General features: G+C 64.6%; 51 protein-coding genes and 1 tRNA gene (2 of these 52 only partly in view). 15 read left to right on the plus strand and 37 right to left on the minus strand.

The genetic code is table 11. The features are described 5' to 3' along the window. From AC20117_RS01915 to AC20117_RS01940, 6 genes are all read right to left on the minus strand, one after another. Positions 1–621, minus strand: the beginning of a protein-coding gene (locus AC20117_RS01915) for a glycosyltransferase family 4 protein (RefSeq protein ID WP_074701226.1). 657 nt of this gene lie to the left of the window's left edge; only the first 621 of its 1,278 coding nucleotides appear in the window; the start codon lies at positions 619–621; its stop codon lies off the left edge, out of view. Beyond that, positions 608–1,882 carry a glycosyltransferase family protein gene (locus AC20117_RS01920; RefSeq protein WP_179951892.1) on the minus strand — a complete coding sequence of 425 codons (1,275 nt, stop codon included), beginning with the start codon at positions 1,880–1,882 and terminating at the stop codon, positions 608–610. The genes AC20117_RS01915 and AC20117_RS01920 overlap by 14 nt, the downstream gene beginning before the upstream one ends. 204 nt (positions 1,883–2,086) lie before the next feature. Next, complete coding sequence (locus AC20117_RS01925; protein ID WP_074701224.1) at positions 2,087–4,018, minus strand: DEAD/DEAH box helicase; 1,932 nt, start codon at positions 4,016–4,018, stop codon at positions 2,087–2,089. 366 nt (positions 4,019–4,384) lie between these two features. Beyond that, the gene (locus tag AC20117_RS01930) at positions 4,385–4,891 is read right to left on the minus strand and encodes a PadR family transcriptional regulator (RefSeq protein WP_074701223.1); all 507 of its coding nucleotides are present in this window, start codon (positions 4,889–4,891) and stop codon (positions 4,385–4,387) included. Beyond that, positions 4,891–6,963, minus strand: coding sequence for an oxidoreductase (locus AC20117_RS01935; protein WP_074701222.1), 2,073 nt, complete (start codon positions 6,961–6,963; stop codon positions 4,891–4,893). Before AC20117_RS01935 ends, AC20117_RS01930 begins: the two co-directional genes overlap by 1 nt. A gap of 25 nt (positions 6,964–6,988) precedes the next feature. After that, complete coding sequence (locus AC20117_RS01940) at positions 6,989–7,633, minus strand: MOSC domain-containing protein (RefSeq protein ID WP_074701221.1); 645 nt, start codon at positions 7,631–7,633, stop codon at positions 6,989–6,991. Positions 7,634–7,734: 101 nt separating this feature from the next. Here AC20117_RS01940 and AC20117_RS01945 point away from each other — a divergent pair, with 101 nt between their 5' ends. Then, on the plus strand, positions 7,735–9,198 hold the full coding sequence (locus AC20117_RS01945; RefSeq protein WP_074701220.1) for an alanine/glycine:cation symporter family protein: 1,464 nt from the start codon (positions 7,735–7,737) through the stop codon (positions 9,196–9,198). An 83-nt stretch (positions 9,199–9,281) separates the two neighbouring features. Here AC20117_RS01945 and AC20117_RS01950 read toward each other — a convergent pair whose 3' ends face one another. Together AC20117_RS01950 and AC20117_RS01955 are read right to left on the minus strand one after the other, a co-directional pair. Next, a complete protein-coding gene (locus AC20117_RS01950; RefSeq protein WP_074701219.1) occupies positions 9,282–10,442 on the minus strand; it encodes a cystathionine gamma-synthase in 1,161 nt (386 codons plus the stop codon). Between the two features lie 11 nt (positions 10,443–10,453). Continuing rightward, a complete protein-coding gene (locus AC20117_RS01955) occupies positions 10,454–11,830 on the minus strand; it encodes a cystathionine beta-synthase (protein WP_074701218.1) in 1,377 nt (458 codons plus the stop codon). A gap of 103 nt (positions 11,831–11,933) precedes the next feature. Here AC20117_RS01955 and AC20117_RS01960 point away from each other — a divergent pair, with 103 nt between their 5' ends. Further along, entirely contained in the window at positions 11,934–12,920 is a 987-nt protein-coding gene (locus AC20117_RS01960; protein ID WP_074701217.1) for a DNA-3-methyladenine glycosylase family protein, read from the plus strand. 67 nt (positions 12,921–12,987) lie between these two features. Here the strand turns inward: AC20117_RS01960 and AC20117_RS01965 are convergent, their stop codons facing one another. Then, positions 12,988–13,374: a thioredoxin family protein gene (locus AC20117_RS01965; RefSeq protein ID WP_074701216.1), complete on the minus strand. Its 387-nt coding sequence runs from the start codon at positions 13,372–13,374 to the stop codon at positions 12,988–12,990. Between the two features lie 181 nt (positions 13,375–13,555). On the opposite strand from AC20117_RS01965, the gene AC20117_RS01970 reads away from it, so the two are divergent. Then, on the plus strand, positions 13,556–13,963 hold the full coding sequence (locus tag AC20117_RS01970) for a hypothetical protein (protein WP_074701215.1): 408 nt from the start codon (positions 13,556–13,558) through the stop codon (positions 13,961–13,963). Between the two features lie 23 nt (positions 13,964–13,986). Here AC20117_RS01970 and AC20117_RS01975 read toward each other — a convergent pair whose 3' ends face one another. From AC20117_RS01975 to AC20117_RS01990, 4 genes are all read right to left on the minus strand, one after another. Continuing rightward, positions 13,987–15,585 (minus strand): hypothetical protein, encoded by a 1,599-nt coding sequence (locus tag AC20117_RS01975; protein ID WP_139186797.1) that lies wholly within the window; start codon positions 15,583–15,585, stop codon positions 13,987–13,989. A 16-nt stretch (positions 15,586–15,601) separates the two neighbouring features. After that, a complete protein-coding gene (locus AC20117_RS01980; RefSeq protein WP_236777420.1) occupies positions 15,602–17,917 on the minus strand; it encodes a penicillin-binding protein in 2,316 nt (771 codons plus the stop codon). Between the two features lie 251 nt (positions 17,918–18,168). Next, positions 18,169–18,250: transfer RNA gene (locus AC20117_RS01985), tRNA-Tyr, on the minus strand. A 102-nt stretch (positions 18,251–18,352) separates the two neighbouring features. Next, positions 18,353–18,727: a hypothetical protein gene (locus AC20117_RS01990; RefSeq protein WP_074701212.1), complete on the minus strand. Its 375-nt coding sequence runs from the start codon at positions 18,725–18,727 to the stop codon at positions 18,353–18,355. A gap of 170 nt (positions 18,728–18,897) precedes the next feature. Here AC20117_RS01990 and AC20117_RS01995 point away from each other — a divergent pair, with 170 nt between their 5' ends. After that, positions 18,898–19,389: a YajQ family cyclic di-GMP-binding protein gene (locus AC20117_RS01995; protein WP_074701211.1), complete on the plus strand. Its 492-nt coding sequence runs from the start codon at positions 18,898–18,900 to the stop codon at positions 19,387–19,389. Between the two features lie 64 nt (positions 19,390–19,453). Here the strand turns inward: AC20117_RS01995 and AC20117_RS02000 are convergent, their stop codons facing one another. The 5 genes from AC20117_RS02000 to AC20117_RS02020 form a co-directional block, all read right to left on the minus strand. After that, positions 19,454–20,128, minus strand: a complete 675-nt coding sequence (locus AC20117_RS02000) for a histidine phosphatase family protein (protein WP_074701210.1) — start codon at positions 20,126–20,128, stop codon at positions 19,454–19,456. Between the two features lie 12 nt (positions 20,129–20,140). After that, entirely contained in the window at positions 20,141–21,007 is an 867-nt protein-coding gene (gene htpX, locus AC20117_RS02005) for a zinc metalloprotease HtpX (protein WP_074701209.1), read from the minus strand. Between the two features lie 105 nt (positions 21,008–21,112). After that, positions 21,113–22,393 carry an MFS transporter gene (locus tag AC20117_RS02010; protein ID WP_074701208.1) on the minus strand — a complete coding sequence of 427 codons (1,281 nt, stop codon included), beginning with the start codon at positions 22,391–22,393 and terminating at the stop codon, positions 21,113–21,115. A gap of 10 nt (positions 22,394–22,403) precedes the next feature. Beyond that, the gene (locus tag AC20117_RS02015; RefSeq protein ID WP_236777421.1) at positions 22,404–23,096 is read right to left on the minus strand and encodes an esterase/lipase family protein; all 693 of its coding nucleotides are present in this window, start codon (positions 23,094–23,096) and stop codon (positions 22,404–22,406) included. Positions 23,097–23,122: 26 nt separating this feature from the next. Further along, positions 23,123–23,866 (minus strand): alpha/beta fold hydrolase, encoded by a 744-nt coding sequence (locus tag AC20117_RS02020; RefSeq protein WP_074701206.1) that lies wholly within the window; start codon positions 23,864–23,866, stop codon positions 23,123–23,125. A 171-nt stretch (positions 23,867–24,037) separates the two neighbouring features. Here AC20117_RS02020 and AC20117_RS02025 point away from each other — a divergent pair, with 171 nt between their 5' ends. Continuing rightward, entirely contained in the window at positions 24,038–24,496 is a 459-nt protein-coding gene (locus AC20117_RS02025) for a Fur family transcriptional regulator (RefSeq protein ID WP_074701205.1), read from the plus strand. A gap of 5 nt (positions 24,497–24,501) precedes the next feature. Further along, entirely contained in the window at positions 24,502–26,001 is a 1,500-nt protein-coding gene (locus AC20117_RS02030; RefSeq protein ID WP_074701204.1) for a catalase, read from the plus strand. A 50-nt stretch (positions 26,002–26,051) separates the two neighbouring features. Here AC20117_RS02030 and AC20117_RS02035 read toward each other — a convergent pair whose 3' ends face one another. Next, complete coding sequence (locus tag AC20117_RS02035; protein WP_074703290.1) at positions 26,052–26,384, minus strand: ankyrin repeat domain-containing protein; 333 nt, start codon at positions 26,382–26,384, stop codon at positions 26,052–26,054. Positions 26,385–26,437: 53 nt separating this feature from the next. Then, complete coding sequence (locus AC20117_RS02040; RefSeq protein ID WP_074701203.1) at positions 26,438–27,031, minus strand: TetR/AcrR family transcriptional regulator; 594 nt, start codon at positions 27,029–27,031, stop codon at positions 26,438–26,440. A gap of 212 nt (positions 27,032–27,243) precedes the next feature. On the opposite strand from AC20117_RS02040, the gene AC20117_RS02045 reads away from it, so the two are divergent. Then, positions 27,244–27,474, plus strand: coding sequence for a hypothetical protein (locus AC20117_RS02045; RefSeq protein ID WP_139186796.1), 231 nt, complete (start codon positions 27,244–27,246; stop codon positions 27,472–27,474). Between the two features lie 58 nt (positions 27,475–27,532). Here the strand turns inward: AC20117_RS02045 and AC20117_RS02050 are convergent, their stop codons facing one another. The 11 genes from AC20117_RS02050 to AC20117_RS02100 form a co-directional block, all read right to left on the minus strand. Further along, positions 27,533–28,960 carry an FAD-dependent oxidoreductase gene (locus AC20117_RS02050; RefSeq protein WP_074701201.1) on the minus strand — a complete coding sequence of 476 codons (1,428 nt, stop codon included), beginning with the start codon at positions 28,958–28,960 and terminating at the stop codon, positions 27,533–27,535. A 240-nt stretch (positions 28,961–29,200) separates the two neighbouring features. After that, entirely contained in the window at positions 29,201–31,240 is a 2,040-nt protein-coding gene (locus AC20117_RS02055) for a hypothetical protein (protein WP_074701200.1), read from the minus strand. A 376-nt stretch (positions 31,241–31,616) separates the two neighbouring features. Beyond that, complete coding sequence (locus AC20117_RS02060) at positions 31,617–32,003, minus strand: hypothetical protein (protein WP_139186795.1); 387 nt, start codon at positions 32,001–32,003, stop codon at positions 31,617–31,619. 567 nt (positions 32,004–32,570) lie between these two features. Then, the gene (locus AC20117_RS02065) at positions 32,571–33,710 is read right to left on the minus strand and encodes an SseB family protein (RefSeq protein WP_074701198.1); all 1,140 of its coding nucleotides are present in this window, start codon (positions 33,708–33,710) and stop codon (positions 32,571–32,573) included. A 45-nt stretch (positions 33,711–33,755) separates the two neighbouring features. Then, entirely contained in the window at positions 33,756–34,280 is a 525-nt protein-coding gene (locus tag AC20117_RS02070; RefSeq protein ID WP_074701197.1) for a hypothetical protein, read from the minus strand. Between the two features lie 201 nt (positions 34,281–34,481). Then, on the minus strand, positions 34,482–35,033 hold the full coding sequence (locus AC20117_RS02075; protein ID WP_074701196.1) for an Imm61 family immunity protein: 552 nt from the start codon (positions 35,031–35,033) through the stop codon (positions 34,482–34,484). Further along, the gene (locus AC20117_RS02080) at positions 35,030–35,482 is read right to left on the minus strand and encodes a hypothetical protein (protein WP_083339780.1); all 453 of its coding nucleotides are present in this window, start codon (positions 35,480–35,482) and stop codon (positions 35,030–35,032) included. Before AC20117_RS02080 ends, AC20117_RS02075 begins: the two co-directional genes overlap by 4 nt. Positions 35,483–35,499: 17 nt before the next feature. Continuing rightward, complete coding sequence (locus AC20117_RS02085) at positions 35,500–38,400, minus strand: glycohydrolase toxin TNT-related protein (protein ID WP_074701195.1); 2,901 nt, start codon at positions 38,398–38,400, stop codon at positions 35,500–35,502. 62 nt (positions 38,401–38,462) lie between these two features. Further along, positions 38,463–38,843, minus strand: coding sequence for a DUF6507 family protein (locus AC20117_RS02090; protein ID WP_074701194.1), 381 nt, complete (start codon positions 38,841–38,843; stop codon positions 38,463–38,465). Positions 38,844–38,917: 74 nt separating this feature from the next. Next, complete coding sequence (locus AC20117_RS02095; protein WP_074701193.1) at positions 38,918–39,223, minus strand: pore-forming ESAT-6 family protein; 306 nt, start codon at positions 39,221–39,223, stop codon at positions 38,918–38,920. An 80-nt stretch (positions 39,224–39,303) separates the two neighbouring features. Beyond that, positions 39,304–39,642: a hypothetical protein gene (locus AC20117_RS02100; protein ID WP_335644923.1), complete on the minus strand. Its 339-nt coding sequence runs from the start codon at positions 39,640–39,642 to the stop codon at positions 39,304–39,306. Between the two features lie 293 nt (positions 39,643–39,935). Between AC20117_RS02100 and AC20117_RS23590 the strand changes: the two genes are divergently transcribed. The 7 genes from AC20117_RS23590 (at position 39,936) to rarD (ending at position 49,168) form a co-directional block, all read left to right on the plus strand. Continuing rightward, on the plus strand, positions 39,936–40,244 hold the full coding sequence (locus AC20117_RS23590) for a hypothetical protein (protein WP_074701192.1): 309 nt from the start codon (positions 39,936–39,938) through the stop codon (positions 40,242–40,244). 3 nt (positions 40,245–40,247) lie between these two features. Next, the gene (eccD, locus tag AC20117_RS02110) at positions 40,248–41,576 is read left to right on the plus strand and encodes a type VII secretion integral membrane protein EccD (RefSeq protein ID WP_074701191.1); all 1,329 of its coding nucleotides are present in this window, start codon (positions 40,248–40,250) and stop codon (positions 41,574–41,576) included. A 73-nt stretch (positions 41,577–41,649) separates the two neighbouring features. Next, a complete protein-coding gene (locus AC20117_RS02115; protein ID WP_083339779.1) occupies positions 41,650–42,642 on the plus strand; it encodes a MinD/ParA family ATP-binding protein in 993 nt (330 codons plus the stop codon). Position 42,643: 1 nt separating this feature from the next. Next, positions 42,644–46,669: a type VII secretion protein EccCa gene (gene eccCa / locus AC20117_RS02120; RefSeq protein ID WP_074701190.1), complete on the plus strand. Its 4,026-nt coding sequence runs from the start codon at positions 42,644–42,646 to the stop codon at positions 46,667–46,669. Further along, positions 46,659–47,078, plus strand: coding sequence for a hypothetical protein (locus AC20117_RS02125; protein WP_074701189.1), 420 nt, complete (start codon positions 46,659–46,661; stop codon positions 47,076–47,078). The genes eccCa and AC20117_RS02125 overlap by 11 nt, the downstream gene beginning before the upstream one ends. After that, positions 47,075–48,073 (plus strand): DUF6177 family protein, encoded by a 999-nt coding sequence (locus AC20117_RS02130; protein WP_074701188.1) that lies wholly within the window; start codon positions 47,075–47,077, stop codon positions 48,071–48,073. The genes AC20117_RS02125 and AC20117_RS02130 overlap by 4 nt, the downstream gene beginning before the upstream one ends. A gap of 60 nt (positions 48,074–48,133) precedes the next feature. Continuing rightward, entirely contained in the window at positions 48,134–49,168 is a 1,035-nt protein-coding gene (gene rarD / locus AC20117_RS02135) for an EamA family transporter RarD (protein ID WP_074701187.1), read from the plus strand. 5 nt (positions 49,169–49,173) lie between these two features. On the opposite strand, the gene AC20117_RS02140 is transcribed toward rarD, so the two are convergent. From AC20117_RS02140 to AC20117_RS02160, 5 genes are all read right to left on the minus strand, one after another. Then, on the minus strand, positions 49,174–50,052 hold the full coding sequence (locus AC20117_RS02140) for a universal stress protein (RefSeq protein ID WP_074701186.1): 879 nt from the start codon (positions 50,050–50,052) through the stop codon (positions 49,174–49,176). 159 nt (positions 50,053–50,211) lie between these two features. Beyond that, positions 50,212–51,591: a 4-aminobutyrate--2-oxoglutarate transaminase gene (gene gabT / locus AC20117_RS02145; RefSeq protein WP_074701185.1), complete on the minus strand. Its 1,380-nt coding sequence runs from the start codon at positions 51,589–51,591 to the stop codon at positions 50,212–50,214. Positions 51,592–51,635: 44 nt separating this feature from the next. Next, entirely contained in the window at positions 51,636–53,066 is a 1,431-nt protein-coding gene (locus tag AC20117_RS02150; RefSeq protein ID WP_074701184.1) for an aminobutyraldehyde dehydrogenase, read from the minus strand. Between the two features lie 229 nt (positions 53,067–53,295). Continuing rightward, a complete protein-coding gene (locus tag AC20117_RS02155) occupies positions 53,296–53,433 on the minus strand; it encodes a methionine/alanine import family NSS transporter small subunit (RefSeq protein ID WP_074701183.1) in 138 nt (45 codons plus the stop codon). Continuing rightward, entirely contained in the window at positions 53,430–55,001 is a 1,572-nt protein-coding gene (locus AC20117_RS02160; RefSeq protein WP_074701182.1) for a sodium-dependent transporter, read from the minus strand. The genes AC20117_RS02155 and AC20117_RS02160 overlap by 4 nt, the downstream gene beginning before the upstream one ends. 193 nt (positions 55,002–55,194) lie before the next feature. Between AC20117_RS02160 and AC20117_RS02165 the strand changes: the two genes are divergently transcribed. After that, complete coding sequence (locus AC20117_RS02165) at positions 55,195–56,628, plus strand: PucR family transcriptional regulator (RefSeq protein ID WP_074701181.1); 1,434 nt, start codon at positions 55,195–55,197, stop codon at positions 56,626–56,628. On the opposite strand, the gene AC20117_RS02170 is transcribed toward AC20117_RS02165, so the two are convergent. Beyond that, on the minus strand, positions 56,625–57,671 hold the 3' portion of the coding sequence (locus AC20117_RS02170) for an FAD-dependent oxidoreductase (protein ID WP_083339778.1). It continues 492 nt past the right edge of the window; 1,047 of the gene's 1,539 nt are visible here — the last part of the coding sequence; its start codon lies off the right edge, out of view; the stop codon is at positions 56,625–56,627. The genes AC20117_RS02165 and AC20117_RS02170 overlap by 4 nt on opposite strands.

Genomic DNA, 57,671 nt, shown 5'->3' on the forward strand with positions numbered 1-57,671 from the left:
CCCGTTATAGACCAGGTGCAGGTTGGCCGTTTCGGCGGGATACGTGGAGCGCAGGTAGCCGTAGTTGTACTCGCTGATGGTGACCACGTGCGACGCATTGGCCAGGGTTTGGGCCAGGCGGGCGCGGTCCACATCCTGATGGAAGATGTCCTTGGCGTGGGCGGTGAAGGAATAGGTGAGGCCGGACAGCGCAGCCGCAATTTCCGCGGTGCGGGCCGCCAGCGAACCAAAATGGGCATGCAGGTGCGTGATGCCGCGCTCGAGTGCCATGGTGGCCAGCTCGATTCCCTGATGCACTTCCGTAGGGTCATAACCGGCAAACTTGGGCAGCAGCTGTGCCCATCGTCCGGCGAATTCGGCGTTCAGTTCCTGGGCGCGGGCGACAATGGCCCAGCCTTCGCTGAGCTTGGCCGGCTTGGGCACATAGTTGACCGGGGCCTGTACCCGGGCCAGCTCAGGGTGGAACCGCGGATCCGCCGGCGGCCGCAGGGAGAAGATCTCCAGCACTTCGCCGGAGGCTTCCCGGGCCAGGATCTCGGTGACAATGAAGGTCTCGGAAAAGCGCGGGTAGACCTTGAGGACATAGCCAACTCTGGGCGTATTGGGCTTAGCCTGCAACACGGTTCAACTCCTTCTGCCCCGCAGGGCTCACTGCGTTTTCGGCGCCGGCGGTTCCCAGCAGGAACGCGGCCAGTCGGGCCACCGAGCTGAGTCCGTCCAGCTCGATGCCAGTGCGGCCGGCCGCTGTTCCGGCAACCGTTTCGAACCAGTTGCCGAGGACTTTGCTGCTCATCTGGGCCGGTTCGCAGACGTCCACGAGCTGGCGGTTGCTGAGCGAACGTGCGCGGATCAGCTGCTCCTGCCGGGGCCAGACCCGCGGCACCACGAGGGCAGGCGTGTCCGTGCTGAGGATTTCGCAGACCGAGTTGTAGCCGCCCATGGTCACGATGGCCGCGGCTGCATTGATCTCCACGAGCGCATCCGGGACACTGGCGATCACGTCGGTCCGTTTCCGGGCAGCACGCTCAACCTGGCGCCTTTGGTCTGCTGCCATCTGCGGGCCGGTAATGACCAGGTGGCGGTACCCCGCCGGCACCTTGGCACGCGCCGCCGCCATGGTCAGGTCGAATCCGTCCGATCCGCCGCCGACCATGGTCAGCAGGTACGGCTTGCGGGACTGTGGCCTGCGCGAGGAGCAGGGCCGGCCTGCGGCCAGGTAGCCCGTGAAGCGGACCTTGTCGCTGAGAGCCGCGGGAATTTCACCCGAAGCCACCGGATTGTGCACGGCCGGGTCGCCGTAGACCCAAAGCTCGTCGAAGGTGCGCCGGACGTGGCACAGATCCCCGAGCGCGGTCCATTCGCGGGCCGCGACGGCGGGATCGTCAAGGACCTCGCGCAGGCCGAGGATGACCTTGCAGCCGGGGTCGGCTTCCCGTACCGCGGCCAGCGCGTCTACCAGCTCACCGTCCACGCCGAAGGCATGCCGGTCCACGATGACCAGGTGGGGACGGAAGGCCGTCAGGGCTCCCTCGATGACTGCCGAGCGGAGGCTGATAAGCCGGCTCATCCGTACATCCAGGTGGCGCGGCGCGTAATTGCCCTCGCGTTTGCTGATGCCGGGAATGACCATCCAGTCCCAGCCTTCGGGCCGCCGGTAGCTGGTGGCGGTTCCCTCGCCGGTGACCAGCAGGCCCGACACTTTCCGTCCGGCCAGCGCCGGCAGGTGGGCCGCCAGTGCATGGGCGATGGCGAGGTTGCGCCGGGTGTGCCCCAGGCCCTGCGAATCATGGGAGTAGAGAACTATCCGTAACTCACCGCTGTCCTGCTGGTTGGTATACATCGGTCCTCCGTAGGTTTCATACTCGTCATGCTTGTTATTCACTTTGGCGCAGAATGATGAAACGTTTATGAAACCTTTATGAGAGAGTTCTCATGCTCGGCGTGGTGCACCTCACATCGATGTCAGAACGGGGCGGAGGACAACGTCCCGGGCATGCAAAAAGGCACCCGTTCACACGGGTGCCTTTTTGAGAGAGGTTACTTCAGCTGCCGATTCCCTGCGGGAACTGCCGGGACCGGCCGCGGCTTAGTAGCTCTTGTGGCGTGGCTTGCGGGCTCCGGCGCCTTGGCCGGCGAAGTCCGAACGCTCGCCGCGGTCCTTGCTGAAGCTGCGGTCGCCGTCGAACTTCTTCTTGTACGGACGGTCGCCATCGAACTTTTTCTTGAACGGACGGTCGCTGCCGTAGCCGCCTCGGCTGCCGCCGAAGTCGCCCTGGTCGCGGCGCGGCTTGCGGCCGGAGTCCAGTTCGAGGTGGATCAGTTCGCCGCCGATGCGGGTGCGGGACAGTGCGCGCAGCTGGTCCTGGGACAGGTCCGCAGGCAGTTCCACCAGGGAGTGGTCCGAGCGAATGTCAATGCCGCCGATCTGTGCGGCGCTGAGGCCGCCCTCGTTGGCGATGGCACCGACGATGGAGCCCGGCATGACGCGCTGGCGGCGGCCGACGGCGATGCGGTACGTCGCATTGCCTTCGGTCAGTGCACGCGTCGGGCCGCGGGAGCCCATGGCGTCGCGGCCACCGGCGGCGCGCTCGCGCTGGCCCTTCGGTGCCTCCGGCAGGTCCTGGACCAGCAGCGGGCGTCCGCCCTGGGCCATGACGGCCAGTGCGGCGGCGATCTCCGCGGCAGGCACGTTGTGCTCGGTCTCGTAGTTCGTGATCAGGTCGCGGAAGATGGAGACATCTTCGGACGAGAGGGTCTCAGTGATCTTCTCGGCGAACTTGCTCATGCGCAGGTTGTTGATGGTTTCCGCCGAGGGCAGGTGCATCTGTTCGACCGGCTGGCGGGTGGCCTTCTCGATGGCCCGCAGCAGGTACTTCTCGCGCGGAGTCATGAACAGGATGGCATCGCCTGAGCGGCCGGCACGACCGGTACGGCCGATACGGTGCACGTAGGACTCGGTGTCGTGCGGGATGTCGTAGTTGACCACGAGGGAAATGCGCTCGACGTCGAGACCGCGGGCGGCCACGTCGGTGGCGACCAGGATGTCGATCTTGCCGTCGCGCAGGGCCTCGACCGTGCGCTCACGCTGCTGCTGCGGGATGTCGCCGTTGATGGCGGCGGCGCGGTAGCCGCGGGACTTGAGCTTGTCGGCCAGGTCCTCGGTAGCCATCTTGGTGCGCACGAAGGCGATAACGCCGTCGAAATCTTCTGCTTCCAGGATCCGGGTCATGGCGTCCAGCTTGTGCGGACCCATGACCTGCAGGTAGCGCTGGCGGGTGTTGGTGCCCGTGGTGGTCTTGGCCTTGACCGTGATTTCGGCCGGGTCCTTCAGGTACTTCTTGGCGATCCGGCGGATGGCGGTGGGCATGGTGGCCGAGAACAGGGCAACCTGCTTGTCTTCCGGAGTCTTCGAGAGAATCTGGTCAACTTCTTCGGCGAAGCCCATGCGCAGCATTTCGTCGGCCTCGTCCAGCACCATGTACTGCAGTTCGGAGAGGTCCAGGGAACCCTTCTCGATGTGGTCGATGACGCGGCCGGGAGTACCGACAACAACCTGTGCGCCGCGGCGCAGGCCGGCAAGCTGGGGTCCGTAAGGGGATCCGCCGTAGACCGGAAGAACGGTGAAGTTCTCCATGTGGGAGGCGTACGAGGAAAAGGCTTCGGCTACCTGGAGCGCGAGCTCACGGGTGGGGGCCAGCACCAGGATCTGGGTGTTCTTGGTGGGCGGCAGTTCTGCCATCCGGGACAGCGCGGGGATGGCGAATGCGGCGGTCTTGCCGGTACCGGTCTGGGCCAGGCCCACGACGTCGCGGCCTTCGAGCAGCACGGGGATGGTGGCGGCCTGGATGGGGGACGGCTTTTCGTAGCCGACGTCGCTCAGGGCTGCGAGCACGCGGCCGTCGAGACCGAAATCGGTGAACAAAACCGTGTTTTCTTCTGTCGCTTCGGCGGCGCTGTTGTCCGTGGCCGGCTCAGTGGCGGCGTTTTCGGACATGGTGGCAGTGGGGGTTTCAGACATGGGGTTCCTCATATTCATTTGGGGACCGTGGCCGCGCAAAGCATCACCGTCGGGCTCGATTGAGCTATGGGCGGTGATGATCCGAGAGGCCTGTTGACACAAGTCCGGCGCTGTTCCAATCCCTTGGCAGGACTTCCCGCCATAACTTTGCTGGCTGCCTCACGGCAGGCTGTATGGCGTTTTCTCAGCCGGCGCTCCCAAAATGAAAACTGTCCGCTTTACGCGGACCCTACACACCATCAGACGCGTTTTCCGCGTCGAAATCAGGGAATACCGGAGTGGGGGATGTATCCAGTGTACGGTACGATGCAACTTCTTTGCGCCCGAATGCACGACGGCGCCTGGTGACCTTGGGCACAGCCGGCGTCACAGTGCGTCGAGAGTCTGCTCCGCCCAGGCAATCCACGTTTCTTCGAACATGATGCCCGCTGTAAGCACTGCGCGCTGGAGCTCGTTGCCCCCGCCCCAGTTCCCGCGCTTATCGAGCTGCTGGTAGGTCGCCAACTGCTCCCGGTGCAGCTGAAGGTGCCGTTCCAGTTCATCCGCGATGGGCTCCCCAAGCACCGAGGCCGCGCGCAGCCTGATCATCAGCGCCTCGCGGACCGGGCGGGGGTCCTGCTGTTCGGCCGTCCACCGCTGCAGCTCGCGGCGCCCTGCAACGAGCACCTCGTAGTCCTTGGCCCGCCCCCGGCTCGAATCGCGGCCGGTGGAGCGGATCATTCCGTCTTTCTCCAGCCGGCCAAGTTCGCGGTAGATCTGCTGATGCGTGGCCGGCCAGAAGAAGCCGAAGGACTTGTCGAAGCGGCGTGCCAGCTCGGCCCCGGAGCCGGCTTGTTCCAGCAGCGCGGTCAGAATGGCGTGCGGCAGTGACATCAGATGGCCGCCGCCAGCCGGGTGCCCTGGTTGATGGCCCGCTTGGCGTCGAGCTCTGCCGCCACATCCGCTCCCCCGATCAGATGCACCGTCTGGCCGGCTGCTTCGAGTTCCGCCTGCAGTTCGCGCTGCGGTTCCTGGCCGGTGCACAGCACCACAGTATCCACGGAGAGCACCTGGTCGGTGCCGTCCACGCTGAAGTGCAGTCCGCCGTCGTCAATCCTGCCGTAGGTGACGCCGGGAATCATGGTGACGTCCTTGGCCTTGAGCTCGGTCCGGTGGATCCAGCCGGTGGTCTTGCCCAGGCCGGCTCCAATCTTGCTGCTCTTGCGCTGCAGCAGGTAGATCTTGCGCGCCGGCTTCGGCGGGTGCGGCCGGGCCAGTCCGCCCGGCGTTCCATAGTGGGGGTCGATGCCCCAGTGCTCGTAGAACAGTTCCGGCTCCAGCGTGGCGCTCGGCCCGGACTGCGCGAGGTACTCGGCGACATCGAAGCCGATGCCGCCGGCGCCCAGGACCGCGACGCTGTTACCCACCGGCTTCTTTCCGCGCAACACGTCCAGATAGCCCAGCACCGACGGGTGGTCCAGGCCCTCGATGCCGGGAAGCCGGGGCAGCACGCCGGTGGCGAGGACAACTTCGTCGAAGCCTTCGGCCAGCAGGGTTTGCGCGGTGGCTTTCGTGTTGAGCCGCAGATCGATGCCCCGGAGTTCAAGCTGGCGGCCGAAGTAGCGAATGGTCTCGTGGAACTCTTCCTTGCCCGGGATCTGTTTGGCCAGATTGAACTGACCGCCGATCTCGCCGGCGGCCTCGAAGACCGTAATCCGGTGGCCGCGCTCCGCGGCAGCGACCGCGAACCCCAGGCCCGCGGGGCCCGCGCCGACCACGGCAAGCTTCTTCTTCTCCGCGGCCGGTTCCAGGAGAATCTCGGTCTCGTGGCAGGCCCTTGGATTGACCAGGCAGGAGGTGACCTTTCCGACGAAAGTATGGTCCAGGCAGGCCTGGTTGCAGGCGATGCAGGTGTTGATCTCGTCCGACGTCCCGCGCGAGGCCTTGAGCACAAAGGCCGGATCTGCCAGCAGCGGGCGGGCCATCGAGACCATATCGGCGCAGCCGTCCGCCAGAAGCTGTTCGGCCACCTCGGGGGTGTTGATGCGGTTGGTGGTGATGAGCGGGATGCCGAGCCGGCCCATCAGCTTACGGGTTACCCAGGCGAAGGCGCCGCGCGGAACGGAGGTGGCGATGGTGGGGACGCGGGACTCGTGCCAGCCGATTCCGGTATTGATCAGCGTAGCGCCGGCGGCCTCGATCCCGTGGGCCAGTTCGAGCACCTCTTCGAAGCTGGATCCGCCCTCCACCAGATCCAGCATAGACAGCCGGTAGATGATGATGAAGTCCGTGCCGACCCGTTCGCGCGTCCGGCGGACGATTTCCAGCGAAAAGCGGATCCGGTTGCGGTAGGAACCGCCCCACTCGTCGGTACGGTGGTTGGTCCGTGCCGCGATGAATTCGTTGATCAGATAGCCTTCGCTGCCCATGATTTCGACGCCGTCATAGCCCGCCGATTGCGCCAGCTCGGCAGCGTAGGCGAAGTCCTCGATGGTTTGCTCAATGTCCGATGTTGACAGCTCGCGGGGAGCCAGCGGATTAATCGGAGAGGCCGCTGGACTGGGTGCCACAAGGTCCCGGTGGGCGGCATAGCGGCCCGCGTGCAGCAGTTGCATGGCAATCCGGCCGCCCTCGGCATGCACCGCATCCGTAATGACGCGGTGCTCGGCCGCCTCCTCCGGCGTCGTTATTTTGGCGCCACCCGCACCCAGCCGCCCGGCCTCGTTGGGCGAAATGCCGCCGGTGACAATTAGGCCGATTCCCCCGCGCACCCGTTCGGCGTAGAAGGCCGCCATCCGGTCAAAGCCCCCGGGCAGCTCTTCCAGGCCCACGTGCATGGAACCCATCAGGACCCGGTTGGGCAGTGTGGTGTAGCCAAGGTCCAGCGGCTCAAGCAACCGGGGGAAGGTAGACGACGTCACTATGCACTCCTTTGCACAACTAGTTGCATAAAGACTAGAGGGCATAACGCCTCCCGGCAATAACTGCGGGTCAGCCCCTGCGCAGTCCCAGTTTGATCGCCTTGTTGACGTTGCCGCCGATGCTGATTTCGCCAGCCGCTTCCGAGTCCAGCAGTGCCTGTGCCTGGGCCTTGTCCAGCCCCCCGAAAACGTCCGCCACACTCACGCCGTGCCCGGGACGGAAGACCACCTCAATACTGTCGCCCGATGCGATTTCCCCGGCCTGCACCACTTTGCAGTAGGCGCCGGGCAACCCCTTGCGCAGGAAACGCTTGGCCCAGCCCGGTTCTGCCATATGCCGTTCGAAGGTGGCGCAGGGAATCCGCGGCATGGTCACCTCCGCGGTGATCCTGCCGATCCGCCACCGCTCCCCCACCAGCGCCTGGCTGACCGCCAGGCCCTGGGTACGCAGGTTTTCGCCGAACAAACCGGCCGGTACCTCGCGCCCGAGCTCGGCCGCCCACTGCGCCGCGTCTTCCTCGGCATAGGCGTAAAGTGCCTTCAGTTCACCGCCGTGGTGCTTGCGGTCCGCCTGCACATCCGTCCGCAGCCCGAGCTGGTGCACCAGCACCGGGCCTTCTACGGTCCGCTTGTCGATGGCGGTCACGCCGACAATGCTCTCGTCGGGCTTCAAGGCATGGACAGAGCAAACAGCAAGCAGCGATCCGGAAGTCATTGCCCCAGTTTAGGGCTGTTGCACCGCGGAATTGGTTCGCGGACCGGTCCCGGGCGGCAGCAGGGGTGTGGTTACGGCGTCGTGGTCAGTAGGGTGTACCCATGGAATTCCTGGAAGAGTTATTCGGCACGTGGGGCAACGAACTATGGACTTGGGTGGTGCTCCCTGTCCTGGCGGTTCTCGGGATCTACTTCACTGTCCGCTCCGGCGTGGTACAACTGCGTCTGCTCCCGGCCATGTTCAAGACGCTGACGGACAGAGCCCTGGTCAACGAGGACGGCTCGCGCAAATCGATTTCCTCTTTTCAGGCTTTTACCGTTTCGGCCGCATCCCGCGTGGGAGTAGGCAACGTGGCCGGCGTGGCCACGGCCATTGCGGTTGGCGGCCCCGGTGCCGTCTTCTGGATGTGGGTCATGGCGTTCGTCGGCGGTGCCTCCAGTTTTGTCGAATCCACCTTGGCCCAGCTGTACAAAGTGCGGACCAAGGACGGCTACCGCGGCGGCCCCGCCTATTACATGGAGCGCGGCCTGAAGAAGCGCTGGATGGGCATCATCTTCGCGGTCATCCTCATCATCTGCTTCCCCTTCGCGTTCAGTTCCCTGCAGGCCAACACCATTTCCCAATCGGTAGCCGGGGCTTTCGGCGCCGAAGCGGTCACTCCGATCTTCGGCTGGACCGTTGGCCTGGTGCTGGCACTGCTGACTGCACTGGTGGTCTTCGGCGGTATCCGACGCATTGCCCATGTCACGGAATCTCTGGTCCCCGCAATGGCGCTGCTGTATGTGCTGCTCGGCCTGGTCATCGTCGGCATGAACCTCGAGCGTGTACCGGACGTGCTGGGCGCGATCTTCGGCGAGGCTTTCAACTTCCAATCGGCCATCGGCGGCGGCCTGGGCACAGTCATCATGCAGGGCGTCAAACGCGGCATGTTCTCCAACGAAGCCGGCCTCGGCTCGGCTCCCAACGCCGGCGCCACCGCCTCCGTTACGCATCCGGTCAAGCAGGGGTTGGTCCAGACCCTCGGGGTCTACTTCGACACTTTCCTGATCTGCTCGATCACCGCGTTCATCATTCTGTGCACCGTGGAGAATCCCGTCGGAGCATCGCAGGGAATCGAGCTCACCCAGACCGCCATCACATCGCAACTGGGGTCCTGGGCGAGCATCATGCTGGCGGTCATCATTTTCATGCTTGCTTTCAGCTCCATCATCGGCAACTACTACTACGGGGAAACCAACATCGGTTTTATTACCGACCACGAAACCGTCCTGATGATGTACCGCACGCTGGCCACCGCGGCAGTCTTCCTCGGTTCCATTGCCTCTGCCGGGCTGATCTGGAACCTTGCCGACGGCATCATGGGCCTGATGGCGCTGACCAACCTAATCGCCATTGGGCTGCTCTCCGGCGTCGCCTTCCGGCTGCTCAAGCATTACACCGCACAATCCAGGCAAGGCGTTGACCCGGTCTTCACCGCAGGAGACATGCCGGACCTGGACGGAGTCGAATGCTGGAGCCCTGAGGACGTCACCAACCACGAGGTTTCGGTTCCCACCAAGCGTTAGGGACACCTGCTTCGCAACCGACGACGGCGGTGCCGGACTTCCAAAAGTCCGGCACCGCCGTCGTTGTTAAGGGTTTGAAACCGCTAGAGCTGCTTGAACGCCTGCTCCAGATCGGCGATCAGGTCCTCGGTGTCCTCGATGCCGACCGAGAGGCGGATCAGGTTGGCCGGGACCTCCAGCTCCGTACCCTTCACGGAGGCGTGGGTCATCTCCGACGGGTAGTTGACCAGGGATTCGATCCCACCCAGCGACTCCGCCAAGGTGAAGATCGTGGTGTTTTCGGCAACCTTACGGGCCGCGGCCTCGCCGCCCTTGAAGGAGACCGAGACCATGCCGCCAAAGCCGCGCATCTGCTTCTTCGCCAGCTCGTGGTCGGGATGGTCCGGCAGGCCCGGGTAGTAGACAGCCTCGACCTCGGGCCGGCCCTGCAGCCATTCGGCCACGGCCTGTGCGTTGGCCGAGTGCCGGTCCATGCGCACGCCCAGCGTCTTCAGGCCGCGGGTGGTCAGGAACGCGTCCAGCGGTGCGGACACCGCGCCCACGGCGAACTGGATGAAGCCGATCTTCTCGGCCAGCTCGTCATCGTTGAGCACCACGGCACCGCCGACCACGTCCGAGTGGCCGCCGATGTACTTGGTGGTGGAGTGCACCACGATGTCCGCACCGAGCGCCAGCGGGTTCTGCAGGTACGGCGAAGCGAAGGTGTTGTCGACCACCAGCAGCGCGCCGGCGCCGTGCGCAACCTCGGCGAGCGCGGCGATGTCGGTGACCTTCATCATCGGATTGGACGGGGTTTCCACCCAGACAAACCGGGTCTTGTATTCGTTCACGGCCGCCGCCACCGCGGACGCATCAGACATGTCCACCACCGTGTGGCCCACGCCCCAGTCCCCGAGGACGCGGTTGATCAGGCGGTAGGTGCCGCCGTAGGCATCGTTGCCCAGCACGATGTGTTCGCCCGGGGCCAGCAGCGCGCGGATCAGCGAATCCTCGGCCGCGAGGCCGGAGGCGAAGGAGAATGCGTGCTTGCCGCCCTCCACCGCCGCCAGCTGTTCCTGGAGCGAATCGCGCGTGGGGTTGGTGCCGCGCCCGTACTCGTAGCCGTCGCGCAGGCCGCCGATCCCGTCTTGGGCGTAGGTGGAGCTGAAATGCACGGGCGGCACAACCGCACCGGTGCGCGGTTCGAAGGCCTGGCCGCCGTGCACGGCGCGCGTGTTGAAGCCTTGGTTCTTCTCTGCAGTCATGGAAATCTCCTTCAGCTCGTCAGGTAGGTCAGCAGGTCGTGGCGGGTCAGCACGCCGATGGGGGCGCCTACAAAGGTCACCATCAGCGCATTGTTGGATTGGAGTTTTTCGCGGGCGGCGGAGATGGATTCCAGCGAGCCGATCAGCGGCATCGGTTCGCCCATGTGGTCGCCGATCTTGTCGGTCAGTTTGGCTTCGCCCTTGAACAGCTGGGCTGTCAGAGTGCGCTCATCCACCGAGCCGAGCACCTCGCCCATCACTACGGGCGGTTCCTGCGAGAAGACCGGCAGCGTGGAGACGCCGTACTCGTTCATGATCTCGATGACGTCGCGCACCGATTCGGTGGGGTGGGTGTGGACCAGTTCCGGCAGTCGACCGGCTTTGCCCTTGAGCACCTCGCCCACGGTGGCCTCTTCGCCGCCGGCAATGAAGCCGTAGGACTTCATCCATTCGTCATTGAAGATCTTGCCCAGGTAGCCGCGGCCGGAGTCCGGCAGAATAACAACGACGACGTCGTCCGGTCCCAGCTCCCGGGCCACCTTCAGCGCGGCGACCACGGCCATGCCGGAGGAACCGCCGACCAGCAGCCCCTCTTCCTGGGCCAGCCTGCGGGTCATGGCGAAGGACTCGGCGTCGTTGACCGCGATGACCTCATCCGGCACGGACTTGTCGTAGTTCGCCGGCCACATGTCTTCGCCGACGCCCTCCACGAAATAGGGGCGTCCGGTGCCGCCGGAATAGACGGAGCCTTCCGGGTCGGCGCCGATGATCCGGACCGGACCCGATGCGCGGTCCGCCGAAACCTCTTTGAGGTAGCGGCCGGTCCCCGTGATGGTGCCGCCGGTGCCGGCACCGATGACCACGTGCGAGACCAACCCGTCCGTGTCCCGCCAGATTTCCGGGCCGGTGGTTTCATAGTGGCTCAGCGGAGCCGCCGGGTTGGAGAACTGGTCCGGCTTGTACGCACCCTCCACCTCGCGGACCAGACGGTCGGACACGCCGTAGTAGGACTCGGGGCTGTCGGGCGCCACGGCCGTGGGCGTGACAACTACTTCGGCGCCGTAGGCCTTGAGCACGTCGCGCTTCTCCACGCCCACTTTGTCCGGGGTGACGAAGATGGACTTGTAGCCCTTCTGCTGCGCCACGAGCGCCAAGCCCACGCCGGTGTTGCCGCTGGTGGGTTCCACCACGGTTCCGCCGGGCTTGAGCAGTCCGTCCTGCTCCGCGGTTTCCACCATCTTCACCGCGATCCGGTCCTTGATGGATCCGCCCGGGTTGAAATACTCCACTTTGGCCAGCACCGTGGCGCTGATGCCTTCGGTCACATTGTTGAGTTTGACCAGCGGCGTATTCCCGATCAGGTCCAGTACAGAATTGGCAAACTTCATGCGCCCAAATCTACCGGCCCGTCCACAAGGCTCATAGCCGGAACGAAACCCTGCGACTCAAGCCAGCCGCCCTGCCATCCCCGGCGCGTGCGACCATGGATATGTGCCTTCCACGTTTGCCGCCACCGCTGCCCCCACCGCAGACGCCGCGGCAACGGTGGAACTTCCTGCCGGCTACGATCTGCCCGGAACCTTGGGCATCATTCCCCGCGGCAAGCAGGATCCTACCTTTCAAACCACGCACGACGGCGCGTGGCTGGCGTTCACCACTGCCCAAGGGCCGGTGACGCTGCGCCTGACCAGCGAGGACGCGGGTCCCAACGGCGGCGCTGATCCAGCCGTCATCCGGGCCCTCGCCTGGGGCCCAGGCGCCGAGGCAGCGCTGCCCGGATTGCCGGCCCTGCTGGGCGCAGATGATGACTGGACGGCCTTCGACCAGACAGCGTTCCACGCCACGCTCCCGAAGCTCGTCACCGAACCACGACGGCGGCATCGAGGCCTGCGGCTCCCAAGTACGGGCCGCATCCTGGACGCCCTGGTTCCGGTGGTGCTGGAGCAGAAAATCACCACCATCGAAGCCCGCTATTCCTGGCGGTACCTGGTCAGCAAGTACGGTACGCCCGCCCCCGGACCCGCGCCAGCAGGACTGAAGGTCGCGCCTTCCGCGGAGCAATGGCGGCGCGTCCCGTCCTGGGACTGGCACCGCGCCGGCGTGGACGCCAAACGCTCCGCCACCATTCTTCGCGCCTGCAAAGTTGCCTCCGGCCTGGAGCGGCTGGCGGCACTCTCCCCCGGCCCGGAACTGGCGGCAAAGCTCTGTTCCATACCGGGCATCGGGCCGTGGAGCGCCGCCGAGATCGCCCAGCGCACCCATGGCGACCCGGACTCGATCTCCATCGGGGACTTCCATCTAGCCGCCTTCGTCGGCTACGCCCTGACCGGAAGGAAAACGGACGACGCCGGGATGCTGGCTTTGCTGGAGCCTTGGCGCGGGCACCGGCAGCGGGTGGTGCGGATGCTCTACCTCAGCGGTTTCCGCAAACCGGCCTTCGGTCCGCGGCTGGCCCCGCAGGACCACCGCTTCCACTGATCTAGCCAAAAAAGCTCCCCGCCGTATCGGAACGGCGGGGAGCTCTTGTTGGCGCGGGGGCAGAGTCCTACTCCGCGTCGGCCTGCTGGGTCTGCTGCTGCTGAGCTGCTACCTGGGCGTGGACTTCCGTCATGTCCAGGCCCTTGACGGCATCCACCAGTTCGGTGAACTGGCCCGAGTTCAGGGCGCCCGGCTGCGAAAAGACAAGGACCTTCTCGCGGAACGCCATCAGGGTCGGGATGGAGGTGATGCCGGCTGCGGCGGCGAGGCCCTGCTCGGCCTCGGTGTCTACCTTCGCGAAGACAATATCCTCATGCTGTTCGGAGACTGAATCGTATACGGGGGCAAACTGCTTGCATGGGCCGCACCAATCAGCCCAGAAGTCCACGAACACAATGTCGTTCTCTTCGATGGTCTGGGGGAACTGGGCTTCGGTGATATTAATCGTTGCCATGCTTCCACGCTAACGGGATCAGTCGAATATGTCGCCCCCTGTTCGCTCAGCGCATGAGCGCTGGTGTCCAACGCCCCGATCGTGCACGTGTTTTCCACAGGTTTGCGGCCGCCCTACCCGCCGCTTCAGGTGCCGCCTAATCTCGGTTCCGACGGATCAACCACAATCGAAGGAGCAACCGATGGAACGCCAAACTGCACTGATCCTGACCGAGGGTTCGACTATCGATGATGCGGTGGCACTCAGCACGGCCCTGATTGATGAACTGGTGGAGGAGTTGCCCTTCGGCCACGACCCGTCCAGGACCGAACTTTATGCCGTGGGCCGGGCCGCCTCGCTGAGATCCAAGCTGGACCTGCCCAGAGGCAACGCCGGCGACAATCCGTACGAGACGATCAACGGCAAGCTGCATCACATTTGGTGCCGCGGCAGCTGGTATACACCGGGAAGCTGTCCGCCCGCTCCCGCGGACAATAACGGTGCCTCCGCCTGGAAATGGCTGCACTTCAACCTGATGCATGTTGTGGAAGCTGAAGCCACTTGTTTCCTCTGGGACATCTACCCGCTCGCCAGGGCGGAGGCCGCTTGAAGCCGCCTCCGCCCCGCCGCCACCTAGCGGCGGTTTTCAGGGCGCGGGTCGGCCGGCGGGGCAGGCTCTGACGGCACGGGTGGCGGAGCCCAGTCCAGGATGGCCGGAACACCTATGGCAGAGTCGCAGTCAACCTGCCTCACCTCAGGCTGCTCCTGCTCCTCCTCCTTCGGCTCCTCCTTGTCCTCATCCTTGTCCTTGTCGTCCGAGTCTTCGGGCTCTGGCTTGGGCTTGGGCTTGGGCTGCTCCGCCGCCCTCCGGTTGTCCGCCTCGCACTGGGCCAGCGCGTTCAGGTAGGACCATTCGGCGTTCTCCTGGTCCCGGAAGAACTGCGCGCGTACCCCCAAAGCGCTTTCATAGGCAGCGTAGGAAACCCAGTAAGCATCCCATTCGGCGCCTATGGCCGCCCAGGCCTTGTTGACCTTGCGGACTTCCTTGGCATAGTCCTTGTAATCGTCCGCGGCTTGGCCGTACTTGTCGTACGCCGTCCAGTAGTCGAGCACGCTTTGCTGCCACTGCTGGGTCCCTGCCGTCAGCTTCTGGCTGGCCTCCCGGCGCCGTTCGGCATTCGTCTGCTCTGCAGCCTTGGCGTCGAAAACCATGGGACTCATTCCGGTGAACGCCCAGCCGCAGCCCGGTCCTTGCTTGTCCTCTGCGAGGATCCTGATGCTGGTTTCGGTCACGGCTGCCTTTGCCGGGCTCTTCGGCGGTTCCGGTACGTCCATCTGTTTGGGCATCGGCGGCCATACCGCGTAGTAGGGATCCGCAGCCGGCTGGACGTATTCAACCTTGATCTTGGGCCCCGGCAGCGGAACGGCTTCGATCCCTGAGCCGGCCGGCACCGTGGGCAACGGCACGTCGCGGACAGCCACTTTGTCCTTGACCATGTACGGCTTGTACCCGGCCGCGGACCACGGCGAGCGCGAGGCATCCGCAGCCACCGATTTCTGGTCTACGCAGACGTCTTTGAGCCCGGCGGCAAGATGATCGTCCAGCTGCCTCGCGATCCGGCTCAGCGGAGCATCCGGCGCGCCGACCAGAAAGGCAAGCACATCTCCACGCCGGAAGGAGACCACTTGGGCGGCGCTGCTGCCTTTATAGGTAAAGACACGGTGCGCTTCCACGCCTGGATCTTTGCCGCCGACTTTACTCTCGTTGATTGCCACCGCGCTGCCGGCACAGGACCGCGCCTCCTCCACCTGCTGCCGCATGACCTCGGCGCCAAGTCCCGCGGTATAGGCGGCAGTAACGACTTGGACACGATCGCCGTCGACGCTGAACAGCCGCGACAGGGCTACCGACGGAGCCGTGTCGTTGACGGCGCAGGAGTATGGCACCGGCTGCGACGCCGAGCGCTGCAGCGTGCCGGAAGGCCGCCATCCCTTCGGCGGCTCCGCCAGTGCTGCCGACAGTACTTTTTCCGCCGGCATGTCCCGGATCTCGGCGAAGATAGGTTTGGCCGCGGCGCTTTCTGACGCCTTTTCCTCAACGGAAACCTGTTCGGAGGCAACAAAAGGCGTTCCGGACAGATACAGCGCGCAGAGTCCGCTCCCTGCGACAGCCGTCAGTGCCAGGGCACCAGCTGCCAGTGCCATGCCTGGGCGCTTTTCGAATACAGACACGATGGCTCCTCAACTGCTATTCGGCCGGAACACTGATCGACGTATCGCTACCGGCGCTCAAAGTGATTGCCACTTCCTGCCGGTACTTCAAGGAGCTGCCGGGGGCCGGAGTCTGCGCGGTCACCGTATCCGGCGTGTACAGCGGATTCTCCTTGGCCGGCTCTTTATTGATCACCGGCGTCAGGTTGTTCCGCAGCAGCACCGTGATGGCTTCGTCCACCTTCAGGCCGCGGACGTCGGGAATGGCTTTGGCAGTAACTGTTCCTACCCCGACGGGCGCGGATTCGGGCAGCGGAACCGCCGGCAGTCCCTTGTGTGCACCTTCCATCGTGGCCTTCCAAACGGGCCCGGCCACCTCGGAACCGGTGAGATCGTAGAACGTGGTCCCGTAGGCGTCGACTTCGTCCAGCGGGTACTGGCCGCCACCGCGCGGATCGCCAAGCCACACCGCCGTCGAGAACTGCGGCGTCATCCCCACAATCCAGTTGGCGGAGAAATCGTTGGTTGTGCCCGTCTTGGCCCCGGCCTCGCGCCCCTTGAGTTTGCCCATGCCGGAGAGAGTGCCGCCGGACTTGAACGGCTCTTTCAGGGCGTCCGCGACCGTATCGGCAACGCCCGGATCAATACCCTGATGGCAGTCGGCATCGGGAACCGGGATCTTCTCGCCGGTATCGCTGCGGATCCCGGCGATCACCGTGACCGGTTTGCACACCACGCCGCCGCTGACGAACGAGGCGTAAGCGTTGGCCATTTCGAGCGGCGAAATCTCATACGCCCCCAGTGCCAGGGAAGCTTCCCGGCCGCTGAGCTTGTCCGTCGGCAGAGACGTCACTCCCAGCATTTCGGCGAACTTTGCCACGTCCACCACTCCGGTCTGTTCGATCAGCCGGACGAAATACACGTTGATGGACTTGCGGATGGCTTCGTAGGCGTCGACGCTGCCGTGGTTGATGTAGCCGTAGTTGTGGAATCCCTCCACCGGATCATCGAGCGACGGCGAGTAGTACGGCCCGTTCGCGGAGTAACGCTGCGAGGCAGGAACCCCCTGGCTCAGGGCCGTGCCCAGCACGATCGGCTTCATCGAGGAGCCGACCTGGAACTCGCTGGTGGCGTAAACCACCTCGGTTGCGCCCTTGCCCTTACCCCACTTCCGGTTCTGGGTGATGGCCGCAACATGGCCGGTTCCCGGTTCAACGACGGCGACGCCGAGGGCGGCCCGGTTCTTATCGCCCAGTGCTTTGGTCACCGCTTTCCGGGACGACTCCATGGCCTGCCGGTCCAATCCTGTGGTCAGGGTCATCCCGCCGCGTGATAGCCGGTCCGCCCTTTGCTCGGGTGTGGCTCCGAAGGCCGGATTGGTCAGAATTTCCTCGCGGACCAAATGGCAGTAGAACGGATACTCCGAGTCGCCGCAACTGGAGGGAACAGATCCGCGTTCAAGGCCCAAGGGCGCTTCCCGGGCGGCATCCGCTTCTTCGGCGGTGATCGTCCCCCGTCGTTCCAGCACGGAGAGCACGGTGTTCCGCCGCATCGTCGCCGCTTCCGGATGGACCACCGGATCATAAACTGCCGGCCCTTTGAGCATGCCCACCAGCATCGCCGATTGCGTCAGGTTGAGCTTCGATGCCGAAGTGTTGAAGTAGATCCGGGCAGCGGCCTCGATGCCGTAGGCGCGGTTGCCGAAATATACCGCGTTGACGTACATCTTCAGGATTTCGTCCTTGCTCAGCTGCTGTTCGAGCCGGACCGCGTACTTCGATTCGCGGATTTTCGCGTTGTAGGTGTCCCCCACCGCGACCGATTCTTCGGTTTCGTCGCGCGCGTTGTTGACCAGGATGTTCTGGACCAGCTGCTGGGTGAGGGTGGAGGCACCTTGCTGGCTGGCATTGACGGCGTTGTTCACGAACGCCCGCGTAATGCCGTACGGATCCACTCCGTTGTGCTCGTAGAAGCGTGCGTCTTCGGTATCGATCAGCGTCTCGAGGAACGTCGGCGACACGTCGTCGACGTCGATGTCGATCCGGTTCTCGCTGTAGAAGCGGGCGAACTCCTTGCCGTCCTTGTCCAGCAGCACCGTGTGCTGGGGCAATGAACGCTCCAGCGGCAGGTCCTCGGGCAGGTCCTCCCAGAGGTTTACCAGCGTGTTCGCTCCGGCCGAGACCGCAACCGCTCCCGGGGCGACCAGCGTCCCTGCACTCAACGCAACAACCGCCACGGCTCCGGCCCACACGGCCAGGCGCGCCGGCCACGCACGTTCCTTCTCCGGATAACCCGACCGAGCAGACCCCATGAGTTCATGGAGACTTGTCAATGCCGCGTTTTTTCGTCCCATCTAGTACTCCTGACGACTGCGAACGCAGATCTGGCAAGACCACGTCACTGTGGCCACCGGCGAGCGGTATGTCCAGAGTACGTCCTCGCACCTCGTGCACAAGGGAATGTTGCCGCAGTGTTGTAAGACGTCCGAAATGTGACGTAATTGACATCTGGGGCATATGAGACGGCCCGAACTAGGGCAGTAAATGGTTAAGCAAAAATCCCCGGAACCTCACACTCATGAAGTTCCGGGGATCTTATGTCCGGTGGCAGATGAGGGATTCGAACCCCCGTAGGCATTGCCAGCTGATTTACAGTCAGCCCCCTTTGGCCGCTCGGGTAATCTGCCGAACGTCTTCTTTGAAGACCGCCTCCGTAAGTGGAAGCAAGACAACCTTACAGAAGATCGGGCCGAGAATCGAATCGAGCTCCTGAACCCATGTTTTCCGCCCTAAAACCCGCGATCTATGCGGGACGCCAGCTGGGTAATGAAGCCATCAGCCTGGCGCTGCGTCACCATCCCCCAGGCAACGGCTTGGTCCATCTCGGCACGCAGTCCCGCCAACCGCGACTCACGTTCGGCATCCTGCCGGCCGCCAGTGATCCGGGCTTCAGCAGGCTGCTTCACCGGCAGATCGGATTCCCGCCGGATGAACGTGCCGGTTCCGGCCACGGCGAGATGGGAATGGACGGCATTCGCCGTTGATGAACTTGCCGCCGCCGGTCCGGAACCGATGACCGTCAGCGTAGCCACCGTTGCGGCCGTGAGGAATGAGCCGGCAGCCACCCTCATCGAACGGACAAGATACCGCTGGCGGCTGGACATCGGCTGTCTCCTCAAATGGTTCCCTTGGTGAATCAATTATTCGAGTCTTTCGCCGGAAGATGTACAGGGACTGAGGGCAACCTGAGTAAGGGCTGTGAACATACCCGCCGGGCCTGCGGACAGACAGTAGGCTAGTGGCAGAGCACCTTTCCCACACTCAAGGAGGAACCATGGCCAGTGAGTCATCATTCGACGTCGTCAGCAAGGTAGACACCCAGGAAGTTGCCAACGCCCTCAACCAGGCGCAGAAGGAGATCGCGCAGCGGTATGACTTCAAGGGCGTCGGCGCAGAGGTGGACTTCAGCGGCGAGAAGATCCTGATGAAGGCCAACTCCGAGGAACGGGTCAAGGCCGTTCTGGATGTCCTCCAGTCCAAGCTGGTCAAGCGCGGCATCTCGCTGAAGTCCCTCGACGCCGGCGAGCCGTACGCTTCCGGCAAGGAGTACCGGATCGAGGCCTCGATTAAGGAGGGCATCGCCCAGGATCAGGCCAAGAAGATCTCCAAGCTCATCCGGGATGAAGGCCCCAAGGGAGTGAAGGCCCAGATCCAGGGCGATGAGCTGCGTGTGAGCTCCAAGTCGCGGGACGACCTGCAGTCAGTTATGGGGATGCTGAAGTCAGCTGACCTGGACGTAGATCTCCAGTTCATCAACTACCGCTGAAACCTCCAGGCGCGGCAGCAGTGTCCCGCTGCCGCGCCAAATCCGCCCAGCCCGGCTTGAACGCTTACGGCTCTTCCCGTGCGGGAACCGGATCACCCGTCGGCCCGTCGGCCAGCGTATCCGCCAGCTCGGCTCCGCCCACGGCCTGGCCCATCCAGGTCAGTGCCCTCCAGCCGGTGGCCAGGCTGCCCTCAAGGACAACCACGCCGGTGTTGCTAAGAATCTGACGCGCCACGAACGGCACGCTCAGGTTTCCGGCCCTCGCTCCGGCCCAACTACGGATCATGGCACCGTGGCTGAAAATGGCGGCAGTTGCCAGCCCTGCGGCCTCGGCCTCGGCGACTACCTCTTCGAAGCGGCCGAACGTCTCGTGGCCGTCCGGCCCACCCGGCATCCGCCGGTCCAGATCTCCGCCGGACCAGGCGAAGACAGTAGTCATGTAGCTGCGCACGGATTCAGCGTCGCCGAGCATCTCGAGCTGTCCGGCCGAGATTTCCTTCACGCCGTCGCGAATTTCAACGTCCAGCTGCATCCCGGTGGCAAGCGGCGAGGCGGTCAGCTGGGTTCGGATCGCGGTTGAGGCGAACAGTGCGTCGATCGGCTCGCCGTCGAGGGCTTTTGGCAGTGCACGGGCCTGCTTGTGGCCCAGCTTGGTCAGCTCCGGTCCGGGAACGGCAGTGTCCAGCAGGCCTTTGATATTCGACGGCGTTTGGCCATGGCGGATCAGCAGCAGGCGCATCTGGTCCGCTCCTTAGCCAAGGGTCCGGCCCGCCATACGTTCCAGCCGGGCCACCCGGTCGTCCATCGGCGGATGGGTGCTGAACATCTTCTTGAGCCCGCCGCCGCGGAACGGGTTGGCAATCATGAGGTGGCTGGTGTTGACCAGTTTCTGGTCCTGGGGCAAAGGCGCCTGCTGCGTGCCGTACTGTAGTTTGCGCAGCGCCGAAGCCAGCGCCAGCGGATCGTCGGTCAGCTGCGCACCGTCCTCGTCGGCGTCGTATTCCCTGGTCCGGCTGATGGACATCTGGATCAGCATGGCGGCAACCGGCGCCAGCAGCGACATGGCGAGCAGCGCGATGGGGTTGGCGTTGCGGTCCCGGCCGTCGAAGAACAGCATGAACTGGGCGACCGACGTAATGACACCGGCTACGGCGGCTGCCACCGAGGACGTGAGGATGTCGCGGTTGTAGACGTGCATCAGCTCGTGGCCGAGCACCCCGCGCAGCTCGCGCTCGGTGAGCAGGCGGAGGATGCCCTCGGTGCAGCAGACCGCCGAGTTCTGCGGATTGCGGCCGGTGGCGAAGGCGTTCGGCGCCTGCGTAGGCGAGACGTAAAGCCGCGGCATCGGCTGGTTGGCGCGGGTGGAAAGCTCGCGGACAATCCGGTACATCTGAGGCTGCTGCTGCTCAGTCACCGGGTACGCGTGCATGGCGCGGATGGCGAGCTTGTCGCTGTTCCAGTAGCTGTACGCCGTGGTGCCGACACCGATCAGGGCCATAATCCAGATCCAGCTGCTGCTGCCCGTGCCGCTGGCCAGCAGGGCACCGATGCCCAGCAGGATCGCAAACAGAACGCCGAGCAAGCCGGCTGTCTTCAAACCGTTGAAATGATTGTGCACCGCGTCAGGTCTCCTTCTACGCCGGCCGTCGGTGACCAGCGTGGCACGCCCGGCCATCTTCTGACCAGGCACTCCATATAACGTACAGTGGCGGCGCCGTGTTCCTTACGGCTCCGGGTTCCTATCGTCATAGCGGGCAAAGCGCGGCTGCCATTTATGCAGCAGCCAGACCGCCACGATGCACCCCGCTCCCCCGGCGACGGCGGCGAACCCCTCGCCCAGCCACTCCCCGTTTCCGCCGGCCACCGCATCCCCGAGCCGCGGCCCGCCGGCAACGACAACGATGAAGATGCCCTGGAGCCGGCCGCGCATGGCGTCCGGCGTCGCCGATTGCAGGATGGTGTTGCGGAACACGCCGCTGACGGTATCTGCCGCCCCGGCGACCATCAGGCAGGCCACCGCCGGAACCAGCCAGGTGCTGATGCTTCCATCCGCCGCCGCTTCGGCCCTGCCGGCAAGAACGACGACGATGCCAAAGGCCGAGACCGCGGCTCCCCAGACCGCCACGCACCACAGCACGGCCAACCCCTGCCGGCGGATCTGGCCCAAGGGCCCGGAGAAGAGGGCCGCGAGAAAGGCACCCGCAGCAACTGCTGCCAGCAGGATGCCCGCCGTCGCTTCCCCGCCGCCGATGACCAATGCTCCAATGGCCGGCATCAGGGCGCGGGGCTGCGCCAGGACCATGGCCGCCATGTCCACCAGGAAGGTCATGCGGATGTTGGGCCGGGTGCGCAGGAACTGCAAACCCTCGAGGACGGACCGGAGGCCGGCCTTGCGGACTTCGCCCTCCGGCGGGATCGGCGGCAGCCGGAACACGGCCCAGATGGCGGCGGTAAACGTGACGACGTCGATGGTGTAGGTCCAGCCGAACCCGACGTTGGCCACGAGCACACCGGCGAGCAGCGGGCCGATGGTCATACCCAGTCCGAAGGTCATCATGGTCAGGGCATTGGCAGCAGGAAGGATTTCCCGCCGGACCAGTCGGGGCACAATGGCGCTGCGGGCCGGCTGGTTGAGGCCGGCGGCGGCGGAATGGATGGCAATCAGGACGTAGAGCAGCCAGACCTGCCCCAGCCCGGACCAGGCATGCAGCGCGAACAGCCCGGCACAGGCCCAGAGCACCAGGCCGGAGTAGAGGGCGACCTTCCGGCGGTCGTGTGCGTCCACCACCGAGCCGCCGTATAGTCCCGCCAGTACCAGCGGGACCAGTCCGACGATGCCGATGGCGCCGACCGCGAGGGTCGACTGCGTGAGCTGGTAGACCTCGAGGCTGACCGCCACGAGCGTGAGCTGGGCTCCGATCGAGGACAACGAGGTCCCGATCCACATCCGCCGAAAGTCCAGGCTCTCCTTGAGCGGAGTGGTGTCGGCGAACAGTTTGGGCATGGACGAGATTCTAGTTGCCGGAAGCACCTTTCCCTGACAGCACGCTGCGGATCACCTCGAGCACCTTTGAGTCGCCGATGATACGGAAGTGGCCCATCAGGTCCAGCTCGATGTTCTCCGCGCCCGGTAGTTCGCTGCCGCCGGGGATGTGGGGGTCAAAGGTGCTGTAGACAGAGGTGATCCGGTGGTTCACGGACAGTTCGGCGGCGAGGGAACGCAGGGCGCTGTTGCTGGGCGAGAAGGCCCTGATGCTGGGAACAAGGAAGAAGCGGGCGTAGACGGAACCGGAAAACGGAGTGTTGATGGCAACCATGCGGGCAATGCGTCCGGCGGCGCCCGGTATGGTCATGGCGTACTTGCCGATGAGCCCGCCTTTGCTGTGGGCCACTATGGTCACGTTCTGCAGGTCTGCCGCCGCCAGATAGGTGCTGACGAGTTCAGCCATCCTGGCCACGGTGCCTCGGTTGTATCCGAGCGGCTCCACCACGTGGACCGGATGCCCCGCCTGGCTCAAGTCCTCGGCGATGGGCTTGAGGAACTGCCATTTTTCGTAAATGCCCGGGATGAGCAGCACCGGCTGGTCCTTCCGCCCCGCTGCCTGTAGATAAGGCGCCGGATCATCCCGGAACAGGAAGCCGTGTACCTGCCAATAAGCCACATAGGCATAGTCCTGCAGCCATGCCCAGCCGCGGCGGAGCGTCATTCCAATGCCTCGGCCCCGGCCGCCGCTCATGCTCGTGCCGCCAATTCCAGGCAGTAGGAAGCGACAGTCCTGGGCCGGCGGAACATCGCCACGTGGGCCTCGCCCCGGATTTCCGCAATCCGCGCGCCGGGGCATGCCCGCCCAAGTTCAGCAACCCACTCGCGCGGCGCGATCGGGTCGCGTTCACCGCGCAGGACCAGCGTGGGCACGTCAATCTGGGCCACTGTTTCCTCCAGCCGGTGCCCGACCATTTCAGGGACGGTGGTTAGGTACCAACGCTTGCTCGACCGCGCATAGTCGCTCAGCACCACGAAATTGACCTGGGGCGGTTCCCTCAGCGTGTCCTGGAACAGCCGCCACCCTTGCTGAAGGGCGCTGCGCTCCTTCCGGTTCGTCGTAGGCCCCAGCAGCACCAAGGCGCGGGTCAGTTCGGGATGGGAGACGGTCATTTCCGCGGTGATCTGGCAACCCATCGAATGCCCTACAAGCACCGCCGGGCCAATTCCAGCAGAATTCAGCGCGCCCCGCACTAGCCGTGCGAAGTCCGGCATCGACAGCGCCTGTCGTGGAGCGCGGGTACCGCCGAATCCGGGCAGCTCAACAGAATGCACGGCGCCGTAGGCAGCCAGTTCGCGGGCCAGCGGGGCAAAATAGCGCGGCGAGACACCGATGCCGGGCACCAGTACGAAGGTTTCCGGCCCGCTCCCCCGGGTCAGAATTTTGAATTCCCGGCCTTCTACCTCCACCGTGAACTCCTGGGCTGGAAACATAAAGTGCGCACCTCCTCACGTGAATGTCATCGTAGGCTACGAGGCGGCGCCTGCGGACGATGAGGGACTTTTGGTGCGTCAATAGAAGCGGCCAGCTCTCCGGTGACGCCCGACACGCCCGGAGCGATTCTTTTCTGGACTCATTCCAGAAAACATGAAAGTATCGGTGCCATGGTCGATATGAGGGAGCCGGAGGACTTGCTGCGTGAAGCCATGCTTCGCGTGACCCGTCCACGGACTGCAGTGCTGGAGGCCGTCCGTGCCCACCCGCACGCCGATGCCGACACCATCACCGGTGTGGTGAAGGCCGAACTCGGCACTGTCTCGAAGCAAGCCGTCTATGACGTGCTCGCAGCGCTGACCGATGCCAGGCTGGTGCGCCGGATCGTGCCGTCAGGTTCACCGGCCCGCTTCGAGGCCCGGGTTGGCGACAACCACCACCACCTGGTGTGCCGGTCCTGCGGAGGGATCGAAGACGTGGACTGCGCCGTTGGCGCCGCACCGTGTCTCTCGGCCTCCGATGACCACGGCTTCACGATTGATGAAGCCGAGGTCACGTACTGGGGCATCTGTCCGGCCTGCACTGCCAAAAAAGACCTTCACAATGGAAGATCCGACAAGGAGCAATAGAACACATGGCTGAAAACACCAAGCCGCTGACAACCGTTGCGGGCGCGCCCGTCGCGGATAACCAGGACAGCCTGACCGCCGGCCCGCGCGGTCCGATGCTGCTCCAGGACGTCTGGTTCCTGGAGAAGCTCGCCCACTTCGACCGCGAAGTGATCCCCGAGCGCCGTATGCACGCAAAGGGCTCGGGCGCCTTCGGTACGTTCACGGTGACCAACGACATCACCAAGTACAGCAGCGCCAAGATCTTCTCCGAGGTCGGCAAGAAGACCGAAATGTTCGCCCGTTTCTCCACCGTTGCCGGTGAGCGCGGTGCCGCCGACGCCGAGCGCGACATCCGCGGCTTCTCCCTGAAGTTCTACACCGAAGAGGGCAACTGGGACATCGTCGGCAACAACACCCCGGTCTTCTTCTTCCGCGACCCGCTGAAGTTCCCCGACCTCAACCACGCAGTGAAGCGTGACCCGCGCAGCAACCTGCGCAATGCCGAGAACAACTGGGACTTCTGGACCAACCTTCCTGAGGCTCTGCACCAGGTCACCATCGTCATGTCCGACCGCGGCATCCCGGCCTCATACCGCCACATGCACGGCTTCGGTTCGCACACCTTCAGCTTCATTAACGACGCCGGTGAGCGCTTCTGGGTTAAGTTCCACCACCGCACGCAGCAGGGCATCAAGAACCTCACCGATGCCGAAGCAGCCAAGCTGGTCGGTGACGACCGCGAGTCGCACCAGCGCGACCTGTTCGACTCGATCGAAAAGGGCGACTTCCCCAAGTGGAAGCTCATGGTCCAGATCATGCCCGAGGCTGACGCGGAGACCTACAAGTACCACCCGTTCGATCTCACCAAGGTCTGGTCCAAGAAGGACTACCCGCTGATCGAGGTTGGCGAGTGGGAACTGAACCGTAACCCTGACAACTACTTCGCTGACGTCGAGCAGGCCGCCTTCTCGCCGGCCAACGTCGTACCGGGCATCAGCTTCTCCCCGGACCGCATGCTGCAGGGCCGCTTGTTCTCCTACGGCGACGCACAGCGCTACCGCCTGGGTGTCAACCACCACCAGATCCCGGTCAACTACCCGCGCGGCGCCAAGGTGGTCAACTCCTACCACCGCGACGGCGCAATGCGCATCGACGGCAACCAAGGTGCCACCCCGGGCATCGAGCCGAACTCCTACGGCCGCTGGCAGGAGCAGCCGGCGTACCGCGATCCGGCACAGGCCGTGGGCGCGATCGCCGACCGGTTCAACTACCGCGAGGATGACGCCAACTACTTCGAGCAGCCCGGCATACTCTTCCGCGAGAAGATGACCGCCGAGCAGAAGCAGGTGCTCTTCGAGAACACCGCCCGCGCCATCGACGGTGCTTCCGAAGCCACCATCGAGCGGCACATCGCCAACTGCACGAAGGCCGATCCGGCTTACGGCGAAGGCGTCCGTAAGGCCATTGAGGCACTGCGGGCCGGCAAGCTTTCCGAGACGGACGTAAACTCCGACTCGGTCTAAGGGCCAAAGAAATGCCCGGGACCAGCCATGCGGCTGGTCCCGGGCATTTTCTATTTCTCCAGCAGGTGTTCCCGGCCGAACATCTTGGCTGCGTCGCGCGCGGTCGGGGTGCCGGCATCGAGATCGGCACCGGCGGCCAGAAGCTTGGTCACTACGGCGTCTTCGCCCTTGAACAGTGCCCCGGCGATCGGCGACTGGTCGCGGACATTCCGGATGTCGGGATTGGCTCCGCGTTCGAGTAACATCGCCACCGTCTCTTCCTGCCCGTGGTAGGCAGCCAGCATCAGCAGGGTGTTGCGGTCCGAATCGAGCACGTCCACCTGCAGACCATGGTCGAGAAACTCGGCAAGTTCGCTGGTGTTGCCTTCACGGGCCAGGTCCATGGCGAGTGCTACGACCCGGCCGGCTTGTTCATCATTGAGTGGAATATTGTTCGTCACTGCTCCAGCCTAGGGGAAGACTGAGCGTACGAGAGGTAACGATCGAGCAATCGGCGGAAGGCCGCCGTCGTTTGTTGCGTTTGGCCGGTGAGCACATGCTCGTACAGCAGGCCATGGACCCCTGCCGCAAAGAGGCGCCCTTCGACTTCTGCCGTCTCCGGGCCTAGCCCCTTGGCCCGCAGCCAGCCGGTAGCGACGTCCTGCCAGCCGCCATAGAGGTCGGCGGAGTGGTTGCCGAATGCCCCTCCCGGATCCTGCATCGCAGCTTCGAAACCGAGCCGCTGGAGCTGCCGCCCCCGAGCCGTCATCGACTGGCTCCAGAACCGGAGCATCTGCTCGCGGAACCCCTCGGGTGCCAGCTGGAGCATTTGGGCACGCGGCGGCGCCGCCAAACCGGCTTGGACCTGGGCCACGATTTCGGCAACCAACTGTTCTCTGGTACCGAAGTGATAGACGAGCATGTAACTGCTGATCCCCAGCCCTTCCGCCAAGGACCGGAAGGACAGACCAGCAAGGTTCTTGTCCTGCAAATAATCCAGAATGCCCGCCAGCAGTTGCGGCTTGCGCTGGAGATTCTGCGGTCTGGCCATGCCTCGTGCGCGCTCCTCGTCCTCTCATGGCATCCGGCTGGATGCTCTGCTGGACCCCAGCATAGTGCGGCACAATATGAAGTTTGATTTTCACAACTTTTTCTAGGTGTGCCGTCCTAAGGTAGAGAGCAATGGCTCGCATACTGGTATAGGGACGGCACGGGGGTCGGACCAGCCGGAAACGGTTAAGCCATCAACTGAGGATGGGTATCGTGGCTACAACACAGACTTGGCTGCAATGGAGCACCGCTAAGCTGACCGGCCGGCGCAGACCGGCCGAAAAAACGCGTTCGGGGCCGGGCGCCCAAGACAAAGGTCCGGAGCCGCTGATCAACAGCCTGCGGACGGTCTATCCGGAGGCGCGGATCAGCACTCCGAGCCGGAACAAGATCCGGCTCGAACTGCCCAGCGGCGACGTCCTGCGCTTCTACGTCAATCCGTAGCTAACGCAACTGGCCAACGTCCCGGTCGCACACTGCGTCGGCCTGACGTTCCTGGGGATCAGCCGCGGGAGACGCGCACCATCTCGTCGCGCGGCACAACCTTGACCCGTTCGCGCTGGACGGCGGGAGCACCGCCGTCGTCGTTCGCCGCTGCGAAATCGGCACCGAGCTTGCGCTCATACTCATCCAGCTTCAGCCAGCCCTGCCAAGTGGTGTATTCGACACCGCGTTCTTCGAGCAGCTTGATGATGGCGTCCTCGCCGGGGTTCTTCGCCGCAGGCAGATCCAGCCGGTCCTCGAGCAGGAAACCGATGGTTTCCAGCGCGTCGCCCTTGGTATGGCCGATGAGGCCGACCGGACCCCGCTTGATCCAGCCCGTGGTGTAGATGCCCGGAACCGGATTGCCTTCGGTGTCGATCACCCGGCCACCCTCATTCGGGATGACGCCGCGGCGTTCGTCGAAACCGACCTCGGGCAGCTCTGAACCGAAGTAGCCGATGGCGCGGTAGACGGCCTGGACCGGGTACTCGACGATCTCACCGGTGCCCCGGACATTGCCGGTGCCGTCCAGCTCGTTGCGCTCGAATTTCATCGCGGCAACCTTGCCAGCGCCGTCGCCGGTCCCTTCGACGATTTCAACCGGGGTGTGCAGGAAATGCAGGTGCAGCCGGCGCGACGCTCCGGTGTCCTGCTCCTCGACAAGCCAGTTGGTGAGCGTGTTGACCATTGTCTTGGTCTGGTTGTTGGAGCGGATCTGCTCGTCCGAACCTTCGTCGAAGTCAAAGTCCTCCGGGTAGAGGACAATGTCGACGTCGCGGGAATGGGAGAGTTCCCGCAGCTCCAGCGGGGTGAACTTCACCTGCGCCGGACCGCGGCGGCCGAAGACGTGGACGTCCGTCACCGGCGAGTTCTTCAGGCCCCGGTAGACGTTGTCCGGGATCTCGGTAGTCAGCAGGTCGTCGGCGTGCTTGGAGAGCACCCGGGCAACATCGAGGGCCACGTTGCCGTTACCGATGACGGCAATTTCCTTGGCCTCCAGCGGCCATTCACGGGGGACGTCCGGGTGGCCGTCGTACCAGGAGACGAAGTCCGCGGCTCCGAAGGAGCCTTCAAGGTCGACGCCGGGAATGTTCAGGTCCGCGTCCTTGATGGCGCCGGTGGAGAAAATGATTGCGTCGTAGAAGTCGCGGAAATCCTTCAGCGTCAGGTCACGCCCATAGTTGACGTTGCCTAGGAAACGGATGTCGCCACGATCCAGCACCTTGTGCAGTGCGTTCACGATGCCCTTGATGCGCGGGTGGTCCGGGGCAACACCGTAGCGGATCAGGCCGTAGGGCGCGGGGTACTGGTCGAAGAGGTCGATGCTGACTTCGAAGTCGCGTTCGGCCTTGGTCAGAATGTCGGCAGCGTAGACACCTGCAGGGCCGGCTCCGATGATGGCGACCCGCAATGGGCGCTGCTCCCGGTCCGCAACTGAGTTAGACACTGATCGTCCTTCTTTCGGGGAATCCTCCTGCGCAATAGCGCACAGTTTCCTATTCTAAATGCCGCAGTCGCCCACGTCCTAAAACGGTGGTGTCGGACACAGGGCGTCGACCTATGCGAGGCCGCATAGCGGCGGACCATGGCAGACATAATCGAGTACCCGGATCGTGGCAAGGGCGGGCCCTCCACTAGGTGAAGTTGATAGCATCACCATGCACCGGAAGAAAATCCGCCCGGGCGGTCACTTTTGATGATTCCTTAGTCGTGCCAACCACTTCCTGGGCTGCAATTCTCCGATCCTCATCAGGCGGTGGGCATATCTTCTCAAGGAGAAGTGCGCGTCCCCGCTAGCCGGCAAATAGCCAGCGTCTGCCATCATCCAATTCGGAATGTTCTCCATGGGACGCGGATACCGTTCCAGTTCCTCCCCATAGAGCCCGGGCTCAACCCCAAAGGCCCACTCTGGCGGTTCGTCATAGTTGTAGTCGATATCCACGCTTCCGTCTGCGCTGATGGAAATCCTCACACTGAGCCAGGTACCGATGTCCGGGCGATACATCGAATCCTTAAGTTCCTCAAGAAGATCAAGGACCTCCTCAGAAGTGCATGGCGATGTCGTTTCTCCTCCCGCCACGACATCGATAGACGAAGATCCGAATCCAGCCGCTTCAGCCCACCAAATTTCGATCCGGTCCCATCCCGGCTTCTGGGAGCTGACGACCAGTGAAACTATCTGGCTGACGATCCCTTGACCGGTAATGCCACTCGTCACTGATACCGAGGTTCCTGCCTCAACCTGCTTGCTCAGACTTTTTCCTTTGAGGGCATCCATCAGGTTACGGTGCCTCACCATCTGGAAAGCGGTCAGTTCGGCGACCGGTACCACGGCTTCGACGGTGCTCTGATCGATCTGGTGGTGCCAGTACCCCGATTGCTTCAGCTCTGCCATTAACTGTCCGCGGGCGAGCGCACTGCCGTCGCGCTCTCCGGCCCACCCGAGAGCGAATTCGTCGGCGCCGATACGCATGAGGCTGAAACCGTAGCCACGCCAGTGCGCGTTGATCTTAAATTCCTCATAGGCTTCCAGGTCCTCAAAGGGCACACCGCGGGTGAAGCTCCGGGCGGAACCGCATCCCGCCGCAGTCTCCTGCCACCCATCGCCGGGGGCCGACTCAGTCTCGCAGCGGAGCAGTATCAGCCTTTCCTTATCGCTATACGTCTGCGCCTCGTACCAACCGCCTTGCCAGAGCGCCCACTGGCCCGGATACGGCACTCCATAAGGCGAATCTATGGTCGTGCGGACTTTGTAAGGCGCATTGGCCGTCGTGCGGACTTTATCCGTCGACGTTGTCCGGGCCGCCGGACGAGCCGTCAACGGACGAAGTTGGACTTCGCTCAGATCAACGACATCATCGCGGGCTGCAGCAGCACGGTACACGCCGGCATCTGACTGCTTCAGACCCAGCGACTCCGCCGATGAAGCGTCCTGGCCGATATAGTGCAGCTTGAAAGTCTCCTGCCCATCCTGGCTACGCTCTTGAGCCGTGATGCGCCAACGTAGCCCGCGGTATGTGCAGGTCCAGACAGCCTCAAAGACATCGGTAACCTCGCCGATGTCAACTTTCTTCCGCCACAGCCCGCGCGCCGTTTCGACCCACGGCTCCCAGAACTCGTCCTGGTCGAGCTCGCCATCCTCCAGTTCCTCGTCATCGGGCTTCTCGAACGCGCACAATACAACGGCTTCGCCGCCGTCTACGATGTCGGCGAGATACGCGTTGAAATCCCACACTGCAACCGTTCCAAGCATGTCCTGCGGCAGTAACTTCCTCCGGGCCACCCGACCGTCCCATCCGACTGGCACCCAGCCAGTCGCCGTGTCCGGATGGACACCCAATAGGGTCTCGGCGCCCTGTCCGCTAATCCTCCATAGCTCCGCCCCGGCCGGCACCCGGACCGGGTCAAGGTAGTAAACCGGCACCGGCATGCCGCCGTCCCCGCTTTCGAATCCGGTCCAGGTATACGATGGACGGTCGCGCACCTCCGGTTCCACTGCATCCTGGAGCTCGCCTCCCGGCCCTCGAAACCGCAGAACGTCCACGTACTCCGGCTCGGAGGGGAACGGCGAGCCTGCAAACGCCAGCCTATGGACTGAATGGAGCTGCGCGGGCGTCAGGCCGTCAACCTGTGCGGCCGGAACCACGTACCCTGCCAACAAATCAGCCGAGTGGCCCAGGAACTGTTGCAGATCGTGGATATGCACGGCTTTCTGCAGGATCGTCATCAGTTCGATTTCCCTTCTACAGACCGGTGATACAACATCGATCGGATCGTACCCTTAGATTCGGCTTAGTCCCCCGGCTCGTAGACCCGATACCTTGACCCCTCCCAGTGGAGCGGCAGGCAAAATATCCAATGACCTCGCCAAGCGGCGGTGTCCCGTACCGCACGTAGAGCGCTCCCTCGGTTTCACCCGGCTCTACTACGTGAGCCGGAGGCTGATGCACTTCAAGAATTTCGGAAGTCTTGGTCAATTTGCCGGTAGCGCGCAAGGCGATCTGGGCATTCGGACAGGCAAGACTCGCCACGTCTAGCGCCAGGGCGCCAATCCCTTCCACCCCTGCATGTCCCTGACATCCACGCAGAAGTTTGCTGGTTCCTCACCGCCAGCCCCGTTTCTTGTACTCGACGAAATCGTCGCGGGTTTCCGTCTCCTGCAAATCTGTTAGGTCAGATACGGGCACCGTTACCTCAATATGGCCTGGTCCATTGAATGAGCACTTCAACCCGGCCTGCTCCAAGAGCGGCTTCAACTCGCGAAGTGCACGCTGCCAGTCCACGTCGGCATAGCCAACAGCCAGTCCGTCATCAGTAAACGCAATAATCGTCAGCCGGTAGCCCTTCCAAAACGCCACCGCAGCGATAGATTCCCATTTTTCTAATACCTTGTAGCTGAGAATCCGTGTGAATCTAAATTCTGCTGCTCCTACCGCTCCCCTCTTGGACCATTCTGGTCCGGGTGCGACCTTAGCGACCGTGGCCAGCATGATCGTGTGGTGTAGGCGGTTGGGAAACGAGCGGAAAGAGAGGCCCCCCATCCGGAGCTTGAAGGGATTCCACCAACTCATCCAACGGGACAGCTGCGTAATGGGTGAACGCCCTAGCCGCGTTCCGGAAACTGAACGCGGCCGAATAGCGCACTCCCCCGCGGCTGCCCTCGATCACCGTCGGATATGTCCCCTCCGGTGATACTGTCCGGCCGCTGAATCTTTGGTCCGCGTGGTCCTCCAGCGGCAGAGAAGGCAGGGCCTGCTGTTTCCTATAACGGTGCGAGGCAATGTACAGGACACAGCGGCTCACAGGGTCTGCCGAGATCAAATACTGGGGCCGGCGCTCGCCATTGGACTGGTAAAGACGGTCGTAGACACATAGTTCCTGCCGGAGCACTTGATGACCATTCGGTAGTCTTCTTCATCAAAGGCCGACCAAATACCCTGGCGCACAATCGTAGGCCCGCTTCCATACCAGCGGGCTGCTGTCGCCAGTACCGTTTCGTCCAAGGCAGCAAGATCCGCGTGCGCTGCCTCCGTGCCTTTTTGCATGACCGCAGACGCTTATAGGTCACTGTGCCGGATGACCACAGACGGGCCAGCCGGGTTGATCACCAGTTCACGGTCCGGGTTCCGGCGGATAGTATCCAGGACCCAGGCCGCATCGACCTCTGTGAAGCGGGCAGAAGAATCGAACGCTGCCACTTCGACACCGGACGAAAACACTGGGAGGACGGGCTGCCCCTCGGGACCGGCCAGCACCAGCGGGCCGCCGCCCTGGCCGGTTTGGTCCTTGTTGTCTGCAAGCAGGACCCGTGCACCCTGGGCAGACAGCTCCGCCACTGCGGGTGCTGCAGACTGCGTTCCAGCCGCAGCCTTCAGACGTGGATTGACCATGCTGGCCACAGCGAAATTAATCTCCGGCCGGCCAAGAGCGCAGGACGGTCCCGCAGGATCAAGATAGAGGTAATGCACCTCCGGGCTGCTGTCGACGAACCTTAACAGTTCTTCCCCCCGCTGCACCCAGGAGGCAGGCGGGCCCGGCCGCCCGGTATTGGCCCTGAATGCGGCCAGCGTCTCCTGCGAGGTGAAGGCCATCACCGCTGGGACTCCATTGGCCTCGACAATCGAGATGCTCGGCCTGTCGTTCCCGGCATCGGTAATGTCAAGGAGCAGTTCCGAGCCGATGATCTGGCGCAGGACATTGATAGCCGCCTGCTGGCTTGGATTGCGGCTGAACTCCTCGATCGCTTCCCGTACGAGGCGGTTGTCGACGCCGGCATCCGGAGCTGGGTGTTCCCCGTTGCCCCGGGGGACGTCCCCGGGTTCCCCGAGCCCGAAATCCGGCGCAGGCTGATCATAGTTGAAGTAGGTGTCCAGGTTGTAGCGCGCGTCCGGCCAACCGTGAGCCGAGACGTTGATAGCGGCGTTCTTCCACGACCTGCCATCAGTGCCTCCCGTCAACTGGTGCAGTTCAGCCGCGTCATTGAACGCAGTCGTACCCGGCTGCAGTTGGCCGGCATTGGTGCCAGACGCCCCCTGCCGTTCCTGAGTGATCCGCATCAGGATCGCGCCAGCGGACGGCTTGAGCTCGAGCACCATCCGGTCCCAGCCCGGTTCTGTGTTGACGGCCGAGAGCATCCAAGCGGCCAAGCTCTCAACCAGCTCCTGCTGGCGGACCATGATGGGCGTTCGTTCAGTCATGTGTCTGTCGTCCTCGGGAAATGTTTGTCGGAACGGATCGACGCCTCATAGGCTCGGCTCCTCGTACGGGATGCGTTCTTCGCCGAACACAACCTGATCATCGGCGGGGTCAAGGTACGGAACGGCTTCACCATGAGCGTTCAGTGAATCGACCATCCAGGACGGAATATTCTCCCGATACCGGGGAAAAATCACGAGCTCGTCCTGGATCGATTCCACCGAAAGAGGCATCCCGATCCCTTCCGAGATACGGTCCATGCGGTCCTGTGGGAAACGTTCAAACGATGCTTCCGCATCCCGACGCAGTCTCAGCCTGGCTTCGAACCAGGATCCTGTCCCCTTGCTGTAGCTCGCTACCTTGTCGTCATCGAGCAACTGCGGGTCAAACTCAACTTTGTCCGTGAAGTCCGTATTCTTCCAGCGGCAGTCCTCCCCGAGGGCTGATTCGGTCAGGCTCAAAGCGGTACCGAACATGTTGATCTCAAGGCGGATCTCTGCGGCTTGGGGATACTTTGCTCTGGCAAGGGTATTAAGCCCGCCCAATTCGGCGCTGCCGATCAGCTGTGCCAATGAATATCGGCCTCTCTTATTCCGGAAGAAAGCGGTAGACCGGCTTCGCGTCCCACGTTACCGCCGGCTTTACGGTCCCTTGCGGGCATCTTCAGCCGATCCCGGATCCGTAGTTCCGTCTCATACCAGGTGCGCGCGTTTTTGAATGACCGGCGTCGGTCGTAAGCCGTGCCACGAGTCGCCCAGCCTTTCTGGTCGTTGTCAGGGGCGGGCGTATTCCAGGCTTGAGGCAGGAACTTTTCGGACGTCGGCAAATAGCGGCGAGCCGTCGGCAGACTCCATGGATTCGCGGATCTGGGCAAGCGGTGCGGCGCCATAGTAGGTGAACTCCACTGCATGGCCGTCCTGGGCAAGGGTGGCTGAGTGCTCCGACCCTTCGCTGGTCCAGGCGACTTCCCCCCGAACCCCTTCCGGAGTAGGAGTGATGGAAAAACCCGGTCGAACCAGTTGCAGGCTGTACGGCACCAGTATCCGGTCCATACCTTGGCGCTGACGCCATTTGGTTCCGGCGGAGTACAGCAGGAACTTCAGGACGTTTGTGGCAGAATCACAAATCAGGTCCGGACCGTTTCCGCTGCGGTTGTTCTGAAAAATGTTGAAAAACACTTTGAGCCGGGGCCCGCCCGTTTGGATCACGATGCCGTAGTTGTCCGCGTCGTAACACAGCCAGCGGCCATCCTTCCACAGCGGTTCCGGATCGCCGAACCACCGTGCAACCAGTTGGAGATAGGCGGGGTCGAAGTCAGTGCTCATTCGGCCGCACCTTCGCTGGTCAGCTTGTCCTTGAGCCACTGCGGGATGTGCTCGGGCCTTCTGGGATAGCGCTCCAAGTCCGCGGCGTATTCGTCATCGCCAATAGGAACATCCCACTCCGGTTCCTGATCGTAGTTGTAACTGGCCCGCATGTGTCCATCCGGTTCCAGTTCCACTGTCATGGAGAACCACGTCCCGTGGCCTTCCCTGAACATGGCGTCCCTCAGTTCCCGGAACCGCCGGTAAGAGGGCCGCGGCGGGAATTCGCGCTCTTCAACCCCGTTCCGGTCCACAAAGATCAGGCCGCCTTGAACATTGCCAACGCAGTTCATCTCAATCTTCAACGACGTCCAGCCTGGAGCCGGAGCACCCGCCAGCATACGCGCGATTTCGAGTTCAAGTTCGTTGCGGCGGCCGATCACGTCCGTTCCGGCGGTATCTGCGTTCACTGGTGGATCACTCCTGGTCATTTGCGGTTGATGAACAGCCGGGGCGCCTGCTTGACGCCGTCGATGGTGTACTCAACATAGAACTCTACCGGCGTCTTGCCGCCGTCGAACTCGCTGTAAATATCTACCTCGATCCGCCGGGCACGCTCCGCAGCATTGATCAGCGTACGCTCGAACCGCCAGAAGCTCTCCGACCCGCCGAGGCTCTGATTCAGCTGGCGCAGCATTGGCTGCAGGTTGATCCGTTCCGGAATACCGCCGGCATCCGTACCGTGGAGGTGTCCGCCATCGAAATGGTAGCGGCTGGGTATTTCGGACCGGTCGAGATCCGGGTAAATCTCGTCCATTCCGGTCCGACCTACAGCACTTTGAACACCCTCGCTGCGGATCCCGGTGTCCTTCCGATAGTCCACGATATGAGTTTCGGCAGTGTTTCCGTCGGCATCGGTCCGGTAGACCACGTTGTCATTCACCCTGTAGGTGGTGTCAGGCAAGGGGTTCTGCAGGTTCGGGTTCAGTTTGCCAGTCCCTCCGGCCGCTTCCACCACCTTGATGGCGCCGTTTTCGTCCGTGTAGAACCGGCCGTGCCCGGGAACTGAATATTTGGTGTTCCGTTCCAGCAATTGTCCGGCCGACGACCAGGGCGTGCGTGGTCCTGGCGCGTCGGCTGCATCGATATCGACGAAGTTGTACACCTTGGGCATGACCTCGTCAATAAGGTCCTGCGCCGGATTCCTCAGGGGTCCTGTCTCGGTCAGGACCCGCTGGTTCAACATGTCATTGACGCCGAGCACTCTCCCGGACCGGGAATCGACGAACTGGATCTGCGTGCCGCCTCCGGGACGGCCGAATGCCGGCGCGATCTCGGATACTTCAACCTTGATGTGATCCGGAAGCTCATTGAGCTCAAAGTGGTGCAGTTCTTTGCCCAAGGTGTTGACGGGCAGGCTGCGCATATGCCAAGGCGTGCCATCGACGGCCAAGTACGTGCCGCCGTTGTGGCCAATGCGGTCGAACGTGAGATCCTCACCGAAGTCTTGGCGTAGCCCATCGAGACTGTCGTAATGACGGATGCTGCCGTCAACCGCGCCAGCATTGTCCGGGTAGCTGTCCCATTCCAGATCGCCGGTCTTGGGATTGATTTCGCCGTAGCGGTTCGCGTATTCCTGTTCCGTCAGGGCCCGGCCGTTCTCGTCCACACCGAACTTGGGCTGGTTCTCATCCACAATGCCGGCCAGGCCGCCGTTAATCTCTTCCGGATAGCGAGCATTGCCTTCCAGGTTCCGGTCTTGCAGGCCCATATCATCCCGATGCTGGCCATAGTCCTTGTGTCCTGCCGGATCCTTGATGACATCGGGCTGCTCGACACCGTTGGCGGGGCGTGCGGGGTGCCGATAATTGTCGTCGATCCGTTGGCCCTCTGCTTCGAATGTCGGCCGTTGGCTTGCCGGGGCGGACGTTGACGAATCAGTGGCTGAGCTTGGACGGTTCGCAGCGTCCGGTGTGTTGGTGTCACGCGCCAGTGCCGGTTCCGGAGTTGAGGTCCCACGGGCGGGGGTGGTATCCGGGGCGGTTCCACGGTTGGGGCTGGAGGGGCCTTCGGCGTCGAAGCGGTTGATGAGATTATCGATGCGTGTGCTGACCGGGCCGGGTCCGTTGCCGGTAGGAACCCCGGCGTAGGCCGGACGCGGGCCGGAAAGGGAAGTGCCGACGTCGTTAATGAAGTTGTCCACGCGGACGGCCGCAGGGGCCACGCGGCCCAGGGTGACGCGGGCCGTGTCCGTGGCGAAGTTGACCGTGTTGATCTTCAGCGCACTGCCCAGGTCGATGACCCGCCCGGTGTAGCCGGCGATCTTCGTCAGTCCGGTGGCGTTCACGACGCTGGCCACCCGGCTGCCGGTGCTGCCGACCCGGGTCACGGCCGAGGCCACGGAACCGGTCTTGGCCACGGCCCCACCGCCGGCCGTGAGCAGGATTGAAGCCAGGTCGAAAGCAGACGCGCCGGCCGCATAGGCAGGATCGCGCTTCCAGTCATCCCAATGGACGGCGGCCTTGCCCACGGCCACCAGCCGCTCCGCCGACTGGTCCACAATATGTTTGTTTCCGGTGGCGCGCAGGGCGACCTGGGCCACCGGGCTGGTAACGATCGCGACGTCCAGCGCGAGCGTGCCGATGCCCTTCCACGTCGCGGAGAAGGTCTCCATGTCCGTGAAGTTCACCATGTTCCACAGGCCGGTCACCGTGCCGGTGATGCCGCTCCAGACACCCTTGCCGAAGGACACCACCCCGTCGAGGGCATCGCGGTACCACGGCTTGTCCCACTCGGTCGGCTCGCCCCAGGGAATGTTCCCCTCCGCCGCCGCGGCGTCGAGCTGGTCCGCGGTATACCCGTAGGCGACCTGGTTGGCTCCCGGCCCATCCTGCGTTGTCACCACATACGAAGGCCCACCGAAGAGACCGGAGATCGCCGTCGCGCACGTGCGCTCCGCTTCCATATGCTCGGCCAGCAATGCGTCGGCGGACTTGAGGATGTTGTTGTCGTCGTTGACCAGGTCCTGGTCCTCACGCCAGTCCCCGCCGCCGTCGTCGATCCGCGACTGCACCGAGAGCCAGTCGGCGTAGAGGGCGTTGTAGCGCCGCTTGGCATCCCTGGCCCACTCGGCGAAGGTGTCGATGGCGTCCGCGACGGCATTCGCGTCCTCGAGGACAACTTCAGCCTCGGAGGCCACCTTGTTGAAGGCGGTGTGGACCTGCCAGTCCCCCGGGCCCTTGTAAGCGGTGGACATGCCGGCCCACAACGTGTGCGATTCCTCGGCCGCCGACTGGATGCCTTCTGCCTTGGTCCGCAGCTTGCCGGCGTGCTGTTCCAGCAGATCGCCGTCCGGCAACGGAGGAAACTCAGAGGGATTCCAGCCCATGGTTCAATACCTCATGTGTGCGAGTGAGTGAATGAGTGAAGGTGCGGCGGCGCAGAGGTGGTTCAGACCGCTTGGGGAACCGGTCCGTTCCGGTGCGGAGCAGGTGCCGGCTCGGGGATGTAGGCGTTGTTGGCGGTGTCCTGGGCCGCGCGGACGTTCTGTTCCATCGTCTGGTCACCGGTGATGATGGCGTTGACCGCAGTGGACGTGGAATTAAGCGCCTGGGCGCTGCGGCCCTGGACTTGCGTCATGGCCGCCTGCAGCTTCTCTTCGGACAATCCGACCAGCGCCTCGCCGATGATCTGCGACTTCGAGGCTTCCATGATGGAACTTACTTCCGCGCCGAACTCCACAAACAGGTCAGCATACTTCTCGGTCTGTGTCTGCACTTTGCAGATGATGGATTGGATCGTCGCCGATTCAATGTCCCAGTCCGCTGCCATCTTTCCTCCATGCCTGCCGTGCCTGATCCGTACGAAAGACAGCGCCGGGGTTTCGACGCTGCCTATCTGGCTGGTTAGCCGATGTTCTGGACGGCGGCACGGGCGCGAGCCCCGGTGTTTGCCGCGGTCTGGTCATTCTGCTCGAGGGTGTTCCGGACCAGGCGGATGATTTCCTTGACCTCGCCAGCCGCGTTCTTCCAGCGGGATTCCACACCCTGGTATTCCTCGGAGACGCCGTCGGCCTGGTAATCGGACATGGCGGCGGCAACGGCTTTGTCGCGCTCGGCGATCAGGCTCTCGAGCCGGCCGACGATGGACTGGATTTCGCCCTGTACCTGGGCGGAAATGTCGGTGTCGTAAGTAAGACGGTCCTGGGACATAGCTGTTCCTTTCGGAGATCCGGCAGCTGCCGGGAGAAATGAAGTCTGTAAGGGATGCCCGCTGCTGCGGACCGGAGTGACTAGCGCGAAGAGCTGAAGTTGGCGGCGTCGAAGTTCGCGGCGCCCTGCTGCTGCGAGGCGTTGTCGGCGGACTCTTGGTCGCCGGTGTGGAACGCCAGGTCCATTTCGCTCTGGCCGGTCAGGATCGCGGCGAGCGCACCGTTGAGGTTGTTGGCGATTTCGTCCGCACGGGCCTTGAACTCGTCGAACTTCACGCGCGCCTGGCCGTTGAACTTGCCTTCGAGCGGCGCTACCGCGTCAACCAGGTTCCGGACCAACTGGCCCATATCCTCGTTTGAGCCTCCGGTCTGTGAGGTCAGCTGCGACAGGGTCTGTGAGCCCATATCAAATTTCATCATTACCACCTTCATGGCGCTTGGCTGCGCTCTCGTCTGTCCTGGTTGATCGTTTCGCAAGAATTACCAGCAGAAGCTATTGGAGACTGTAGGGGGTCTGCGGTAACCGGGTAGTTCAATAGAATCCCAAACGCCACATGCGCCGCAACCGTTCAGCATGGGTAGAACTCCCCACTCGGCCTGTAATCCGGCGATTTGGCGGTTTCGGGATGACATGATGGATGTGCGTTGCCCGGCCGCAGAGCCGATGAGCACCGCCAGCCACACGAAACCGACGCCAGAAGAGGAGCGCCTGCATGGCCAACGACTACGACAGTCAGCTCATCGAGTCTGTGGTGGTCCGGCGCAACCGGCTGACCTCGGCCCTGCTGTACGGCGAGAATCCGAACCAGCGCCGCTGGATGGACAGCCTGAGGTTGTTCCTGTTCAGCATTGCACTGGCCGCGTTGATTGCCGCTATCTGCGTGGGCTACTCCTTTGTCAGCAACCTGCTGGCCGAACAGCGGCAGAAGCAGCAGGAACGCTCGGCCTCGGCCTGGGTGCAGCTGCATGCAGATCCCAAGCACGGGGATCTGCCCCTTAAGAACCTACGTCCGGGAGCCTGACCGATGCCCCTCGCTTTTACCCGCGTCACGCTGATCGGCGAAAGCCGGCACCTGGATCTGTTGCTGCCGGCGGACCAGCCGGTGGGCACCCTCATGCCGCAGATCCTTGACCTGATGGCGGATTCCCCACGCGAGGAGGTCGCGGCCAAAGTGCTGGTCCAGGCCTCCGGAGAACCTTTGGCCGACCAGACGACACTGTCCGACGCCGGCGTCAGCGACGGCGGCAAGCTCACCTTATTCAATGCCTCCGATGCTCCTCCGCCCGCCGTCGTCTACGACGTCACGGATACGGTGGTCGAGGAAACCGAGTCGGTGGGCGGGCGCTGGGATGAGCGCTTCCGCCACCTGATGGCCGGCGCCTTCGCGGCCCTGGGCAGCTGGGGTGCCGTGGAAATACTGCTGGGCTCGTTCGCGGGCGGCAGCAGCTGGTGGATTCTGCTGGCGGTCGCGGTTGCCCTGCTGGCCGGCTCAACTCTGTTCGGGCTGCCGCAGCGCAGGAATGTGGGACTGACCCTGGCCGGCACCGGCTGGCTCTTCGGGCTCGGCTCCGTCCTGCATCTGGACCTCGGCATCGAGCTAAAGCTGCTGGTTCTCGCGCTGCTCTCTACCGTGGCCTTTGCCGCCGTCGGGGCAGTGCTGGGCCGGTCCAAGGCCATGTTCGGTGCGGCCGGAACGCTGGCCGCGTTGACCGCTATCTGGGCTGCCTGCGGCTTTTTCTCCGGCGATCCGATCCGGGCAGCCGCCATCGCCGGCACCATCAGCATTGTGCTGCTGGGCCTCACGCCGAAGATCGCCCTGTCCGTCTCCGGTCTGGCCACCCTGGATGACCAGCGTTCCCAGGGCGGTTCCATCCGGCGTGCCGATGCCCTGGACTCCATCCGCGCCGCCCACCGGACCCTGGCGCTGGGCACCGTTCTGACCGCGCTGTCCATCGCTACGGCACTGTGGATCCTCGGCACGGACCCGGCCGAGCAGGTGTGGACGCTGCCGCTGCTGGCCGCACTGGTCCTCGCTGCAAGCCTGCGCGCGCGGTCCTTTCCGCTGGCCGCCGAGCGGGTCTCCCTCTACATCGCCACGTCGGTGGGAGTCGCCGCGCTGGCCCTGTCCGCCCTGCGGCTGCTGGACGGCTCCGAATGGCTGGTGGGCCTGCTGCTGCTGGTGATGGCGCTGGCCATCGGCTCTGTCCTCACGCTGAACCTGCCGGCGCATACCGCCGCGCGCCTTCGCCTTGCCGGGAACAAGATCGAAACCATCGCCATCCTGGCCACTGTGCCGCTGATCCTCGGATTGTTCGGACTCTTCGCCCAGCTGCTGACGAGCTTCGGTTCATGAGTCCGGCACGCACCGCAACCGCACACCGGCCCGCAGCCCCAGCCCGACCCCGCTCCTTGGGAAGGAAGCCCCAGTGACGTACGATCCGTGGACTCCCCAGCCGGCGCCGCAGACCCGGCGCGAAGCTCAGGCCGCACAGGCCACCGGAGAAGGCAGCTTCGGCGGCTTCGAAACTTCCACCGACACCTTCCGCCGCCGCCTGCGCACCCGGCAGGGACTGCCCGCCGGAGCCCGCGTTCTGCGCCAGCTCACCAGCCTCTTCCGCGCCGACGACTACCCGCAGCGGCTTAGCGCGGCGGCCGCGGGAGCCCAGGAACCGGTTACCACCGGCCGCCGCATTGCCGTCATCAGTTCGCGCGGCGGTGCCGGCAAGACAACGACGACGGCGCTGCTCGCCTCAGTGTTTGCCGCCATGCGCCAGGACTCGGTGGCTGCCGTGGATAACGACCCGGGGCTCGGCTCCCTGACGCTGCGTCTTGGCCTCGAGCAGGCGCCGTCCGTCGACGAGCTGGCCGCCGCCGTCGTTAGCGGAACCCCTGCGAGCCACGCCGAGCTGGCCGGCCGGATGGGGTCAGCCGGCGCCAATCTTTACGCCACTGGCGTCCGCCTGTGGCAGCAGCGCGCGGAGTACTCGGCGCTTGGAAACGCCCTGACCGCCGTCAGCCGCTACTTCCCGATCACGCTGCTTGACTGTCCCACCGGCATCAGCCATCCGGACAGCGTGTGGGCCATCAAGTCCTCGCACGCCGTGGTGCAAGTGGTTCCGGCCACCGTGTCCGGGGTCAACGACGCGCTCAGCTACGCCCGCGCCTGGCGGCAGGATCCGGCCACCCATGTGCTGCCCTTGCTAACCGTGGTGACCAGCGCCGATGCCGACGCGCCGCTGGATCCGGTCAAGGAGGCCGTCCGGCTCAGCCGCGAGGGCCTGGACGTGCTGGCCCTGCCCTACGACCGGCATCTGGCCGCCGGCGTCGAAATCGACCTGGGTCTGCTGGCACCGCAGACCCGGCTGGATGCCACTTCGCTGGCGTCCACGATCCTGCACGCAGCCAACGGGAACCGGTGATATGAGCGTCAAGCTGATCCACCGCCCCGCCCGGACCACACCGCCGGCGCGCACCGTGGAACCCTACGCCCTGGATGCGCCACCGCCGGTCAACGAGGGCCGCAGCGGCATGAACATGATGTCGCTGGTCCCGCTGCTCGGCGCGGGCGCGTCCATGACGGTCATGATGCTCTTCCGCGGATCGTCCCTGGCCGCCGTCGGTGCGTTGATGATGATCGTGACCATCCTGGCCTCCATCGCCATGATGGTCAGCCAAAAAGGAAAGCAGGCCCGGCAGAGCCGCGACCAGCGCGAGTACTACCTGGAATATCTGGAGCGCGCGCGGACCGAACTGCGCACCGATGAGCAGCGGGCCATCAAGGTTGCCCGGGTCAGCAGCCCCCCGCCGTCGGCCTTGTTCGACATCATCCGCAATCCCAAACGGATCTGGGAACGCCGCCGGCGCAACGAGGACTTCCTGGACGTACGGATCGGCAGCGGCGAGCGGCGGAACCGGGAGATCCGAGTCAATGACTCCACTTCCGGCTTACAGCAGACGGACCAGTTCATGACCACCGAACTGCGGATCCTGCGCCAGCGCTTCGAGGCCTCGCCCGAGCTGCCGCTGACCATTCCGCTGGACTCGGCCGGCAACGTCAGCCTGGTCGGTTCACGCGAGTTCGCCCTGGCCGTCTGCCGGAACCTGCTGGTGGAGGCCGCCGCGTTCCATTCCCCCGAGGACCTGCACATCGCCCTGTCCGTGCCGGAGGACCGGTACGACGACTGGGCCTGGGCTACCTGGCTGCCGCATCTGGCGGACCAGTCGCGGACGCACCGCACCGGACCCGTCCGCCGGCTGGCACCCTCGCTGGATGCCCTCTCCGACCTCCTCAAGGACGACCTGCAGAACCGCTCCACCATCGCCGCCGAGGCGCGCAAGAACTATCTCAAGGGCGGCGTGGGCAATTCCATGCCGCGGCTGCTGATCATCGCCGACACCTACGGCGAGCCGCCGCAGGAACTGGCACTGCCGGACAAGCTGTCCTCCCCCGGCCAGCTGGGCGCCACGGTCATCTACCTCACCGATAACCGCCGGCATGAACCCGGCGAGGTGAGCATCCGGATCAGCGAAGCGGCGGCCGGCCCGAGCAGCTTCCTCAGCCAGAACTACCGCGAGGACCCGGTTGACCCGGTGACCGAGGAAGGGCTGCTGGACCAACTGCCGCTGGCCACCGCGGAGTCGCTGGCCCGCGAGCTGGCGCCGATGCGGCTGTCGCCGGATTCGCTCGAGCACAACAGCGCCGAAAGCTCCGTGGGCTATCTGGAGATGCTCGGCCTTTCCCCTCGGCTGGACGCCGCGGACATCCGCAGGCTGTGGCAGCCGCGCAGCGAGATCGATTTCCTGCGCGTCCCGCTCGGTCCGGATGACCGGGGCAAGCCGGCCATGCTGGACCTGAAGGAATCCGCGCAGTTCGGCATGGGCCCGCACGGCCTGTGCGTGGGCGCCACGGGTTCGGGCAAGTCGGAGATGCTGCGCAGCCTGGTGCTGGGCCTGCTGGCCACCCACTCCCCCGATGTGCTGGCCATGGTGCTGGTGGACTTCAAGGGCGGCGCCACCTTCGCACCGTTCGAGGGCGCCCCCCAGGTCACCGGCATCATCACCAACCTCTCCGATGACCTGACGCTGATCGAGCGCGTCTACGCCAGCCTGAACGGCGAAATCCTCCGCCGCCAGGAACTGCTCAAGGCCGCGGGCAACATCGCCAACATCACCGACTACCAGCTGCACCGCCAGGAACGCCTGGCCCGGGGCGAAGAGATGGACCCGCTGCCGCATCTGGTGGTCATCATCGACGAGTTCGGCGAGCTGCTGACCGCGCGTCCGGACTTCATCGAGCTGTTCCTGTCCATCGGCCGCATCGGCCGGTCCATCGGCGTGCACCTGCTGCTGAGCAGCCAGCGGATCGAGGGCGGCAAGCTGCGCGGCCTGGACACGTACCTGTCCTACCGGATCGGCCTGCGCACCCTCTCCGAGTCCGAGTCCCGCACGGTGCTGGACACCCCGGATGCCTTCCATCTGCCGCCGGTCCCCGGTTTCGGCTACCTGAAGGTAGACACCACTACCTACACGCGCTTCAAATCCGGTTATGTCTCCGGCCCGGTCGAGGTGGAGGAACCGGAAGAGGAACAGGACGAGTCCGAGGAACTTGTCCTGGCTGTCCCGCGCTACGCCGCCGTGCTGGAAGACGCTGCAGCCGGTGCGTCCGGCAGCAAGCCGGCAAAGTCGGGCCTGCGGACCAAAGCTTCGCAGCGCACCACGGGGCCCACCGTCATGTCCACACTGATGGAAACCCTGCGCACCTTCCCGCGCTCGGTTCAGCCGATCTGGTTGCCGCCGCTGCCGAAGGGCATCGCGCTGGATACCGCGGCCGGCTCCGCCGCCGCCACCAGCCAGGGCATCCGGCTGGCCAAGGGCGGCAACCTGCGCATCCCCATCGGGCTGCTGGATGATCCGGCCAAGCAGTGGCAGGGCCTGTGGGAACTGGATCTGAACAATGCCGGCGGCAACGCCATCATTGTCGGCGGGCCCCAGTCGGGCAAGAGCACCGCACTGCGCACCATCGTGTGCAGCCTGGCCTTGACGCACAGCCCCTCCGAGGTGGGTATCTACGCCGTTGATCTGCTGGGCAGCGGCCTGTTGCCCTTGGAGGGACTGCCGCACGTGGGCGGCGTGGCGGTGCGCACCAACCGCGAAGTGGTACGCCGCACCATCGAGGAGATCGCGGGCATGCTGGACACCCGCGAGCAGTTGTTCGAGCGGTACCAGATCGATTCGCTGCAGACGCTGCGCCGGATGTGTGCCCAGGGCATGATTCCGGAACTGGCCAGTGCGGACATCGTGCTGGTGCTGGACGGCTACGGCCAGCTGAGCGACGAGTTCGACGACGTCGAAAAGAAGGTGCACTCGATCATCTCCCGCGGCGGCGGCTACGGAATCCACATGATCGTGACTTCCACCCGCACCAACGAGGTCCGCATTGCGCAGCAGAGCTTCTTCGGCAACCGCATCGAGCTGCGCCTGGGCGATCCGGCGGAATCGAACTTCGGCCGCAAGCTTGCCGAGTCCATCAGCGCGGACCGGCCGGGCCGCGGCCTGATGGAGCAGAAGCTCATCGGCCACATCGCCCTGCCCCGGATCGATTCCGAGCCGGATCCGGACACCGCGGTCCAGGGCATGCGGGATTTGGTCGCCGCCGTCGCGGCCTCCACGGATGACCGCGCCATGCAGGTGCGTGTCCTCCCGCCGCTGGTCGGGGCGGATACGGCTGTGACCCCGGCCCGGCAGGGCCGGATCCCGCTGGGCCTTCGCGAGACGGATCTGGGCACCGAGCATCTGGACATGCACGTCAAGGACCGGCACCTCGTGGTACTCGGCGACGACGGCGCCGGCAAGACCAACGTGATGCGCTCGGTGATCCGGCGGCTGGCCGAACAGCACACACCGGAAAACCTGGTCTTCGCGGTCTTCGACCCCCGGCGCGGCCTGGCCGACGAGGTGCCCGAGGAGTACCTGGGCGGCTATGCCACCAGCCCCGCACTGGCCGAACAGCTGGCCGGGGCCGTGGCTTCGGAGCTGGACAAACGGGTCAACGGAAACAACGACGGCGGTGCCAACAACGGCGGGAATCCTCCGCGCGTTGTGCTCATCATCGACGACTACGACATTCTCACCGCGGGCGGCTCCTCCCCCTTGAGCCGGCTGACGCCCTACCTGCCGCTGGGACCCGAGATCGGCCTGCACGCGGTGCTCTCGCGCCGGGTACGCGGTGCCAGCCGCGGCATGTACGAGGCCTTCTTTATGTCGCTGCGCGATTCGGGCAGCACCGGCATCCTGATGTCGGGCGACCGCGGCGAGGGCGCGCTGCTCAACGGCATCCGTGCAAGGGCGCTGCCGCCCGGCCGGGCGCAGCTGGTGCAGTCCGGCAAGCCCGTGAACACCGTTCAGCTGTACTACAACGCAACGGAGGCCGATACCGATGAGCAGTGACTGGACCGTCATCAGCCTGCGGGAACCGGACCAGCGCACCGTGGTCGAGGCCCTGGTCGCCACCGTGCCGGAGCTCAATGTCAGGGAAACCGCGGAGAACTCCCTGCTGGAACTCTTCAACGACGACGGCGAGGTCGAGCTGGTGCTTGAGCTGCCGCGGCTGGTCCGTGTCCCGCAGGAGGTGCAGCGGCTGCTCGCCGGCGCGGAAGTCTCCGCCGTGCCCGGCGTCCGGGTGCCGGCCGTCTTCGCCCCCGGCACCGGAGATCCCGCCGCCGAACCGCTCTGGTGGCAGGACATCCACGTCCGCGACGGGATCCCCCACGCTGCGGCCAGGGCCGACGCCCTCTGCCACGCCCTTGCCCGCCGGTGCGAGGGCGCCGTCGTCGTTCCCGGGATGGTGCAGCCGTGAGCCACGCTTCCGCCTTCGACTTCAGCAGTGCCGCCACCGGGGTCCTTTTCCAGGACAAACCCGTCACCTACCTCTCGCCCTGGATCGCCAAGTCGCACGCGGCAGCCCAGGAAGACGGACGGCGCTTCGCCGTGCTGACACCGGGTACCGCCGCGATCAGCCTGCCCTTGAGCATGCTGCTCGCGGAACCGGGCTGCCAATGGCTGGCCACCAGCGCGGACGGCACGTTCTTTGACGGCTTCACCGGCCGGGTCCACGAATGGAACGGCGAGGTCTTCGAACCGCTGGACGAGCTCGCCGAGGACTTCCTGCTGACCCCGCGCACGCCCGGCGGACTGCTCCATGTCCGGGCGGAGACCATGCACCCGGCAAGCCTTGGCACCCGCATCGGGGAGTTCACCGGGCAGCTGTTCACCGAACTCACCGGCCACCCGCCCGTCGGCTGGGGCCGGGCCGAACCGGTCAGTGAGCCATGGGACACCGCGGCGATCACGGCCCACTGCTATGACCGGGCACCGGAAACCTCCGTGCTGGTTGCCGTGGGACAGCCGCGGGTGGGGACGGCGGCAGCGGCGATCGCCGTCGTCACGGTGGAACGATCCGCGGCCGGGGTACACGAAAGCGTGGAGCTTCTGGCGGAAAGCACAGATCCGCTGGACCCTGACCAGCTGGACGCCTTTGCCGCACGCATGCACCGCAGCCACGCCCGCACCGCCGTCCTGGGCCACGCCGTCGGCTTCAGCAATCTTGTCCGCCCGGCGCGTTTCACTGGCATGTCCGTTCCGGCCTGTGCGTTCTTCGGATCGGAGGCGCTGCGGGACTTCGGTGCCCGGCAGGCGCTGGCAGCCGCGGGGCCGCGCGCACGGCTGATCGGAGTTCCGCCGGTGCAGTCCCTGGCGGTGAATTACGCGCAGGAACCCGCCCCGGAGGAGAAGCACCCGCTGGAAGCCTGGGCGGAACTTGCGGGCAAACTTTCCGGCCAGCTGCCCGGCTGAGGCCCGGACTTAGGACCCCACCGGCCAGTGGGTTGGAATACCGGGCCTGCCGGTGATGTTATGAGCTCTGTGTCAACTAACGACGGCGATCCAGCCTCCCCTCCCCGCCAGCAGCTCACCGCCGTCGCCCCGGATGTGGATGCCACGGCGGAGGCGGATGTTGTAGCAGCCGGCACCGCGGGCAGGAAACCGCGCAGCGAACACAGCACGGGCCTGATCTTCGGGCTGGCTGCCTACGGGCTGTGGGGCATGCTGCCGCTCTACTTCGCCATCCTGGAACCGGCCGGTCCGCTGGAGATCGTGGCCAACCGGGTTATCTGGTCGCTGCTGTTCTGTGTGCTGCTGATGACGGCCATGCGCAGCTGGCGCCCGTTCAAGGCAGCGCTTGTGGACAAGCGCATCCTGGGCACGCTTTCACTGGCAGCGGCGCTCATCGCCGTCAACTGGCTGACCTATACCGTTGCCGTACTCAGCGAACGAACGGTGGAGGCCTCGCTGGGCTATTTCATCAACCCGCTGATTTCCGTCCTGCTTGGTGTCCTCATCCTGAAAGAACGGCTCCGGCGTGCCCAATGGGCTGCACTGGCCGTAGCGTTCATCGCCGTCCTGGTGCTGGCGTTCGGTTACGGCAACGTGCCCTGGCTGTCACTGGTCCTGGCGTTCAGTTTCGGCTTCTACGGCCTGGTCAAGAAGAATGTCGGGTCCAAGGTGGATGCCGTCTCGAGCCTGAGTGTGGAGACCTTGGTGCTGACTCCCCTGGCCGGAGCCGTGATGGCGGTGCTGATGGTCCAGGGCCAGGCAACGCTGCTCGACAACGGGCCCGGGCATTTCTGGCTGATGGCTGCCGGCGGACTCATCACCGCGCTGCCCTTGCTGTTCTTCGGCGCTGCGGCCCGGCGCCTGCCGCTGAGCATGGTGGGCATGCTGCAGTATCTGGCCCCGTTGCTCCAGTTCATCCTCGCGCTGGCCGTCTTCCACGAACCGATGCCGCTGGAACGGTGGATCGGGTTCGGCCTGATCTGGCTGTCCCTGATCATCCTGACCACCGACATGCTCGCCTCCTACCGCAAGCTGCCCCAACCGGCAGCCGCCTGAACCGGTCAGACGTGGCCGGGCGCATCCAGTCCGTGCACGCCCTCCTGCGGTACCACGACCATGGGCACGGGCAGTGCCCGGAGCACTTTCAGCGCCGTGCTGCCCAGGAACAGCCGGTTGCGCTGGGCAAGCCGGCTTGAGCCGATGATCACCAGTTCGCCGTCGTCCCAGTCCAGGCTGTCGATGGCCTCTTCAATGGTCCGTCCGTGGGCCACGGTCACGGTTGCAGTTCCGTCGAGCGCATTCGTGGCGGCTTCCGACAGAACGGAGTTGGCGTGCAGATGGGCCTGGTGGATCGCCTCACCGGAGTCCGAGCGTTCGTGCGTGTCCAAGGCGACGAGCGAGACCAGCCGCAGCGGCAGTCCGCGGCGGCCTGCCGCCCGCAGTGCCACATCCCGTGCCGTCTGGGCGCCCTGCCGCTCGCCGATGAAGGCCGTCAACCGGGTCAGCGGCCCCTTCCGCTGGTAGCCGCGCGGCGCAAGGGCCACGGGCACCGGCGAGGCATGCAGCAAGGCGTTGGCGACACTGCCTACCGAGAACCGCTTGAACAGCCCGTTGGAGGCGGCACCGATGACGATCAGCGCGGCCGATTGCGTAGTGGCTGTCTCGATCAGGCCTTCGGCGAAGGAGTCCGAGTCCACCACCCGGAATTCGGCGTCGATATCGGAAGGCACGAGTTTCAGCGCTTCGCGGCGCGCAGTCAGCACCTCCTGCTCGCCGGCGCTGACGCGCTTGCCCTGCGGATTGACGGCCACATAGGGCGCGTTCTCCGGCACCACGTAGACGATCTCCAGCCCGGTCCCCTGTGCCCGCGCTATGGCTACCGCCAGCGCGATGGCATCGGCGCCCCGGTCATCCGGCTGGTACCCCACGACATATCGCATCCGTTCCACCCTCCACCGCCACGGCGGTCACCGCATGAGCATTATGAGGCGACTCTACCGTGAGGCAGGACACATTTCACCAGCCGGTTTCCGGAAGCACCGAGGGGACAGGGCCCGGCAAAGGCCGGATCCTGTCCCCTCGGATAAGTACGCTGGACGTCAGGCAGCGGCTGCGCGGATGGCGCCTTCGAGCACGTCGAGGGCATCCGCCAGCAGGTCGTCGCCGATGACCAGCGGCGGCAGGAGACGGACCACGTTGCCGTAGGTGCCGCAGGTCAGGATGATGACGCCTTCCTTCAGGCAGGCGGCGGAAATCGCCTTGGTTGCCTCGGCGTTCGGGGCCTTGGTGGTCGCGGCGGTACCCGGCTGCACGAATTCCAGCGCCAGCATGGCTCCGCGGCCGCGCACCTCGCCGATGATGTCCACCTCGGCCGCCAGCTTCTCCAGCCGGGCACGCACCTGGGACTCGATTGAGCGCGCCCGGGCGTTCAGGTCCTGGTCCTTCATCGTTTCGATGGCAGCCAGTGCGCCGGCGCAGGCCACCGGGTTGCCGCCGTAGGTGCCGCCCAGCCCGCCGGCATGCACGGCGTCCATCAGCTCCGCACGCCCAGTGATCGCGGACAGCGGCATGCCGCCGGCGATCCCCTTGGCCATGGTGATGATGTCCGGGACAATACCCTCGTGGTCGGAGGCGAACCACTCACCGGTGCGGCAGAAGCCGGCCTGGACCTCGTCCGCGATGAAGACGACGCCCTTGTCCTTGGCCCACGCGGCCAGCGCCGGCAGGAAACCTTCGGCCGGGACGATGAAGCCGCCCTCGCCCTGGATCGGCTCGATCAGGATCGCGGCGACGTTTTCGGCGCCGATCTGCTTCTCGATCATGGTGATCGCGCGGCGGGCCGCGTCCTCGCCCTTGATCTCGGCTTCCTCTCGGAAGGGGTAGCTCATCGGCACGCGGTAGATCTCCGGTGCAAACGGGCCGAAGCTGCCGGCCGGGCTGGACTTGTAGGGGTTGGCCTTCGCCGTCAGCCCCATGGTGAGGTTGGTGCGGCCGTGGTAGGCGTGGTCAAAGGCGACGACGGCGGTGCGTCCGGTAGCAACGCGGGCCACCTTGACGGCGTTTTCAACGGCTTCGGCACCGGAGTTGAACAGTACGGTGCGCTTGTCGTGGTCGCCCGGGGTCAGCTCGTTCAGCTGCTCGGCAACCGCGATGTAACCCTCATACGGGCTGACCATGAAGCAGGTGTGCGTGAAGTGCTCCACCTGTTCCTTGACCGCGCCGACGACGGCGGGATCGGACGCGCCGACGCTGGTCACGGCGATACCCGAGCCCAGGTCGATGAAGGAGTTGCCGTCGACGTCCTGGACGATGCCGCCATCGGCGTCGGCCACGTAGACCGGCACGCTGGAGGCGACGCCGCCGGCCACGACCTTGGCACGGCGGGCCGCGAGTTCAACGGACTTGGGTCCGGGGAAGTCGCCGAGGATCTTGCGCTTCTGCTCGAGCCGGAACTGGGGCTCGGTAGCCTGAGTGGTCATTTCTTAGCCTTTCAACTGGTTCAGGTAGGTAGGTTAGTGCAGGCCTAGGCGTCCAGCGCGCTCATGACGTGCTTGATGCGGGTATAGTCCTCGACGCCGTACATGGACAGGTCCTTGCCGTAGCCGGACTGTTTGAATCCGCCGTGCGGCATTTCTGCCGTGAGCAGGATGTGGGTGTTGATCCAGACGGCGCCGAAGTCCAGATCGCGGGAGACGCGCATGGCCGTTCCGTGGTCACTGGTCCAGACGCTGGAGGCCAGGGCGTATTCGACGTCGTTGGCCATCTCCACGGCTTCGGCCTCCGTGCCGAACTTCTGCACGGTGATGACCGGGCCGAACGTTTCCTGCTGCACAATGTCATCCGTCTGCTTCGCGCCGGTGACGATGGTGGCTTCGTAGAAGAACCCCTTGTCACCGGCGCGCTTGCCGCCCACCGCAACCGTGCAGTGCTCCGGCAGTGCGTCCATGACGGCGTTTACAGCGTTGAAGTGGTTGATGTTGTTCAGCGGCCCGAAGTAGTTTTCGGCGTCATTCTCGGAGCCGGTCCGCAGTGTCCTGGTGTGCTCGACCATGGCATTGACCAGATCATCGTGCGCGTTGTCTTCCACCAGCACGCGGGTGATCGCCGTGCAGTCCTGGCCGGCGTTGAAGAAGGCGAATTCGGCAATGGCCGCGGCACTCTTCTTGATGTCGGCGTCGGCGAAAACAATGGCCGGAGCCTTGCCGCCCAGTTCCAGGTGGGCACGCTTCAGGCCCTTGGCTGCTCCGCTGGCCACAGCGATTCCGGCGCGGACGGAGCCCGTGATGGAAACCAGGCCGGGGGTCTTGTGTTCCACCATGGCGGCGCCTGTGCCGCCATTGCCGAGCACCACATTGACGACGCCGGCCGGGAAGATGTCCTTAATCAGCCGGGCCAGCACCACGGTGGACTCGGGCGTAGTGTCGGAAGGCTTGAGCACCACAGTGTTTCCGGCGGCCAGGGCCGGACCGATCTTCCAGACGGCCATCAGCAGCGGATAGTTCCACGGTGCAACCTGTGCGACCACGCCGATCGGTTCTCGGCGGACAAAGGAGGTGTGTCCTTCCATGTATTCGCCGGCGGACTTGCCTTCGAGCAGACGTGCGGCCCCGCCGAAGAAACGCAACTGGTCGGCACCGGCGGCCACTTCCTCGGAGGCGATCATTTCCCTGACCTGGCCGGTATTGCGGTGCTGCGCCTCGACCAGTTCCTCGCTGTGGGCTTCCATCGCGTCCGCGAGCTGGAGCAGCAGCAACTGGCGCTGGCTGGGTGTGGCGTGTTTCCAGCTCTTGAAAGCCGCGGCCGCCGCAGCCATCGCATCATCGACATCGGAATCAACCGAGACCGGGGACTGGGCCACCACTTCGCCGTTGGTCGGGTTGATGATGTCGAGCAGTTCGGTTCCGGCGGGAGTGACGAATTCGCCGTTGATGAAGTTCTGCAGGGTCTGAACCACGGTTTACATCCCTTTTCTGGCCGCAAGGCCGTAACGCGCATAACCGGTCAGCGGCTGTGATTGCCGCAACACTGCCGACAATATGCCCCCGGCCCTGCCCTCAGCCATAGCTTCCTGCACACGGCTCCGCCCCGGCCTTCGTGCAACTGTCCAGCCAGCCGTGCACCCCGGACGCGTCGATGCCCCGCTGCGCAGGCAACGGGGCATCGACAGGAGGAACAGTCGGGCATCAGAGCTCGGGCGCGTGCTCCTCGGGCATCCTGGTGTCGTCTTCCGGGTGCCGCTGAAGGTTGAGCAGTGCGAGGCCAAGGCCTCCCCAGACAGTCAGGATGGAAATGATCAGCATGACGATGGCCGCAGTGCTCATTTGCTTACCTCTTTCTTATTCGGCGCATCCAGCACAGGATCGTTGGCCGCGGATTTGCTGCTCCACGGGATGAGGGAGAGGACCAGGGCAACCACGATCAGCGCCACCACCATGCCCCAGCCAAAGACGCCCACGAACCACGCTGGCATCTCGCCGTAGCCTTCCTGGATTTTCTTGATCAGTTCGCTGATCAGAATGTAGCCCAGGACGATCGGCGACAGAATGCCCACGAGGATCCGCCAGCCAAGCCCGATCTTGATCGAGGACACGTCGCTGACGTGGCCGCCCAGCAGCGGCAGCTTGCGGAAGGCGTATGTCAGTAGCAGCACCGTGACCAACGCACACGCCATAATGCCGAAGTTGTTGACGAAGGCATCCGTGACATCCAGCAGGTTCAGTCCCGTGGTGGTCGGGAACAGCAAGATCGAAATCAGCGCCAGCGGGATACCGACGATCCAGGTGGTCTTAACCCGTCCCATGCCCAGCTTGTCCTGCACAGCCGAGATGATCACCTCGATAATGCTGATCAACGAGGTGAAGCCGGCGAAGACCAGCGATCCGAAGAAGAGGACGCCAAGCAGCGCGCCCAGCGGGGCCTCGGAGATGATGGTGGGGAAGGCGATGAAGGCCAGGCCGATGCCGCCGGCTCCGGCAACGTCGCCTACCTCTGCCCCTGCGGTGAAGGCCATGAAACCGACGGCGGCAAAGACACCGATGCCGGCCAGGATCTCGAAACCTGAGTTTGAGAAGGCCACCACGAAGCCCGAGCCGGTCAGGTCAGTCTTGCGCTTGAGGTAGGACGCGTACGTGACCATGATGCCGAAGGCCACCGACAGGGAGAAGAAGATCTGGCCGTAGGCAGCCGCCCACACACCGGTGTTGGTCAGCGCACCCCAGTCCGGCGTGAACAGTGCGTCCAGCCCGTCAGCTGCACCGGGCAGGAACAGCGACTGGACCACCAGGAGCAGGAACATCACCAGCAGCAGCGGCAGGAAGATGATGTTGGCCCGGCCGATGCCTTTCTGGACGCCGGCGGCCAGGACCAGCAGCACCAGGGCCCAGACAGTGACCAGCGGAATGAGTACAGTCGGCACGAAGTCGAAGCCAATGTTGACGTTCTCGCTCACTTGGAGGAAGTCACTGAGGAAGAAGGTCGCCGGATCGGCGCCCCAGGCCTCGGTGAACGAGAAGATCATGTACATGCCGGCCCACGCGATGATCACCGCGTAGTAGATGGAGATGATGAAGCAGATGGCGACCTGCCACCAGCCGAGCCCTTCGGCCTTCGGCGTCAGGCGCCGGTAAGCCAGCGGCGCGGAGCCCCGGTGGCGGTGCCCCACTGCATAATCGAGGAACAACAGCGGGATGCCGGCCGTCAGAAGTGCGACCAGATACGGAATGATGAACGCCCCGCCGCCGTTTTCATAGGCGACGTAGGGAAAGCGCCAGATATTTCCCAGGCCGACGGCGGAGCCGATGGCGGCGAGAATGAATACTTTACGGGTGGACCACATCTCGCGCGGCGGCTTGGCCGGCGGCGCCCCCTGCGGGTGCGACAGGTTGCTCATGCTGGGACCTCTTAACGATTGCAAAATGACTGATTTCGCCCATCATAGACCCGGCCCCATGCGCGAGGAACAGCACCCCGCTGGTCAACGCACAAACCGTTATCCCTGTTCGCCCTAAACCTCGTTGCTTTTCCCGCTGCGTCGTCGACCCCATGTAGTGCAGCTGCACAATGAATACCCGTATAGTGGCCCTATGGCTGTATCCCTCGCCAATCTCCTGGCCCAAAAGTCCCTGCACCTGCGCGTGGTGGGGAAGGCGGCCGGTAATCCCGATGCTGCCATCACCTGGGTGGCGACTACCGAACTGGAGGATCCGCTGCCTTTCCTCAGCGGCGGCGAAGTCGTGCTGACCACCGGGCTGCGCCAGAAAACCGCTGCCGCCCAGCGGCGCTTCGTTGCACGGGTCCATGAGGCGGGCGCGGTCGCCATCGGCTTCGCTTTGGGCCTCTCGCACAGCAAAGTGCCGCCGGCATTCCTGAACGAGGCAGACCAGCTGAACCTGCCGGTATTCGAGATCCCCTACGAAACGCCGTTCGTCGCGATCAGCCGGATGGTGGCCGATGCAATCTCGGCCGACCACTACCGCAAACTTGAACGGCTGCTCTCCGACCATCAGGCTCTCTCGGCCTCGCTGCTGGGCGGCGGCGGGCTGCCGGCGCTGCTGCGCACCCTGGCAGGAATGGTGGGTACCGACGTCGAGCTTTCGCAGTATGGAGCAGTGCTGTTCAGCACCGGAACCGGCACCACCGGCAGCTGGAACAAGGTGCCCATCGCCACCGGGCTGAAGGACCGGTGCACGCTCGCACTGGCCGAACCGTACGAACGCAATGCCATCGTCGACTATGCGCAGAGCATGATCAGCCTGGAACTAAGCAACCAGGCAAAGCACCGGGCGGCCCAGCGCAATGCCGCCGGACAGATACTGCAGGACATTGTCCGCGGCACCCTTCAGGGCCAGGATGCAACCTTGAGGCTGAACACCATCGGCGTCGACACCGCCCGGCGCCAGCTGGTCATGCTGGTCCAGACCGCCACCGGGCAGCGCCCCGCCCTGCGGACCTTGCCCCTGCCCGCCGCATTTGAGGGGACCGCCACGGGACTGGTCGACGAGCGGCTGGTCCTGGTGGTCCGGGACGCGGAATCCGGCGAGCGGCTCGGCGAGGAACTCAGCAGCTACCTGTACGACGCCGGCCTGACCGCCACCGTGGGCGTGGGCGGCAGTTATGCCCAGCCCAACGGCCTGCGCTGGAGCTACTTCGAGGCGAAGGAAGCCCTCACCCACGGAGCCCGCCTGAACGTCCCGCAACGGCTGTCGCTGACCTCGCTGCTGATGGCCTCCGAAGACGTGCCGCTGGCGGACCTCGCCGCCGAGGCCCTGGATCCGCTGTCCGAGTTCGACGCCGCCCACGATGCCCAGCTCATGTCCACGCTGGAAACCTACCTGGAACTGAACGGCTCCGTGGCCGCCGTCGCGGAAACCTTGGGCCTGCACCGCAACTCGGTTCGGTACCGCCTGGCCCAGATCATCGAGCTGACCGGCTACGATCCGGCATCCACGGCAGACCGGGTCCATCTCTGGCTGGCCCTGACCGTGCGCCGGCTCGCGGCCGAATCAGGTTCCTCCTAGCTGCGTTCCGTGCCGGAGGCGGCTGCGGCTACTCCCCCGGCGACGACGGCCCCCGTTGGCAGGGAGATCCGGACCATGTCCTCCCGCGGCACTACCTTGACCCGTTCGCGCGCCACCGGGCCGGCTTCCGTTGCTTCGGCACCCAGTGCCCGCTCGTGCGCGTCCAGTTCCAGCCAGCCGTCCCAGGTGGTGTACTCCACCCCGCGGTCCCCGAGCAGTTCCAGAATGGCGGCTTCGTCCGGCCGTGCCGCAGCGGGCAGTCCGGCGCGGTCCTCCAGCAGATGGGTAACGGTTTCCAGCGCGTCGCCCTTGGTGTGGCCGATCAGGCCCACCGGACCGCGCTTGATCCAACCGGTGGCATACAGCCCCGGTACCGGATTTCCGTCAGCATCCAGCACCTTGCCGCCGTCGTTCGGAACCACGCCGCGCTGGTGGTCGAATTCAATATCGGGCAGCGCGGATCCGAAGTAGCCCACCGCCCGGTAGACGGCCTGGACCGGGTACTCAACGATCTCGCCGGTACCGCGCACGTTGCCGGTGCCGTCGAGTTCGGTGCGCTCGAAACGGATACCCGTGGTCCGGCCGGCTGCCTCGCCGCTGCCAGCCAGGATTTCCACCGGACTGTGCAGGAAATGCAGGTGCAGCCGGCGCGACGCTCCGGTGTCCTGCTCTTCCACCAGCCAGTTGGTGAGCGTGTTGACCATTGTCTTTGTCTGGTTGTTGGAGCGGATCTGCTCGTCCGACCCTTCGTCGAAGTCAAAGTCCTCCGGGTAAAGGACAATGTCCACGTCCTTGGAGTGGGACAGCTCGCGCAGCTCCAACGGGGTGAACTTCACCTGCGCCGGACCGCGGCGGCCGAAGACGTGCACGTCGGTAACGGGTGAATGCTTCAGGCCCTGGTAAACGTTGTCCGGGATCTCGGTAGCCAGCAGGTCGTCGGCGTGCTTGGACAGGATCCGTGCCACGTCCAGGGCCACGTTCCCGTTGCCGATCACCGCGATCTCCTTGGCCTCCAGCGGCCAGTCGCGCGGGACGTCCGGGTG

Origin of the sequence: Arthrobacter crystallopoietes, assembly GCF_002849715.1 — a bacterium.
GTDB classification, from domain to species: domain Bacteria; phylum Actinomycetota; class Actinomycetes; order Actinomycetales; family Micrococcaceae; genus Crystallibacter; species Crystallibacter crystallopoietes.

What these genes read in the sequence shown, in the direction of transcription:
- AC20117_RS01925 (WP_074701224.1), bottom strand. Translation starts at nt 4,018, where the DNA reads ATGTCTGAAACCCCCACTGCCACCATGTCCGAAAACGCCGCCACTGAG.
- AC20117_RS01930 (WP_074701223.1), bottom strand. Translation starts at nt 4,891, where the DNA reads ATGTCACTGCCGCACGCCATTCTGACCGCGCTGCTGGAACAAGCCGGC.
- AC20117_RS01935 (WP_074701222.1), bottom strand. Translation starts at nt 6,963, where the DNA reads ATGCCCTCTAGTCTTTATGCAACTAGTTGTGCAAAGGAGTGCATAGTG.
- AC20117_RS01940 (WP_074701221.1), bottom strand. Translation starts at nt 7,633, where the DNA reads ATGACTTCCGGATCGCTGCTTGCTGTTTGCTCTGTCCATGCCTTGAAG.
- AC20117_RS01945 (WP_074701220.1), top strand. Translation starts at nt 7,735, where the DNA reads ATGGAATTCCTGGAAGAGTTATTCGGCACGTGGGGCAACGAACTATGG.
- AC20117_RS01950 (WP_074701219.1), bottom strand. Translation starts at nt 10,442, where the DNA reads ATGACTGCAGAGAAGAACCAAGGCTTCAACACGCGCGCCGTGCACGGC.
- AC20117_RS01955 (WP_074701218.1), bottom strand. Translation starts at nt 11,830, where the DNA reads ATGAAGTTTGCCAATTCTGTACTGGACCTGATCGGGAATACGCCGCTG.
- AC20117_RS01965 (WP_074701216.1), bottom strand. Translation starts at nt 13,374, where the DNA reads ATGGCAACGATTAATATCACCGAAGCCCAGTTCCCCCAGACCATCGAA.
- AC20117_RS01970 (WP_074701215.1), top strand. Translation starts at nt 13,556, where the DNA reads ATGGAACGCCAAACTGCACTGATCCTGACCGAGGGTTCGACTATCGAT.
- AC20117_RS01980 (WP_236777420.1), bottom strand. Translation starts at nt 17,917, where the DNA reads ATGGGACGAAAAAACGCGGCATTGACAAGTCTCCATGAACTCATGGGG.
- AC20117_RS01990 (WP_074701212.1), bottom strand. Translation starts at nt 18,727, where the DNA reads ATGTCCAGCCGCCAGCGGTATCTTGTCCGTTCGATGAGGGTGGCTGCC.
- AC20117_RS01995 (WP_074701211.1), top strand. Translation starts at nt 18,898, where the DNA reads ATGGCCAGTGAGTCATCATTCGACGTCGTCAGCAAGGTAGACACCCAG.
- AC20117_RS02000 (WP_074701210.1), bottom strand. Translation starts at nt 20,128, where the DNA reads ATGCGCCTGCTGCTGATCCGCCATGGCCAAACGCCGTCGAATATCAAA.
- AC20117_RS02010 (WP_074701208.1), bottom strand. Translation starts at nt 22,393, where the DNA reads ATGCCCAAACTGTTCGCCGACACCACTCCGCTCAAGGAGAGCCTGGAC.
- AC20117_RS02015 (WP_236777421.1), bottom strand. Translation starts at nt 23,096, where the DNA reads ATGACGCTCCGCCGCGGCTGGGCATGGCTGCAGGACTATGCCTATGTG.
- AC20117_RS02020 (WP_074701206.1), bottom strand. Translation starts at nt 23,866, where the DNA reads ATGTTTCCAGCCCAGGAGTTCACGGTGGAGGTAGAAGGCCGGGAATTC.
- AC20117_RS02025 (WP_074701205.1), top strand. Translation starts at nt 24,038, where the DNA reads ATGGTCGATATGAGGGAGCCGGAGGACTTGCTGCGTGAAGCCATGCTT.
- AC20117_RS02030 (WP_074701204.1), top strand. Translation starts at nt 24,502, where the DNA reads ATGGCTGAAAACACCAAGCCGCTGACAACCGTTGCGGGCGCGCCCGTC.
- AC20117_RS02035 (WP_074703290.1), bottom strand. Translation starts at nt 26,384, where the DNA reads ATGGACCTGGCCCGTGAAGGCAACACCAGCGAACTTGCCGAGTTTCTC.
- AC20117_RS02040 (WP_074701203.1), bottom strand. Translation starts at nt 27,031, where the DNA reads ATGGCCAGACCGCAGAATCTCCAGCGCAAGCCGCAACTGCTGGCGGGC.
- AC20117_RS02055 (WP_074701200.1), bottom strand. Translation starts at nt 31,240, where the DNA reads ATGACGATCCTGCAGAAAGCCGTGCATATCCACGATCTGCAACAGTTC.
- AC20117_RS02060 (WP_139186795.1), bottom strand. Translation starts at nt 32,003, where the DNA reads ATGCTGGCCACGGTCGCTAAGGTCGCACCCGGACCAGAATGGTCCAAG.
- AC20117_RS02065 (WP_074701198.1), bottom strand. Translation starts at nt 33,710, where the DNA reads ATGACTGAACGAACGCCCATCATGGTCCGCCAGCAGGAGCTGGTTGAG.
- AC20117_RS02075 (WP_074701196.1), bottom strand. Translation starts at nt 35,033, where the DNA reads ATGAGCACTGACTTCGACCCCGCCTATCTCCAACTGGTTGCACGGTGG.
- AC20117_RS02085 (WP_074701195.1), bottom strand. Translation starts at nt 38,400, where the DNA reads ATGGGCTGGAATCCCTCTGAGTTTCCTCCGTTGCCGGACGGCGATCTG.
- AC20117_RS02090 (WP_074701194.1), bottom strand. Translation starts at nt 38,843, where the DNA reads ATGGCAGCGGACTGGGACATTGAATCGGCGACGATCCAATCCATCATC.
- AC20117_RS02095 (WP_074701193.1), bottom strand. Translation starts at nt 39,223, where the DNA reads ATGTCCCAGGACCGTCTTACTTACGACACCGACATTTCCGCCCAGGTA.
- AC20117_RS02100 (WP_335644923.1), bottom strand. Translation starts at nt 39,642, where the DNA reads ATGATGAAATTTGATATGGGCTCACAGACCCTGTCGCAGCTGACCTCA.
- AC20117_RS23590 (WP_074701192.1), top strand. Translation starts at nt 39,936, where the DNA reads ATGGCCAACGACTACGACAGTCAGCTCATCGAGTCTGTGGTGGTCCGG.
- eccD (WP_074701191.1), top strand. Translation starts at nt 40,248, where the DNA reads ATGCCCCTCGCTTTTACCCGCGTCACGCTGATCGGCGAAAGCCGGCAC.
- eccCa (WP_074701190.1), top strand. Translation starts at nt 42,644, where the DNA reads ATGAGCGTCAAGCTGATCCACCGCCCCGCCCGGACCACACCGCCGGCG.
- AC20117_RS02125 (WP_074701189.1), top strand. Translation starts at nt 46,659, where the DNA reads ATGAGCAGTGACTGGACCGTCATCAGCCTGCGGGAACCGGACCAGCGC.
- rarD (WP_074701187.1), top strand. Translation starts at nt 48,134, where the DNA reads ATGAGCTCTGTGTCAACTAACGACGGCGATCCAGCCTCCCCTCCCCGC.
- AC20117_RS02140 (WP_074701186.1), bottom strand. Translation starts at nt 50,052, where the DNA reads ATGCGATATGTCGTGGGGTACCAGCCGGATGACCGGGGCGCCGATGCC.
- gabT (WP_074701185.1), bottom strand. Translation starts at nt 51,591, where the DNA reads ATGACCACTCAGGCTACCGAGCCCCAGTTCCGGCTCGAGCAGAAGCGC.
- AC20117_RS02155 (WP_074701183.1), bottom strand. Translation starts at nt 53,433, where the DNA reads ATGAGCACTGCGGCCATCGTCATGCTGATCATTTCCATCCTGACTGTC.
- AC20117_RS02160 (WP_074701182.1), bottom strand. Translation starts at nt 55,001, where the DNA reads ATGAGCAACCTGTCGCACCCGCAGGGGGCGCCGCCGGCCAAGCCGCCG.
- AC20117_RS02165 (WP_074701181.1), top strand. Translation starts at nt 55,195, where the DNA reads ATGGCTGTATCCCTCGCCAATCTCCTGGCCCAAAAGTCCCTGCACCTG.